At 62.7% G+C, this 56,508-nt stretch carries 48 protein-coding genes and 2 pseudogenes (2 of these 50 running past the window's edge); 24 read left to right on the top strand and 26 right to left on the bottom strand.

Annotation, left to right across the window (positions count from 1 at the left end; translation table 11 throughout):
- The 5 genes from ACF8EF_RS18385 to trxA form a co-directional block, all read right to left on the bottom strand.
- Positions 1 to 468 carry the 5' portion of a gamma-glutamylcyclotransferase gene (locus tag ACF8EF_RS18385; protein WP_176682832.1) on the bottom strand. The gene continues 183 nt to the left of window position 1, outside the view, so 468 of the gene's 651 nt are visible here — the first part of the coding sequence; the start codon lies at positions 466 to 468; its stop codon lies off the left edge, out of view.
- A 246-nt stretch (positions 469 to 714) separates the two neighbouring features.
- Positions 715 to 1,683: a CDP-6-deoxy-delta-3,4-glucoseen reductase gene (locus tag ACF8EF_RS18390; protein WP_392460444.1), complete on the bottom strand. Its 969-nt coding sequence runs from the start codon at positions 1,681 to 1,683 to the stop codon at positions 715 to 717.
- Positions 1,683 to 3,149 (bottom strand): 4-hydroxy-3-polyprenylbenzoate decarboxylase, encoded by a 1,467-nt coding sequence (gene ubiD, locus ACF8EF_RS18395; RefSeq protein WP_020192776.1) that lies wholly within the window; start codon positions 3,147 to 3,149, stop codon positions 1,683 to 1,685. The genes ACF8EF_RS18390 and ubiD overlap by 1 nt, the downstream gene beginning before the upstream one ends.
- 203 nt (positions 3,150 to 3,352) lie before the next feature.
- The gene (gene rho, locus ACF8EF_RS18400) at positions 3,353 to 4,612 is read right to left on the bottom strand and encodes a transcription termination factor Rho (RefSeq protein WP_003253661.1); all 1,260 of its coding nucleotides are present in this window, start codon (positions 4,610 to 4,612) and stop codon (positions 3,353 to 3,355) included.
- Between the two features lie 227 nt (positions 4,613 to 4,839).
- Positions 4,840 to 5,169 (bottom strand): thioredoxin TrxA, encoded by a 330-nt coding sequence (gene trxA, locus ACF8EF_RS18405; RefSeq protein ID WP_003253660.1) that lies wholly within the window; start codon positions 5,167 to 5,169, stop codon positions 4,840 to 4,842.
- A 253-nt stretch (positions 5,170 to 5,422) separates the two neighbouring features.
- Between trxA and ppx the strand changes: the two genes are divergently transcribed.
- On the top strand, positions 5,423 to 6,925 hold the full coding sequence (gene ppx / locus ACF8EF_RS18410) for an exopolyphosphatase (RefSeq protein ID WP_176682835.1): 1,503 nt from the start codon (positions 5,423 to 5,425) through the stop codon (positions 6,923 to 6,925).
- On the opposite strand, the gene ppk1 is transcribed toward ppx, so the two are convergent.
- On the bottom strand, positions 6,912 to 9,155 hold the full coding sequence (gene ppk1, locus ACF8EF_RS18415) for a polyphosphate kinase 1 (RefSeq protein WP_101196400.1): 2,244 nt from the start codon (positions 9,153 to 9,155) through the stop codon (positions 6,912 to 6,914). The genes ppx and ppk1 overlap by 14 nt on opposite strands.
- Before the next feature lie 211 nt (positions 9,156 to 9,366).
- On the opposite strand from ppk1, the gene ACF8EF_RS18420 reads away from it, so the two are divergent.
- Positions 9,367 to 10,011: a DedA family protein gene (locus ACF8EF_RS18420; RefSeq protein ID WP_176682836.1), complete on the top strand. Its 645-nt coding sequence runs from the start codon at positions 9,367 to 9,369 to the stop codon at positions 10,009 to 10,011.
- Between the two features lie 501 nt (positions 10,012 to 10,512).
- Here ACF8EF_RS18420 and ACF8EF_RS18425 read toward each other — a convergent pair.
- Positions 10,513 to 11,139, bottom strand: a pseudogene (locus ACF8EF_RS18425) (sterol desaturase family protein); the annotation flags it as partial.
- Positions 11,140 to 11,251: 112 nt separating this feature from the next.
- Here ACF8EF_RS18425 and elbB point away from each other — a divergent pair.
- A complete protein-coding gene (elbB, locus tag ACF8EF_RS18430; protein ID WP_017148021.1) occupies positions 11,252 to 11,911 on the top strand; it encodes an isoprenoid biosynthesis glyoxalase ElbB in 660 nt (219 codons plus the stop codon).
- Positions 11,912 to 12,048: 137 nt separating this feature from the next.
- Here the strand turns inward: elbB and ACF8EF_RS18435 are convergent, their stop codons facing one another.
- On the bottom strand, positions 12,049 to 12,501 hold the full coding sequence (locus ACF8EF_RS18435; protein WP_003253654.1) for a YaiI/YqxD family protein: 453 nt from the start codon (positions 12,499 to 12,501) through the stop codon (positions 12,049 to 12,051).
- A 166-nt stretch (positions 12,502 to 12,667) separates the two neighbouring features.
- Here ACF8EF_RS18435 and ACF8EF_RS18440 point away from each other — a divergent pair, with 166 nt between their 5' ends.
- Positions 12,668 to 15,523 carry a class I adenylate cyclase gene (locus tag ACF8EF_RS18440; RefSeq protein WP_392461522.1) on the top strand — a complete coding sequence of 952 codons (2,856 nt, stop codon included), beginning with the start codon at positions 12,668 to 12,670 and terminating at the stop codon, positions 15,521 to 15,523.
- Between the two features lie 63 nt (positions 15,524 to 15,586).
- On the opposite strand, the gene rnk is transcribed toward ACF8EF_RS18440, so the two are convergent.
- From rnk to cyaY, 3 genes are all read right to left on the bottom strand, one after another.
- A complete protein-coding gene (gene rnk, locus ACF8EF_RS18445) occupies positions 15,587 to 15,997 on the bottom strand; it encodes a nucleoside diphosphate kinase regulator (RefSeq protein ID WP_003253652.1) in 411 nt (136 codons plus the stop codon).
- Between the two features lie 146 nt (positions 15,998 to 16,143).
- Positions 16,144 to 16,368, bottom strand: a complete 225-nt coding sequence (locus tag ACF8EF_RS18450) for a DUF1289 domain-containing protein (protein ID WP_176682838.1) — start codon at positions 16,366 to 16,368, stop codon at positions 16,144 to 16,146.
- 1 nt (position 16,369) lies between these two features.
- The gene (cyaY, locus tag ACF8EF_RS18455) at positions 16,370 to 16,702 is read right to left on the bottom strand and encodes an iron donor protein CyaY (RefSeq protein ID WP_004575827.1); all 333 of its coding nucleotides are present in this window, start codon (positions 16,700 to 16,702) and stop codon (positions 16,370 to 16,372) included.
- Positions 16,703 to 16,941: 239 nt separating this feature from the next.
- Between cyaY and ACF8EF_RS18460 the strand changes: the two genes are divergently transcribed.
- The 6 genes from ACF8EF_RS18460 to ACF8EF_RS18485 are packed head-to-tail and all read left to right on the top strand — an operon-like array spanning position 16,942 to position 21,561.
- Positions 16,942 to 17,154 (top strand): lipoprotein, encoded by a 213-nt coding sequence (locus ACF8EF_RS18460; RefSeq protein WP_176682839.1) that lies wholly within the window; start codon positions 16,942 to 16,944, stop codon positions 17,152 to 17,154.
- A gap of 9 nt (positions 17,155 to 17,163) precedes the next feature.
- Complete coding sequence (lysA, locus tag ACF8EF_RS18465; protein WP_010955746.1) at positions 17,164 to 18,411, top strand: diaminopimelate decarboxylase; 1,248 nt, start codon at positions 17,164 to 17,166, stop codon at positions 18,409 to 18,411.
- Positions 18,412 to 18,415: 4 nt separating this feature from the next.
- Positions 18,416 to 19,246, top strand: a complete 831-nt coding sequence (gene dapF, locus ACF8EF_RS18470; protein ID WP_014592814.1) for a diaminopimelate epimerase — start codon at positions 18,416 to 18,418, stop codon at positions 19,244 to 19,246.
- Between the two features lie 13 nt (positions 19,247 to 19,259).
- Positions 19,260 to 19,970, top strand: coding sequence for a DUF484 family protein (locus ACF8EF_RS18475; protein WP_209969222.1), 711 nt, complete (start codon positions 19,260 to 19,262; stop codon positions 19,968 to 19,970).
- A complete protein-coding gene (gene xerC, locus ACF8EF_RS18480; RefSeq protein ID WP_176682842.1) occupies positions 19,970 to 20,869 on the top strand; it encodes a tyrosine recombinase XerC in 900 nt (299 codons plus the stop codon). The genes ACF8EF_RS18475 and xerC overlap by 1 nt, the downstream gene beginning before the upstream one ends.
- The gene (locus tag ACF8EF_RS18485) at positions 20,866 to 21,561 is read left to right on the top strand and encodes an HAD family hydrolase (RefSeq protein ID WP_176682843.1); all 696 of its coding nucleotides are present in this window, start codon (positions 20,866 to 20,868) and stop codon (positions 21,559 to 21,561) included. Before xerC ends, ACF8EF_RS18485 begins: the two co-directional genes overlap by 4 nt.
- 180 nt (positions 21,562 to 21,741) lie before the next feature.
- On the opposite strand, the gene sutA is transcribed toward ACF8EF_RS18485, so the two are convergent.
- The 3 genes from sutA to glnK form a co-directional block, all read right to left on the bottom strand.
- Positions 21,742 to 22,071 (bottom strand): transcriptional regulator SutA, encoded by a 330-nt coding sequence (gene sutA / locus ACF8EF_RS18490; RefSeq protein ID WP_021783509.1) that lies wholly within the window; start codon positions 22,069 to 22,071, stop codon positions 21,742 to 21,744.
- Between the two features lie 429 nt (positions 22,072 to 22,500).
- The gene (locus ACF8EF_RS18495) at positions 22,501 to 23,832 is read right to left on the bottom strand and encodes an ammonium transporter (protein WP_176682844.1); all 1,332 of its coding nucleotides are present in this window, start codon (positions 23,830 to 23,832) and stop codon (positions 22,501 to 22,503) included.
- A gap of 46 nt (positions 23,833 to 23,878) precedes the next feature.
- Positions 23,879 to 24,217, bottom strand: coding sequence for a P-II family nitrogen regulator (gene glnK / locus ACF8EF_RS18500; RefSeq protein WP_002555808.1), 339 nt, complete (start codon positions 24,215 to 24,217; stop codon positions 23,879 to 23,881).
- Between the two features lie 535 nt (positions 24,218 to 24,752).
- Here glnK and ACF8EF_RS18505 point away from each other — a divergent pair.
- Both ACF8EF_RS18505 and ACF8EF_RS18510 read left to right on the top strand, forming a co-directional pair.
- On the top strand, positions 24,753 to 25,019 hold the full coding sequence (locus ACF8EF_RS18505; RefSeq protein WP_339533578.1) for an accessory factor UbiK family protein: 267 nt from the start codon (positions 24,753 to 24,755) through the stop codon (positions 25,017 to 25,019).
- Positions 25,020 to 25,373, top strand: a complete 354-nt coding sequence (locus ACF8EF_RS18510; RefSeq protein ID WP_020190994.1) for a gamma-glutamylcyclotransferase family protein — start codon at positions 25,020 to 25,022, stop codon at positions 25,371 to 25,373.
- On the opposite strand, the gene ACF8EF_RS18515 is transcribed toward ACF8EF_RS18510, so the two are convergent.
- Positions 25,327 to 27,423 (bottom strand): DUF4034 domain-containing protein, encoded by a 2,097-nt coding sequence (locus tag ACF8EF_RS18515; protein WP_392461521.1) that lies wholly within the window; start codon positions 27,421 to 27,423, stop codon positions 25,327 to 25,329. The genes ACF8EF_RS18510 and ACF8EF_RS18515 overlap by 47 nt on opposite strands.
- Positions 27,424 to 27,658: 235 nt before the next feature.
- Here ACF8EF_RS18515 and ACF8EF_RS18520 point away from each other — a divergent pair, with 235 nt between their 5' ends.
- Positions 27,659 to 29,149, top strand: a complete 1,491-nt coding sequence (locus tag ACF8EF_RS18520) for a YifB family Mg chelatase-like AAA ATPase (protein WP_392461519.1) — start codon at positions 27,659 to 27,661, stop codon at positions 29,147 to 29,149.
- A 67-nt stretch (positions 29,150 to 29,216) separates the two neighbouring features.
- Here ACF8EF_RS18520 and ACF8EF_RS18525 read toward each other — a convergent pair whose 3' ends face one another.
- On the bottom strand, positions 29,217 to 29,585 hold the full coding sequence (locus tag ACF8EF_RS18525) for a response regulator transcription factor (RefSeq protein WP_392461517.1): 369 nt from the start codon (positions 29,583 to 29,585) through the stop codon (positions 29,217 to 29,219).
- Entirely contained in the window at positions 29,582 to 30,574 is a 993-nt protein-coding gene (locus tag ACF8EF_RS18530; protein ID WP_176683047.1) for a response regulator, read from the bottom strand. The genes ACF8EF_RS18525 and ACF8EF_RS18530 overlap by 4 nt, the downstream gene beginning before the upstream one ends.
- A 238-nt stretch (positions 30,575 to 30,812) precedes the next feature.
- On the opposite strand from ACF8EF_RS18530, the gene ACF8EF_RS18535 reads away from it, so the two are divergent.
- Positions 30,813 to 35,861, top strand: a complete 5,049-nt coding sequence (locus ACF8EF_RS18535) for an AAA family ATPase (protein ID WP_392461515.1) — start codon at positions 30,813 to 30,815, stop codon at positions 35,859 to 35,861.
- A 96-nt stretch (positions 35,862 to 35,957) separates the two neighbouring features.
- On the opposite strand, the gene ycaC (ACF8EF_RS18540) is transcribed toward ACF8EF_RS18535, so the two are convergent.
- On the bottom strand, positions 35,958 to 36,584 hold the full coding sequence (ycaC, locus tag ACF8EF_RS18540) for an isochorismate family cysteine hydrolase YcaC (RefSeq protein ID WP_003253573.1): 627 nt from the start codon (positions 36,582 to 36,584) through the stop codon (positions 35,958 to 35,960).
- A gap of 71 nt (positions 36,585 to 36,655) precedes the next feature.
- Complete coding sequence (locus ACF8EF_RS18545; protein ID WP_012054076.1) at positions 36,656 to 37,018, bottom strand: AraC family transcriptional regulator; 363 nt, start codon at positions 37,016 to 37,018, stop codon at positions 36,656 to 36,658.
- 180 nt (positions 37,019 to 37,198) lie between these two features.
- Between ACF8EF_RS18545 and ACF8EF_RS18550 the strand changes: the two genes are divergently transcribed.
- From ACF8EF_RS18550 to ACF8EF_RS18565, 4 genes are all read left to right on the top strand, one after another.
- Complete coding sequence (locus ACF8EF_RS18550) at positions 37,199 to 38,173, top strand: GlxA family transcriptional regulator (RefSeq protein ID WP_176682851.1); 975 nt, start codon at positions 37,199 to 37,201, stop codon at positions 38,171 to 38,173.
- A gap of 154 nt (positions 38,174 to 38,327) precedes the next feature.
- The gene (locus tag ACF8EF_RS18555; RefSeq protein ID WP_339442837.1) at positions 38,328 to 40,115 is read left to right on the top strand and encodes a monovalent cation:proton antiporter-2 (CPA2) family protein; all 1,788 of its coding nucleotides are present in this window, start codon (positions 38,328 to 38,330) and stop codon (positions 40,113 to 40,115) included.
- Between the two features lie 688 nt (positions 40,116 to 40,803).
- Positions 40,804 to 41,097 (top strand): hypothetical protein, encoded by a 294-nt coding sequence (locus tag ACF8EF_RS18560; RefSeq protein ID WP_176683048.1) that lies wholly within the window; start codon positions 40,804 to 40,806, stop codon positions 41,095 to 41,097.
- 170 nt (positions 41,098 to 41,267) lie between these two features.
- Complete coding sequence (locus ACF8EF_RS18565) at positions 41,268 to 41,846, top strand: PBECR2 nuclease fold domain-containing protein (RefSeq protein ID WP_392461514.1); 579 nt, start codon at positions 41,268 to 41,270, stop codon at positions 41,844 to 41,846.
- Positions 41,847 to 42,041: 195 nt separating this feature from the next.
- Here ACF8EF_RS18565 and ycaC (ACF8EF_RS18570) read toward each other — a convergent pair whose 3' ends face one another.
- On the bottom strand, positions 42,042 to 42,671 hold the full coding sequence (gene ycaC / locus ACF8EF_RS18570) for an isochorismate family cysteine hydrolase YcaC (protein ID WP_012274792.1): 630 nt from the start codon (positions 42,669 to 42,671) through the stop codon (positions 42,042 to 42,044).
- 262 nt (positions 42,672 to 42,933) lie between these two features.
- Here ycaC (ACF8EF_RS18570) and ACF8EF_RS18575 point away from each other — a divergent pair, with 262 nt between their 5' ends.
- The 3 genes from ACF8EF_RS18575 to ACF8EF_RS18585 all read left to right on the top strand — a co-directional run bounded on the left by ACF8EF_RS18575 (position 42,934) and on the right by ACF8EF_RS18585 (position 46,916).
- Entirely contained in the window at positions 42,934 to 43,845 is a 912-nt protein-coding gene (locus tag ACF8EF_RS18575; RefSeq protein WP_010955764.1) for a LysR substrate-binding domain-containing protein, read from the top strand.
- Positions 43,846 to 44,053: 208 nt separating this feature from the next.
- On the top strand, positions 44,054 to 45,316 hold the full coding sequence (locus ACF8EF_RS18580; protein WP_392461512.1) for an OprD family porin: 1,263 nt from the start codon (positions 44,054 to 44,056) through the stop codon (positions 45,314 to 45,316).
- Between the two features lies 1 nt (position 45,317).
- A complete protein-coding gene (locus ACF8EF_RS18585) occupies positions 45,318 to 46,916 on the top strand; it encodes an MFS transporter (RefSeq protein ID WP_392461510.1) in 1,599 nt (532 codons plus the stop codon).
- Positions 46,917 to 47,093: 177 nt separating this feature from the next.
- Here the strand turns inward: ACF8EF_RS18585 and ACF8EF_RS18590 are convergent, their stop codons facing one another.
- From ACF8EF_RS18590 to ycaC (ACF8EF_RS18605), 4 genes are all read right to left on the bottom strand, one after another.
- The gene (locus ACF8EF_RS18590) at positions 47,094 to 48,935 is read right to left on the bottom strand and encodes an amidohydrolase (protein WP_392461524.1); all 1,842 of its coding nucleotides are present in this window, start codon (positions 48,933 to 48,935) and stop codon (positions 47,094 to 47,096) included.
- Between the two features lie 340 nt (positions 48,936 to 49,275).
- A complete protein-coding gene (locus ACF8EF_RS18595; RefSeq protein WP_176682856.1) occupies positions 49,276 to 50,094 on the bottom strand; it encodes an alpha/beta fold hydrolase in 819 nt (272 codons plus the stop codon).
- Between the two features lie 40 nt (positions 50,095 to 50,134).
- Positions 50,135 to 50,443: a hypothetical protein gene (locus ACF8EF_RS18600; protein WP_176682857.1), complete on the bottom strand. Its 309-nt coding sequence runs from the start codon at positions 50,441 to 50,443 to the stop codon at positions 50,135 to 50,137.
- A gap of 117 nt (positions 50,444 to 50,560) precedes the next feature.
- Complete coding sequence (gene ycaC, locus ACF8EF_RS18605) at positions 50,561 to 51,190, bottom strand: isochorismate family cysteine hydrolase YcaC (protein WP_019096461.1); 630 nt, start codon at positions 51,188 to 51,190, stop codon at positions 50,561 to 50,563.
- 148 nt (positions 51,191 to 51,338) lie between these two features.
- Here ycaC (ACF8EF_RS18605) and ACF8EF_RS18610 point away from each other — a divergent pair.
- Positions 51,339 to 51,540 (top strand): annotated as a pseudogene (locus ACF8EF_RS18610) (mechanosensitive ion channel protein MscS); the annotation flags it as partial.
- A 297-nt stretch (positions 51,541 to 51,837) separates the two neighbouring features.
- On the opposite strand, the gene ACF8EF_RS18615 reads toward ACF8EF_RS18610, so the two are convergent.
- Complete coding sequence (locus tag ACF8EF_RS18615; RefSeq protein WP_392461508.1) at positions 51,838 to 53,124, bottom strand: NAD(P)/FAD-dependent oxidoreductase; 1,287 nt, start codon at positions 53,122 to 53,124, stop codon at positions 51,838 to 51,840.
- Positions 53,125 to 53,281: 157 nt separating this feature from the next.
- Positions 53,282 to 54,772 (bottom strand): aldehyde dehydrogenase family protein, encoded by a 1,491-nt coding sequence (locus tag ACF8EF_RS18620; protein WP_003253547.1) that lies wholly within the window; start codon positions 54,770 to 54,772, stop codon positions 53,282 to 53,284.
- 135 nt (positions 54,773 to 54,907) lie between these two features.
- Between ACF8EF_RS18620 and ACF8EF_RS18625 the strand changes: the two genes are divergently transcribed.
- Both ACF8EF_RS18625 and ACF8EF_RS18630 read left to right on the top strand, forming a co-directional pair.
- Complete coding sequence (locus ACF8EF_RS18625; RefSeq protein WP_176682859.1) at positions 54,908 to 55,798, top strand: LysR family transcriptional regulator; 891 nt, start codon at positions 54,908 to 54,910, stop codon at positions 55,796 to 55,798.
- Positions 55,799 to 55,973: 175 nt separating this feature from the next.
- Positions 55,974 to 56,508 carry the beginning of a VOC family protein gene (locus tag ACF8EF_RS18630; protein WP_392461506.1) on the top strand. 860 nt of this gene lie beyond the right edge of the window, so only the first 535 of its 1,395 coding nucleotides appear in the window; it begins with the start codon at positions 55,974 to 55,976; its stop codon lies beyond the right edge, outside the window.

Below are 56,508 nucleotides of genomic sequence, written 5' to 3' on the forward strand. Positions count from 1 at the left end.
CAAATGCCGCTCCAGCACAAAGCCCAAGGCCTGCACCTTGCTACCATCGCCCAGGCGGCAGTGGAGCCAGTGCGGCCGGTAGGCCGGATACGGCATCTCGCGTTGCCACAGGGCCATCAGTGAGTCGTCCAGATTGCGCTCATCCAGCCGGTAGGCAAAACCGCTGCAGGAGCCACCGCGGTCCAGGCCAAACACCAGGCCGGGGGTTTCCGGGGTGCCGCGATGTTCATGCGACCACAGGTACAAGCCACGGTGATAACCATGTACCCGCGCGCGCTGGCGCTCCACCGAATTGCACTCCGGACGCCAGATCAACGAGCCATAGGCAAACAGCCACACCGGGCCACCCTGATGCCTGGACATGGTTGTCTTCATGGAGCTGAACAACTGTTCGCGAGTATGTTGCTGACCGAAATCGAGAGCTGGAGGGTATGAAACTTCCCAAGACATACGTTCAAGAGCCGACATAAGCTGCCGCCATTAATCCTTTGAACTACGGAGGTAGCGAGATTCGATTACGCTGCGCCGCCAGGCCGCTGTACCAAGGGCGCTTGCAGTAACCATAGGCCAGAATTGCAGGAATACTCAAGCCCTTGAACACGCGTTTCGTGCACGGCTCCGACGACTGGGAAGTACTGTTTCAGCAACGGTGAAAGTTATTGGCGAAGGCGGTAATAATTACCGCCTTATACCCATACTTTCAAACTTTGGTTATTAACCGCGCGGCGCGTAGGCGAACACATCGGCACGCATGCGGTGCGCATCCATACCGGCTTCGACCAAAGCGTCGAGTGTGGCGTAGATCATGTTCGGTGAGCCGCTGGCATACACATGCACGCTATTGAGGTCGGCAATGTCTTCGCAGACCGCTTCATGCAGCATGCCGCAACGGCCTTCCCAACCGCACAGGTCGCTGACCACTTGATGCAGGAACAGGTTGGGCAGGCGCTGCCATTCGTCCCAGTGCTCGATCTGGTAGAAGTCCTCAGGCCGGCGCACACCCCAGTACAGGTGAACCGGGTGCTTGAAGCCCTGGGCCCGGCAGTGCTCGACCAGGCTGTGCATCTGGCCCATGCCGGTGCCGGCGGCAATCAGCACCAGAGGCCCGTCGGGCAGTTCGGCCAGATGGGTATCGCCAAACGGCATTTCGATGCGTGCCAGGCCATCTCGCCTGATCTGGTCGATCAGTTGCACCGCACTAGGCTCACGCGCCAGCACGTGCAATTCCAGTTCACGCCCGGCATGCGGCGCGGATGCCAGCGAGAAGGCCGCCTGCTTGCCGCCCTCACGTTCGATCATCAGGTATTGCCCTGCGTGGTAGCGCAGTGGCTTGCCGGCAGGCGCACGCAGGCGCACCCGCCAGACGTCGCCACCGACGTCGACGCACTCACTGACGCTGCACGCCAGCTTGCGCACTGGCAGCTCGCCCAAGGCAAGCACACCGTCCCAGAGCAACACGCAGTCCTCCAGCGGTTCGGCAATGCAGGTGAACAACTCGCCATGGTCGCGGACTTCGCCATCCTGGCGAACCCGGCCTTCAACCAACAATGCGGCGCAAACATGGCAATTGCCATTGCGGCAGCTGTTTGGGCAGTCATAGCCCAGCCGCCGTGCTCCATCCAGGATCCGTTCCCCGGGTTCAAGCGCCAGCACCGCCCCGGACGGCTGCAACGTTACCTGCATCAATCTATTCCCAACTGATCCCACAGCTCATCGATACGGCGGGTGACGGCCTCATCCTTGACGATGACCCGGCCCCATTCGCGTGTAGTCTCGCCCGGCCACTTGTGAGTAGCGTCCAGGCCCATCTTCGAACCCAGCCCCGATACCGGTGACGCAAAGTCCAGGTAGTCGATCGGGGTGTTGTCAATCATTACCGTATCACGCTTGGGGTCCATGCGCGTGGTAATGGCCCAGATCACATCGTTCCAGTCACGAGCGTTGATATCGTCATCGGTGACAATAACGAACTTGGTGTACATGAACTGTCGCAGGAACGACCACACACCCAGCATTACGCGCTTGGCGTGGCCTGGGTACTGTTTCTTCATGGTCACCACCGCCATGCGGTACGAACAGCCTTCCGGCGGCAGGTAGAAGTCGGTGATTTCCGGGAACTGCTTCTGCAGGATCGGCACGAAGACTTCGTTCAGCGCCACGCCGAGAATGGCCGGCTCATCGGGCGGCCGACCGGTGTAGGTGCTGTGGTAGATCGGTTTTTGCCGGTGGGTGATGCGCTCGACGGTGAACACCGGGAAGCTGTCCACTTCGTTGTAGTAGCCCGTGTGATCGCCGTACGGGCCTTCCGGGGCCATTTCGCCCGGGTGAATCACCCCCTCCAGGATGATCTCGGCGGTTGCCGGTACCTGCAGGTTGCTGCCACGGCACTTGACCAGCTCGGTGCGGTTGCCTCGCAGCAGGCCGGCGAAGGCGTACTCGGAAAGAGTGTCCGGCACCGGGGTCACGGCGCCGAGAATGGTCGCCGGGTCAGCGCCCAGCGCCACGGCGACCGGAAACGGCTGGCCGGGGTTCTTCTCGCACCACTCTCGGTAGTCGAGGGCGCCGCCACGGTGGCTGAGCCAGCGCATGATCACCTTGTTGCGGCCAATCACCTGCTGGCGATAGATGCCCAGGTTCTGACGGTCCTTGTTCGGGCCACGGGTAACGGTGAGGCCCCAGGTAATCAGCGGCGCCACGTCGCCAGGCCAGCAGTGCTGAATCGGCAGTGCGCCGAGGTCGACATCGTCACCCTCGACCACCACTTCCTGACACACCGCGTCCTTGACCACTTTTGGCGCCATCGACACGACCTTCTTGAAGATCGGCAGCTTCGACCAGGCGTCCTTCAGGCCCTTGGGCGGCTCGGGCTCCTTGAGGAAGGCCAGCAGCTTGCCGATTTCCCGCAGTTCGCTGACCGACTCGGCGCCCATGCCCATGGCCACCCGCTCCGGGGTACCAAACAGGTTGCCCAGCACGGGGATGTCGAAGCCGGTGGGCTTTTCGAACAGCAATGCCGGGCCCTTGGCGCGCAGGGTGCGGTCGCAGACCTCGGTCATTTCCAGGACGGGGGAGATCGGTACCTGGATGCGCTTGAGCTCACCGCGCTGTTCCAGGCCACGGATGAAGTCGCGCAAGTCGCGATACTGCATGCAGGAGCCTCGTGTTGGCCGTATCGGTCGGGGTGCAGAGTGTAGCGCCGTTCGAGGCCTGTTTGGGGGCAAAAATGCACTGGGGCCACCTTGCGCCCCTTCGCAGGCACGCCCGCCCCCACAAGGATTGTATTTAACCTGTGGGAGCGGGCGTGCCCGCGAAGGGCCGCAAGGCGGCCCCAATTACTGCCTGATCGGGAAGCTTACTTGCGCTTCATCGACAGGAAGAACTCATCGTTGGTCTTGGTCTGCTTGAGCTTGTCGACCAGGAACTCGATGGCAGCGATTTCGTCCATCGGGTGCAGCAGCTTGCGCAGAATCCACATACGCTGCAGTTCGTCGTCAGCGGTCAGCAACTCTTCGCGGCGGGTGCCGGAGCGGTTGATGTTGATGGCCGGGAACACACGCTTCTCGGCGATGCGGCGGTCCAGCGGCAGCTCCATGTTGCCGGTGCCCTTGAACTCTTCGTAGATCACTTCGTCCATCTTCGAGCCAGTTTCAACCAGCGCAGTGGCGATAATGGTCAGCGAACCGCCTTCCTCGATGTTACGCGCAGCACCGAAGAAGCGCTTGGGCTTCTCGAGGGCGTGGGCGTCGACACCACCGGTCAGCACCTTGCCGGAGCTCGGGATCACGGTGTTGTAGGCACGTGCCAGTCGAGTGATCGAGTCCAGCAGGATAACCACATCCTTCTTGTGCTCGACCAGGCGTTTGGCCTTCTCGATCACCATCTCGGCAACCTGCACGTGGCGGGTTGGCGGCTCGTCGAAGGTGGAGGCAACCACTTCGCCACGCACGGTGCGCTGCATTTCGGTCACTTCTTCCGGGCGCTCGTCGATCAGCAGGACGATCAGGTGGCACTCGGGGTTGTTGCGGGTGATGTTGGCCGCAATGTTCTGCAGCATGATCGTCTTACCGGCTTTCGGCGGGGCAACGATCAGGCCGCGCTGGCCTTTGCCGATCGGGGCGCACAGGTCGATGACGCGACCGGTCAAGTCCTCGGTGGAGCCGTTACCGGCTTCCATCTTCAGGCGCTTGTTCGGGAACAGCGGCGTCAGGTTTTCGAACAGGATCTTGTTCTTCGCGTTTTCCGGGCGGTCGAAGTTGATGGTATCGACCTTCAGCAGGGCGAAGTAACGCTCCCCTTCCTTCGGTGGGCGGATCTTGCCGACGATGGTGTCGCCGGTACGCAGGTTGAAACGGCGGATCTGGCTGGGCGAGACATAGATATCGTCTGGGCCGGCCAGGTAGGACGCATCAGCCGAACGCAGGAAACCGAAACCATCCTGGAGAATCTCCAGCACGCCGTCACCCGAGATCTCTTCGCCGCTTTTCGCATGCTTCTTCAGCAGGGCGAAAATCACGTCCTGTTTGCGCGAACGGGCCATGTTTTCGATGCCCATCTGTTCGGCCATTTCCAAAAGATCGGTAATCGGCTTTTGCTTGAGTTCAGTCAGGTTCATAAGGGGAATGACGTAATCATGTAAGAAGGGAGAATTAAGCTTCTGGCTTAATGAGGCCGCGCCGCTGGATGGCGACAGGATCGCGTACTGATTCGAATTAGGGATGCTTCGGCGACGGCATGTAGAGGGCACTGGAAAAGCAGTGCGAGGCCGAATGTAACACTTGCTTTTTTCTGCGTCTAGTGCTCTGAAAAAGAAAAGCCCCGCATTTGCGGGGCCTATTCACATCACAGGTGGGCGTCGAGGAATGCGGCCAACTGCGATTTGGACAGTGCACCAACCTTGGTGGCCTCGACGTTGCCGTTCTTGAACAGCATCAGCGTCGGGATACCACGCACACCGTGCTTGGCCGGGGTTTCCTGGTTCTCGTCGATATTCAGCTTGGCGACGGTCAGTTTGCCCTCGTAGGTGGAAGCGATGTCGTCCAGAACCGGAGCGATCATCTTGCATGGACCGCACCATTCAGCCCAGTAGTCGACCAGTACCGCGCCTTCGGCCTTCAGGACATCGGCTTCGAAGGAGGCGTCGGTGACATGTTTGATCAGATCGCTGCTCATGGATATCTCCAGGGTCGTAAGCAAAAAACGTGGCCCATGATAGCCGCACCCACGCCGGACAGGAAGCCACGGACGATTGAGTGTAACTATAGTTGCGCAAGACGCCGCGAATCGAAACTGTCATATGGCCGTCATAGAATCGAATGGCACATTGCCTTGCATCAAGGCCAGTACAACGGCGGAGTGCCACGCGTTGGCGATAGCCTGCTATCGTGGCACGATTGCCAGGTTAACGACCGAGAACAACCAGATCATGCCGCATACCATCGCGAAGAACCTGTCCCTGATCGCCGCCATCGACCTTGGCTCCAACAGTTTTCACATGGTCGTGGCCAAGGCCCACCATACCGAAATCCGCATCCTTGAGCGGCTCGGCGAGAAGGTTCAGCTGGCCGCCGGCATCAACGAAGAGCGCATGCTCAGTGAAGAGGCAATGGAAAGAGGCCTGGATTGCCTCAAGCGCTTTTCCCAGCTGATCAACGGCATGCCGGCAGGCTCCGTGCGTATCGTCGGTACCAATGCCTTGCGCGAAGCGCGCAACCGTAACGAATTCATCCAACGCGCCGAAGCCATCCTCGGCCACCCGGTGGAGGTCATCTCCGGCCGTGAAGAGGCGCGCCTGATCTACCTGGGCGTGTCACACACCCTGGCCGACACCCCCGGCAAGCGCCTGGTGGCCGACATCGGCGGCGGCAGTACCGAATTCATCATTGGCCAGCGCTTCGAGCCGCTGCTGCGCGAAAGCCTGCAGATGGGTTGCGTAAGCTTTACCCAGCGCTATTTCCGCGACGGCAAGATCACCCCGGCCCGCTATGCCCAGGCCTACACTGCCGCGCGCCTGGAACTGATGAGCATCGAAAATGCCCTGCACCGCCTGACCTGGGATGAGGCGATCGGCTCATCCGGCACCATTCGCGCCATCGGCGCCGCCATCAAGGCCGGCGGCCTGGGCAATGGCGAGGTCAACGCCGAAGGCCTGGCCTGGGTCAAACGCAAACTGTTCAAGCTGGGCGAGGTCGACAAGATCGACTTCGACGGCGTCAAGCCAGACCGCCGCACCATCTTCCCGGCTGGCCTGGCGATTCTCGAAGCGATCTTCGATGCCCTTGAACTGCACCGCATGGACCACTGCGACGGCGCCCTGCGCGAAGGCGTGCTGTTCGATCTGCTCGGCCGCCACCACCACGAAGACGTGCGCGAACGCACCCTGAACTCGCTGATGGAGCGCTATCACGTGGACCAGGGCCAGGCTGCGCGCGTCGAGCGCAAGGCGTTGCACGCATTCGACCAGGTGGCCGATGCTTGGGATCTGAAAGAAGGAAACTGGCGCGATCTACTGGGCTGGGCCGCGAAAGTGCACGAAATCGGGCTGGACATTGCCCATTATCACTACCACAAGCACGGCGCTTATCTGATCGAGCACTCGGACCTGTCGGGCTTTTCCCGGGAAGATCAGCAGATGATGGCCCTGCTGGTGCGCGGGCACCGCCGCAACATCCCCAAGGACCGTTATGCCGAACTGGGTGAGGAAGGGGTCAAGCTGCTGCGCCTGTGCGTGCTGCTGCGCTTTGCCATCCTGTTCCACCACATCCGCGGCACCCAGCAAATGCCAAAAGTAGAACTGCACGGCGGGGACAACAGCCTGGATGTCGCCTTCCCTGAGGGTTGGCTGGAACAGAACCAGCTGACCCAGGCCGACTTCGCCAACGAGGCGGAGTGGCTGGCCCGGGTCGGTTTCGTCCTCAGCGTACGTTGAGGACCGGGTTGCTCAGGCGCTCCAGCAGGGTCGCCTGAACGCTGCGCGGGTTCTGGTTGCCGGTCGGGGTGCTGCGCACGTAGCGCCCGTCTGGCTGCAAGGTCCAGGCGTGGGTATTGTCGGTCAGGTAGCCTTCCAGCTCCTTCTTCACACGCAGCAACAACTTCTTGCCTTCCACCGGGAAGCAAGTCTCGACACGCTTGTCGAGGTTGCGCTCCATCCAGTCGGCGCTGGACAGGTAGATCTGCTCTTCGCCGCCATTGAGGAAGTAGAACACCCGCGTGTGCTCGAGGAAGCGACCAATGATCGAGCGCACCTGGATGTTGTGCGAAACCCCCGGAATGCCAGGGCGCAGGCAGCACATGCCCCGCACCACCAAGTCGATTTTCACGCCCGACTGGCTGGCCTTGTACAGCGCCTTGATGACTTTGGCGTCGGTCAGCGAGTTGAACTTGGCGATGATGTGCGCCGGCTTGCCTTCGAGGGCAAACTGGGTTTCCCGCGCGATCATGTCGAGCATGCCCTTTTTCAGGGTGAACGGCGCATGCAGCAGCTTCTTCATGCGCAGGGTCTTGCCCATGCCGATCAACTGGCTGAACAGCTTGCCGACGTCCTCGGTGAGCGCATCGTCAGAGGTCAGCAGGCTGTAGTCGGTGTACAGGCGGGCGTTGCCGGCGTGGTAGTTACCGGTACCCAAGTGCGCATAACGCACGATCTCACCCTGCTCGCGGCGCAGAATCAGCATCATCTTGGCGTGGGTCTTGAACCCGACCACGCCGTAGATCACTACCGCACCGGCCGCTTGCAGGCGGCTGGCCATCTGCAGGTTGGACTCTTCGTCAAAGCGCGCACGCAACTCGATCACCGCAGTGACCTCTTTGCCGTTACGCGCCGCGTCCACCAGGGCGTCGACGATTTCTGAGTTAGCCCCCGAGCGGTACAGGGTCTGGCGCACGGCGAGCACGTGCGGGTCCTTGGCGGCCTGGCGCAGCAGGTCGACCACTGGCGTAAAGGACTCGAACGGGTGCATCAGCAGGATGTCCTGCTTGCTGATCACACTGAATATGTTATCGGCGTTCGCCAGCAGCTTGGGGATCGCCGGGGTGAACGGTGTGTATTGCAGCTCCGGATGGCTGTCCAGGCCGGTGATGCTGAACAGGCGGGTGAGGTTGACCGGGCCATTGACCTGGTACAGCTCGCTTTCGCTCAGGCTGAACTGCTTCAACAGGTAGTCCGACAGGTGTTTCGGGCAGGTGTCGGCCACTTCCAGGCGCACGGCGTCACCGTAGCGGCGCGAGAACAGCTCACCGCGCAGCGCGCGAGCCAGGTCGTCGACCTCTTCAGAGTCCAGCGCCAGGTCGGCGTTACGCGTCAGACGGAACTGGTAGCAGCCCTTCACCTTCATGCCCTGGAACAGGTCGTCGGCGTGCGCGTGGATCATCGACGACAGGAACACGTAGTTTGCGCCCGGGCCGCCCACCTCTTCCGGCACACGAATGACCCGCGGCAGCAGGCGTGGCGCCGGAATGATCGCCAGACCCGAGTCGCGACCGAAGGCATCCACCCCCTCGAGCTCGACTATGAAGTTGAGGCTCTTGTTCACCAGCAGCGGGAACGGGTGAGTCGGGTCAAGGCCAATCGGGGTAATGATCGGGGCAATTTCGTCGCGGAAATAGCGGCGTACCCAGGTCTTGAGCTTGGGTGTCCAGTAACGGCGGCGGATAAAGCGGATCTGGTGCTTTTCCAGCTCAGGCAACAGCACGTCGTTGAGGATCGCGTACTGGCGCTCTACCTCGATGTGCACCAGTTCGCTGATGCGCGCCAGCGCCTGGTGGGGCTGCAGGCCATCGGCTCCGGCCTGTTCACGGGCGAAGTTGATCTGCTTCTTCAGGCCGGCGACGCGAATCTCGAAGAACTCGTCGAGGTTACTGGAGAAGATCAACAGAAACTTGAGGCGTTCCAGCAGCGGGTAGCTCTCATCCAGTGCCTGCTCCAGCACCCGGATATTGAACTGCAGTTGCGAGAGTTCGCGATGAATGTACAGGCTGCTGTCGTCCAGGCCAGGGACGGTGATTGCCGGGGACGGCGCGGGCGCCGGAGCCACAGGCTCGACCACCTGCTCCGCTACAGGCTCGGCCGCCGGAGGCAGGTCTGGCGGGGTTTGCACCATCTCTTCTGGGAGCTCCTGAGCATCCTTGATCGCGACAGGGCTTAGCACTTCATTATTCATCTGGCGTTCCTGAGGACGTTAACGCCCTATCATCTATTGAGCGGCAAGATAAGCGCCCATTATGACGCCCGTGTGACACACATGGGCAAGCCGTGGCAAGGCCTCTGGCATTGTCTGCGCTGGAATTGTTCACGTCGAGACACATTTGGACACTTTCACGAACGCGCGCGAAGGGGTAGGCTGCGCGTTCATTTCGCCAGCACCTCAGAAAATGCTTCAACAATTCCTGCAGGATTTCGGCTACTTCGCCCTTTTTCTAGGCACCTTCTTTGAAGGCGAGACCATTCTGGTGCTTGCGGGTTTCCTTGCGTTCCGCGGTTACATGGATATCAATCTGGTGTGCCTGGTGGCCTTCTTCGGCAGCTACGCGGGCGACCAGTTGTGGTACTTCATGGGCCGACGCCACGGGCGCAGGATCCTGGCGCGCAAGCCGCGCTGGCAGGCAATGGGTGACCGCGCGCTGGACCACATCCGCCGCCATCCTGATATCTGGGTGCTGAGCTTCCGCTTTGTCTATGGTTTGCGCACGGTCATGCCGGTGGCCATAGGCCTGTCGGGTTACCCGCCACGCCGCTACCTGCTGCTGAACGGGATTGGCGCGGGCATCTGGGCAGTGGCCCTGGGCGTCGCGGCCTACCACTTCGGCGCCATCCTCGAAGGCTTGCTGGGTAACGTCAAGCGTTACGAGCTATGGGTGCTTGGTGGCCTGGTGGCGCTGGGCGGTCTGCTGTGGCTGCGCCGGCGCTTCCGCGCGTTGCGCGCGGAGCGCAGGGCGGCGAGCCAGGCCCAGCCCCCAGAGGCTGAGCAGGCTGTAGGCCACGAGCAGAAACCAGGCCAGCGGCACGACCACCGCTAAGCCCAAGGCGCCGGCCAGGTACAAGGCCGGCGCATTCAGAAACAGCCGCGCCAGCTCAAGGCGTGCAGACCAGGGCCGATTCTCCAGCAACGCGCCCAGCACGAACAAGCCAAACGCCATCAGTGACCAGCCGAGCACCAGCGCGGCAACCGGCACGCGCTCGGCCACGTCCATCAAGTAGCTGCCCAAGGCCACGTAGACCACGAACTGCGCGGCCACATAGGCTTGCTGCGCGCGCCCCAGGGCAATCTCGAACTTGCGAAATAACGCCAGGTCCTGCTTGGCCTGTGGGTAACGTGCAGCCACATCGGCCGGGCGCCAGCCGGTAGGCATGAACCAGATACGCAGCTTGTCCCACAGGCTGGTGGTGCGCCGGGCGTCATGCCAGAGCTGGGCATAGAACTGCAGGTTGGCCCATAGCGGGTTCCAACTGGCCAGCGGCGTGGTCACCCCGAACACCACCGGCTCAGCCGTGTCCTCCTCCTTGAACGTGCCGAACAGACGGTCCCAGAAAATGAACACACCGCCGTAATTGCGATCCAAGTAAGCAGGGTTTTGCGCATGGTGGACGCGATGATTGGATGGCGTGATCAACACCCACTCAAGCCAGCCAAGTTTGGGGATATGCCGGGTATGCACCCAAAACTGATACAGCAGGTTGAGCGAGGCCACGGTGATGAACACCAGTGGCGGCACGCCCAGCAGCGCCAACGGCAGGTAGAACAGCCACGAGAAAATGAACCCGCTACTGGTCTGGCGCAGCGCCGTGGTGAGGTTGTACTCCTCGCTCTGGTGATGCACAGAGTGCGCAGCCCACAGCACGTTGCGCTCATGCCCCAGGCGGTGCAGCCAGTAGTAACAGAAGTCGTACAGGACAAAGGCCAGCAACCAGACCCACCATGCCTCTGCCGGCAATCGCAGCAGCGCCAGGTGCTCGAAGGCCAGGGCATAGGTGACCAGCCCTACGCCTTTGGTCAGCAGCCCGGTACTGGTCGACAGTGCGCCGGTACTCAGGCTGTTGATCGAGTCGGCCAAGGTGAAATTGCGCTGGCCACGCACACGATCGGCGACCAGTTCGACGGCTATCAGCACAAAAAAGAACGGCACGGCCAGCAGTATCAGGTCCATGGGCGCGACCTCAGACGTTATCCACCAAGATTAGGCCGCACCCGCAGGAATCCCTATGGCGACATCTGCCAAACTAGAGGACATTTAGCGCCTCGACACTGGAGTAATGAGCATGACAAAAAAAGTAGCGGTGATTCTTTCCGGCTGTGGCGTGTATGACGGCGCCGAAATCCACGAAAGCGTGATCACCCTGCTGCGCCTCGACCAGCGCGGTGCGCAGGTGCAGTGCTTCGCGCCGAACATCGCACAGATGCATGTAATCAACCATCTGACCGGCGAAGAAATGCCCGAATCGCGCAATGTGCTGGTGGAGTCGGCGCGCATCGCCCGCGGCGAGGTCAAGGATATCCGTGAGGCCAAGGCCGAAGACTTCGATGCGCTGATCGTACCGGGCGGTTTCGGGGCAGCAAAAAATCTGTCCAACTTTGCCGTGGAAGGCGCCAACTGCAGCGTGAACCCAGACGTGCTGGCCTTGGCCGAAGCCTTTGCCGACGCCTGCAAACCCGTTGGCCTGATCTGCATCTCGCCGGCGCTGGCGGCGAAGATCTATGGGCCGGGCGTGGTCTGCACCATCGGGAGCGATGCCGGCACTGCGGCGGCTGTCGAGAAGATGGGCGGCACCCATGAAGAATGCGATGTACACGACATTGTCGAAGACACCCAGCGCAAGCTCGTGACTACCCCGGCGTACATGGAGGCCAAGTCGATCAGCGAGGCGGCGGGCGGAATCTACAAGCTGGTGGACCGAGTGCTGGAGCTGACGCACGAGTAAGCGACTGCGTTGGCTTCTTCGCGGGCATGCCCGCTCCCACAGGTCCTGTAGGAGCGGGTTTACCCGCGAACACCGGCAGAGCCGGTGCCATCCACCGCGCTACGCTGGGCTGTCGCCTACAGGAACCATGTCAGCGCTCAGCTTTTCGAGAGCCGGGCAATGATCCGGTCCAATGCATTGGCAAACGCCTGCTTCTCGCGCTCCCCATAAGCCGCCTGTCCGCCCCCCACCTGGCCCTGCTCACGCAGCTCGGTGAACAGGTTGCGCGCCGCCAGGCGGTCGCCCATGTTGCGCTCGTCGAACTCACGTCCACGCGGGTCCAGTGCGGCTACACCCTTTTTCACCAGGCGGTCAGCCAGCGGTACGTCACTGCAGATCACCAGCTCGCCAGGCACGGCGTGCTCCACAATGTAATCATCGGCCGCATCCATGCCGCTGGGCACCACGATCAGGCGCACGATCGCGAACGCCGGCTTGGCCACAGCCTGCCCCGCCACCATCACCACCTCGAACTTGCGCTTGAGGGCGAACTTGACGATCAGATCCTTGGCCGCCTTGGGGCAGGCATCGGCATCGATCCATACACGCATTGGACACTCTCTACATGAACTCAATGCGCCCATCATGCCTGAAGTGCAGCGAAAGCTGGAGCAGGCCGGCGCTGGAAAAATGGCGCCAAAATTTCATTTACCGCTTATCCGACCCCGCCACTCAGGCTAAACTCGCCACAGCTTCAATGGCCTGCCCGAGCGCGCAATGAACCACCCTCACGAAATCCGCCCTGACCTGGACGAAGGCATCGACCGCAAGGTCCTGGCGACATTGCGTGCGCGCTTCCTGCATCTCAACCAGGGCCGACTGCAGCGAGCAAAGGAGGGCCTGTCAACGCGCCAGCAACAGGTACTGTCGTTGCTGCCGCTGCTGTTTCACGTGAACCACCCGTTATTGCCGGGTTACGTCTCCGGCAGCACACCCGCGGGCGTATCGGCTTACGAGCCAAGCGCCGAGCTGGTGGCAGATGCCCAACGCCTGGCCCGCTCGTTCACCTACAAGGCCCAGCATGGCAACCCGCCACGCCCAATCCACGGCCTGTTCCTGATGGGCAGCCTGGGCTCGCTGGCGCAGGCCGAGCACAGCGACATGGACCTGTGGGTGTGCCATGCACCCGGCTTGCCCGAACAGCTGCTGGGTGAGCTGCGCCGCAAGTGCCAGCTGCTGGAGGTCTGGGCGGCAAGCCTGGGGGCCGAAGCACACTTTTTCCTGATCGATACACAGGGCTTCGCCCAAGGTCAGCGCGATGGCCAGCTCGGCTCCGACGACTGCGGCACCACCCAGCACTACCTGCTGCTGGATGAGTTCTACCGCACCACCCTGTGGCTGGCCGGGCGCACGCCGCTGTGGTGGCTGGTACCTGTGTACGAGGAGCACAACTACTACAGCTACACCCAGACCTTGCTGTCCAAACGCTTCATCCGCAGCCAGGACGCCCTAGACCTTGGCAACCTGGCGCACATTCCGCCCGGTGAGTTCGTCGGCGCGGGCCTGTGGCAATTGTTCAAAGGCATCGACTCGCCCTACAAATCGCTGCTCAAACTGCTGCTGACCGAAGCCTACGCCAGCGAACACCCTGCGGTGCGCTGCCTGAGCCTGGACTACAAGCAGGCAGTGTTTGCCAACCAGCTCGACCTCGACGAGCTGGACCCCTACGTGATGGTCTACCGGCGCATCGAACGTTACCTGCTGCAACGCGGCGAACCCGCGCGCCTGGAGCTGGTAAGGCGCAGCCTGTACCTGAAGGTGAACAAGAAGCTCAGCGCCCAAGGCCGCAGCCAAGGCTGGCAACGCCGGCTGCTGCAGCGCCTGGCCGACGAGTGGGGCTGGGACCAGCGCCAGCTGGCCCTGCTGGACAGCCGCAGCCAATGGAAAGTGCAGCAGGTTGCCGTCGAGCGCCGCGAACTGGTGGCCGAGCTTAACCTCAGTTATCGCTTCCTCAGCCAGTTCGCCCGCACCCAGAACGCGAGCAGCCGCGCTGACCAGCGCGACCTCAATGTGTTGGGCCGGCGCCTGTACGCAGCCTTCGAGCGCCGCGCCGGCAAGGTCGAAGTGATCAACCCCGGCATCGCCCCTGACCTCGCCGAAAGCACCCTGACGCTGGTTCAGGCACCCAACCGCAAGGAGCCGGGCAGCTACCACTGGGAGCTGTACAGCGGCAACCTGAACACCCACGAGGTGCAGCACTTCAGCCCGATCAAGCGCTGCCGTGAGCTACTCGAACTGCTGACCTGGGCCCATCGCAACGGGGTCATCGACAACAGCACCCGCCTGGCGCTGCATCCAGGGGTCAGCGACCTCGGGGAATTCGAGCTGTTCAACCTGCTGGGCTGTCTGCGGCAAAGTATCACCCTGCCCTTGCCCACCGTCAGCGAAGTGCGCCTGTTGCAGCCCAGCGTTGCCGATGAGGTGTTGTTGCTGGTCAACGTCGGCGTCGACCCGCTGCGCCACCACCGCGACCTGAACGTTTTGATGACCACAGAGCGCACTGATTCGTTGAGCTACGCTGGCGTACGCGAAAACCTGGTGCTGACCCTGGACCAGGTCACCGTCAACAGCTGGAACGAGGTGCTGGTCCAGCGCTATGACGGCGAACACGCGCTGGTGCGCTGCCTGCGCGACTTCCTCAACAGCCCGGCGCAGCGCGGCCACCGGCCACGGGTGCGAGTACGCTGCTTCTGCCAAAGCCGTGCCCAGCCTATCGGCCAGCGCGTAGAGGAAATTTTCGACACCGCGCAGCTGCTGCGGGATCAAGGGCTACACCACCGCTACCTGTTGCAGGTGGCCCAACACACCCATGTGCTGGAGCTGCTGCCCGAGCATGTCAGCCTGACGACCCTGGCCGAGCATGAGGCGCTACTGGCCTACCTGGGCGAAGAGCGCAGCGCCTACAGCCCGCTGTACCTGGATGCCAATGCGCTGCAGGACCACGACCTGCGCCTGGTGCTGGAGCAAGGCCGACCAGCCTGCATTCAGGTGTTCTACCGCCTGCAGGGCGGCTGGGCCGACGTGTATGTGCTGGATGAATACAACGCATTGTGGCAACAACGCCTGCCGCTGCATGACGAAGCGCATCTGTTGTTGCCACTGCAGCGCTTTCTGCGCTCGGTGGTGATGCGCCGCGATGCACGCCTGCCCCTCGATAGCCTGCGGCCGTCCTCGCTGGATATCCACTTCGCGCAGCTGTTGCCCACCGGCCCAGGCAAGGCACGCAGCATCGAGCCGCGCCTGGCCCCGGCCGAGGGCAGCGACCAGCCTTACTATGAGGTACAGGCGATTATCCAGGCCGGTGTAGCGGGTGTGGCGCATGTGACGCTGTACTGCGACCAGCAGGAGTTTTCCGAGCTGGAACATGGTGAGCAGCTGTATGCGGTGGTGGCCCGGCAGATCATCGGTCAGCGCCGTGGTGCAGCGCAGTACCGGTGCTATATCACCGACCTGGATTTGTCCGAGCTGCTGGATGACCGCCTGGGGGCAACGCAGGTATACCTGAGCTACAAACGGGTGCTGGAGCAGGCTTTGAATGAGGGGCTGGAGCAGGTTTTGGCGGAAGGCGCCTGAACTCGCAGCACAAGATGGAACAGCCTTGTGCTGCAAATGGCCCGCGAAGCGGCCTACTGGCCCTTACAGGTCGTAATCGCCCGCCGCCTCCGGCTGGTATTCCACTTCCAGCAGCTTCAGCTTGAGGGTCTTGCCCCCCGGGGCCGGCCAATCGATCTGTTCGCCCACCGACAGCCCCAGCAAGGCGCAGCCAATCGGCGCCAGAATCGAAACCTTGCCTTCCGGCCCGGCATCCTTGGGGTACACCAGCGTCAGGTGGTAGTCCTTGCCGCTGGCTTCCTCACGGCAGTGCACCCGCGAGTTCATGGTCACCACGCCCGCCGGCACTTCCTCGTGACCGACCACCTGCTCGGCGCGGTCCAGCTCGTCCTGCAGGGCGAGCACACCCGGCGTACTCTCGTCGAGGCTGTCGATCAGACGCTCCAGACGTTGTACGTCCAATCGGGTGAGGATGAGGGAAGGCTTGGTGCTCATGATCCAGTCAGACTCCTTTGAACAGGCAGTTTTCAACGTGCAAATAAAGCAAAACCCCGCCCAAGGGCGGGGTTTGAGAAGGCTTTGGCGTCACCGACGCAGAACCCGACACTACCACAGCCGGGCAAATACTCAAGCCCCTGCGCTCAGTGTGCCTTAGCCTGCTCGCGCAAGACCTGGGCCTCGCGGCAGATCTGCCGGCGCCGTTCGTCATCGGCCGAGCGCCATTCGCGAATGTGCTCGACATGCCGATGGCAACCGGTGCACACCCGTTGTTCGTCCAGCCGGCATACGCTGATGCACGGTGACGGCACTGCAGGGCTGACATTGCTGTAAAGCGGCTTGGGCGGCCGGACCTGGGCGCTACTCATGTCAGATTTCGTCGAAGTCCAGCTTCTCGCCGGCCCGCTCCCAGACGATACGCTCGAGCATTTCCCCCAGCAACTCTTCGCTCTTTTCGCACACCCACTTGCCGCTGTCTTCGTCGTAATCGAAGTGGAAACCACCGGAGCGGTCGGCAAGCCACAGCTGGCGCAGTGGCTCCTGACGGCTGAAGATCAGCTGGGCGCCGCCCTCGAACTTGACGGTCAGGACACCGGCGGAGTTCTCCATGTCCAGGTCCAGGCCGCTCTCGTCGAACAGATCTTCCAGGGCCTGTTGGGTCGCGTCGACCAGATCATGGAAACGCGCTTCACTCAAACTCATTGCAGGAACCTCGAAATTGGCTGCGTTACAGGCAAGCCGGGCAAGATACGGGCGCTTGCCGCCGAATGCAAAGGTTTAGCCGTTGCCTTCACCGGCCTCTTCGCGGGCAAGCCCGCTCCTACAGGGGGCTGCGCAGAGGCTAAGCATAGCCCGCCCGGCGGACCGGTCCTTGCATAGGCAAGCCGCCGGTCGCTCGGTATACTCGGGCGCAATACTGCATTTTTCTAAGGATTTCACCCATGAAGCGCCTGATTTCCTCCTTCGCGGCGCTGGTCGCTGTTGCCTGCCTCGTTTCGGCCTGTGGCCAGAAAGGCCCGCTGTATCTGCCTGAAGATGGCGATAACGGCAAAGCGCACAAGTCGCACCAGCACCAGCCAAAAGCCGAGCCGGCCCCGGAACAAGAGCAGCAGCCCGAGCTGCAATCCGAGCCCGAGCAATCGCCAGCGCAGTAAGGAAACCAGATGAACGCTTTCAACTACCGCGACGGTGAACTGTTCGCGGAAGGCGTGGCCCTGTCGGCCATTGCTGAACGTTATGGCACCCCAACCTACGTGTATTCGCGCGCCCACATCGAGGCCCAGTACCGGAGCTACGCAGATGCCCTGCAAGGCACCGAGCACCTGGTGTGCTTCGCGGTCAAGGCCAACTCCAACCTTGGCGTGCTGAACGTGCTGGCGCGCCTGGGCGCAGGCTTCGACATTGTTTCCGGTGGTGAACTGGAGCGTGTGCTGGCCGCTGGCGGGCGTGCCGACCGCGTGGTGTTCTCCGGCGTCGGCAAAACACGTGAAGACATGCGCCGCGCCCTGGAAGTTGGCGTGCACTGCTTCAACGTCGAATCCACCGACGAGCTGGAGCGCCTGCAAGTGGTAGCCGCCGAAATGGGCAAGGTTGCCCCGGTTTCGCTGCGGGTCAACCCGGATGTCGATGCCGGTACTCACCCGTACATCTCCACCGGCCTTAAAGAAAACAAGTTCGGCATCGCCATTGCCGATGCCGAGGCCATCTACGTACGCGCCGCACAGCTACCGAACCTGGAAGTGGTTGGTGTCGACTGCCACATCGGCTCGCAGCTGACCACCGTCGAGCCATTCCTCGACGCCCTCGACCGCCTGCTGGTGCTGGTCGACCGCCTGGCCGAGTGCGGCATACACCTGCGCCACCTGGACCTGGGTGGCGGTGTCGGCGTGCGCTACCGCGACGAACAGCCACCACGGGTGGCCGACTACATCAAGGCCATCCGCGAGCGCGTGGGCGAGCGCGACCTGGCCCTGGTGTTCGAACCAGGCCGCTACATCGTCGCCAACGCCGGCGTGCTGCTGACCCGCGTGGAATACCTCAAGCACACCGAACACAAGGACTTCGCCATCATCGATGCAGCGATGAACGACCTGATCCGCCCGGCCCTTTACCAGGCCTGGATGGGCGTCAGCGCAGTCAAGCCACGTGCAGGCGAAGGCCGTGCCTACGACCTGGTCGGCCCTATCTGCGAGACTGGCGACTTCCTCGGCAAGGACCGCGTACTCAACCTGGCCGAAGGTGATCTGCTGGCCGTAGAGTCCGCGGGCGCCTATGGTTTTGTCATGAGTTCCAACTACAACACCCGCGGCCGTTGCGCTGAAATCCTGGTCGACGGCGACCAGGCGTTCGAAGTACGCCGCCGCGAGACCGTCGCCGAACTGTATGCTGGCGAAAGCCTGCTGCCGGAGTAAGCCCATGCTGCTGCGTTTTACCAAGATGCATGGGCTGGGCAACGACTTCATGGTCCTGGACCTGGTCAGCCAGCACGCGCACATCCAGCCCAAGCACGCCAAGCAATGGGGTGACCGCCATACCGGTGTCGGCTTCGACCAGTTGCTGATCGTCGAGGCGCCGAACAACCCGGAAGTGGACTTCCGCTACCGCATCTTCAACGCCGACGGCTCCGAGGTCGAGCAATGCGGCAACGGTGCTCGCTGCTTTGCCCGCTTCGTGCTGGACAAGCGCCTGACCGCGAAAAAGCGCATCCGCGTGGAAACCAAGAGCGGCATCATCGTGCTGGACGTGCAGAACGACGGCCAGGTGAGTGTCGACATGGGCCCACCCCGCTTCATCCCTGCCGAAATCCCCTTCGTTGCTGACGCGCAGGCGCTGAGCTACCCACTGGAGGTCGACGGCCAGCTGCATTCCATAGCGGCCGTGTCCATGGGTAACCCGCACGCCGTGCTGCGTGTCGACGACGTGCATACTGCACCCGTGCACGAGCTGGGCCCGAAGATCGAAAACCACCCACGCTTCCCACAGCGGGTGAATGCCGGCTTCATTCAAGTCATCGACCGCCACCGCGCCAACCTGCGCGTGTGGGAACGCGGCGCCGGCGAAACCCAGGCTTGCGGCACCGGCGCCTGCGCCGCGGCCGTGGCGGCGATCAGCCAGGGCTGGATGGACTCCCCGGTGTCCCTCGACCTGCCCGGTGGCCGCCTGCACATCGAATGGGCCGGCCCCGGCAAGCCCGTGATGATGACCGGCCCGGCCGTACGCGTCTACGAAGGACAGGTTCGTCTCTAAACGAGTAACCGCCATGACCGATCAGCCCAAGGTTGTACCCAAGCAGTCCGCCGAGCTCGATGCCGAAGCGGTGGTCGCCTACCTGCGCGCCCACCCTACCTTCTTCGCCGAGCACGACGAGCTGCTGATCGAACAGCACATCCCGCACCAGCGAGGTGACAGCGTGTCGCTGGTGGAACGCCAGCTCAAGCTGCTGCGTGACCGCAACATCGAAATGCGCCATCGCCTGTCGCAACTGATGGACGTGGCCCGCGACAATGACCGGCTGTTCGACAAGACCCGCCGGCTGATCCTTGACCTGCTCGATGCCGGCAGCCTGGAAGAAGTGGTAATGGCGGTCGAAGACAGCCTGCGCCAGGAATTCCAGGTGCCCTTCGTCAGCCTGATCCTGTTCGGCGACAACGTCGCGCCGGTGGGGCGCTGGGTCAGCAATGCCGAGGCGCAGCAAGCCATCGGTGCCCTGCTGGGCGGTGGCAAGACAGTCAGTGGCAACCTGCGCGAGCACGAGCTGGCTTTCCTGTTCGGTGAAGAACAGCGCCAGGAAGTGGGCTCCAGCGCCGTGGCAGCTCTTGAGTACCAAGGGCTGCACGGGGTGCTGGCCATCGGTAGCCGCGACCCGCAACACTACAAGAGCAGCGTCGGCACCCTTTTCCTCGGCTATATCGCCGAGGTGCTCGGCCGCGTTGTGCCACGCGTTACCCAGACCCTGCGCTCGGTACGCTGATGAAACGCCAGCTGGAGGCTTATTGCGCACACCTGCGCAACGAGCGCCAAGTGTCGGAGCACACCTCGCTGGGCTACCGTCGCGACCTGGAAAAAGTCATCGCCTACTGCGAAGAGCACGGCATTGCCGACTGGCAGGCGCTGCAAATTCAGCAACTGCGCCAGTTGGTCGCTCGCTTGCACCACCATGGCCAGTCCCCGCGCAGCCTGGCACGCCTGTTGTCGGCAGTGCGCGGCCTGTACCGCTACCTCAACCGCGAAGGCCTGTGCCAGCACGACCCGGCCACCGGCCTGAGCGCGCCCAAAGGCGAGCGTCGGCTGCCCAAGGTACTGGATACCGACCGCGCACTGCAGCTGCTCGATGGCGGCGTGGACGACGACTTCATCGCCCGGCGTGACCAGGCGATCCTCGAACTGTTCTATTCCTCGGGCCTGCGCCTGTCCGAGCTGACCAACCTCGATCTTGATCACCTCGACCTCGCCGCCGGCCTGGTGCAGGTACTGGGCAAGGGTGGAAAAGCCCGCGTACTGCCGGTGGGTCGCAAGGCTCGCGAGGCGTTGCAGGCCTGGTACCGTTTGCGCGGCATCGGCAACCCACGCGACCGTGCAGTGTTCATTACCCGCCAGGGCAATCGCATCAGCCCCCGGGCCGTTCGGCTGCGGGTAAAGGCCGCCGGTGAGCGTGAGCTGGGCCAACACCTGCACCCGCACATGCTTCGCCATTCCTTCGCCAGCCATGTGCTGGAATCATCCCAGGACCTGCGCGCGGTGCAGGAGATGCTCGGCCATGCCGACATCAGCACGACGCAAATCTACACCCACCTGGACTTCCAGCACCTGGCCGCGGTGTACGACAGCGCCCACCCTCGGGCCAAACGCAGCAAAGGCACAGACTCATGAGCATCAAGCTGATCACCTTCGACCTCGACGACACCCTGTGGGACACCGCGCCGGTGATTGCCACCGCGGAAGTCGTGCTGCGCGACTGGCTCGAGGCCAACGCACCAACCCTCGGCAGCATACCGGTGGAGCACCTGTTCGCCATCCGCGAGCGCCTGGTGCAAGCAGAGCCCGGCCTCAAGCACCGCATCAGCGCCCTGCGCAGGCGCGTGCTGTTCCATGCCCTGGAAGAGGTCGGCTACAGCGAGCAGCACGCGCAAGCGCTGGCCAACGAGGGCTTCGAAGTGTTCCTGCATGCCCGCCACCAGGTGGAGATCTTCCCAGAGGTGCAGCCGGTGCTTGAGATCTTGCGCCATCAATACATCCTGGGCGTGGTCACCAACGGCAATGCCGACGTCAGCCGGCTGGGGCTGGCCGATTATTTCCGCTTTGCCCTGTGCGCCGAGGACCTGGGCATTGGCAAGCCAGACCCGGCGCCGTTCCTCGAAGCGCTACGCCGTGGCGAGGTGGATGCGGGTGCGGCGGTGCACATCGGCGATCACCCTGGCGATGACATTGCCGGTGCCCAGCGCGCCGGTTTGCGCGCGGTGTGGTTCAACCCGCAGGGCAAGACCTGGGCTGGCGAACAGGCGCCGGATGCCGAGATCCAGCGCCTGTCGCAACTACCTGACGTGCTTGCGCGCTGGCGCTGACGGGGCCGCTTTGCGGCCCATTCGCGGGCACGCCCGCTCCCACAGGGACCGCGCAGGTCCTGAACCCTGTGGTGTACCTGTGGGAGCGGGCATGCCCGCGAAGAGGCCGGAACAGGCAACACAAAACCCACAGGCATAAAAAAGCCCGCAGCGACGGCGGGCTTTTTTGCGATCAGCCACTCAGATAGGGCGGCTGCCGTACTTGTTGTCTGGCTTCTTGGGCGGGTCGGCGACCACGTTGGCCTCGACTTCCTGCACCTTGCCGCCGCGAGAAAGGAATTCTTCCATCGCCTTGGCCAGTGCATCACGCTCTTTCTGCTTGGCTTCCATGCTCGGCATCTCGTCTACCGAGACTGCTGCCTTGGATTTGCCCTTGGCAACGGGTGCCGGGCTGCTGTCATCATCGCCAGCGTCTTCCACGCCGTCATCAGCCGCCGCCTCGAGGCCCTCATCACCCTCGTCTTCGTCGCCTACTTCGAGGTCATCATTTTCCAGATCGTCGTCGCTCATGTTCTACCTCATGACTTGCGAAAAGCAGGTTGGTTATAGACCAGTGCAGCCGTAGACCGGCAGCCACCAGTGAAAATTCAACTGGCCGTGGGTTAGGCCACTGCCCTTGGGTCGGCACTCCTGATGGGAGGCGGTACCCAGCAGGCCCTGCTCCTGGCAGGACCTGACAAATCCATTAGCCCCTGCTGGCCACACGCTATTGGCAAGCCTAGCAAAGGCTGGCGAAGTGTGTGGACTACTCGTCAAACACCCTTCGGCGCGCATTCTAGCGCGCCCGTGGAAAAAGCAAAGCACCATAAACGCCCTGCGACTTGTAAGTTTTTTACCTACGTCACGAACGTGTCGAATAAACCGTTTGCCGTGCGGGAAATGCTGAAAAACTGGCAAAAAAATGCCCGGCAAGCCGGGCAAGTTTTTACCGCGTCGCAGTTACAGGTTGTAGCCGCGTTCGTTGTGCTGAGCCAGGTCGAGGCCGACCGACTCTTCTTCTTCGTTGACCCGCAGGCCCATCACCACATCCAGCACCTTGAGGATCACGTAGGTGACGATGGCGGTGTAGACCACGGTGAAAATCACACCTTTGGCCTGGATCCAGACTTGCATGCCGATGTCGGTGACAGTACCGAAGCCGCCCAGCGCCGGGGCCGCGAACACACCCGTGAGGATGGCTCCGATGATGCCGCCAACACCGTGCACGCCGAAGGCGTCCAGCGAATCGTCATAGCCGAGTTTGCGCTTGAGCGTGGTGGCGCAGAAGTAGCAGACCACACCCGAAACCAGGCCGATAATCAGCGCGCCAATCGGCCCGACGGTGCCCGCAGCCGGGGTGATGGCGACCAGGCCAGCCACCACGCCCGAGGCGATGCCCAGCGCACTTGGCTTACCGTGACCGATCCACTCGGCGAACATCCAGCCCAGTGCGGCGGCGGCGGTAGCGATCTGAGTGACCAGCATGGCCATCCCGGCAGTGCCGTTGGCAGCAGCAGCAGAGCCTGCGTTGAAGCCGAACCAGCCGATCCACAGCATCGCCGCGCCCATCAGGGTATAGCCGAGGTTGTGCGGGGCCATCGGGGTGGTCGGGTAGCCTTTGCGCTTGCCCAGTACCAGGCAGCAGACCAGGCCTGCGATACCGGCGTTGATGTGCACCACGGTGCCGCCAGCGAAGTCCAGTACGCCCCAGTCCCACATCAGGGCACCGTCACCGCTCCACACCATGTGTGCGATCGGCGCATACACCAGGGTGAACCAGATGCCCATGAATACCAGCATCGCCGAGAACTTCATGCGTTCGGCAAAGGCGCCGACGATCAGCGCCGGGGTGATGATGGCGAAAGTCATCTGGAAGGTGATGAACACCGCTTCAGGGAACAGCGCGGTGGCCGAGGTCAGGCTGTCAGGCGTGACACCGCTGAGGAAGGCCTTGGAGAAGCCGCCAACGAAAGAGTTGAAGTTGAGCACGCCCTTTTCCATACCGGCGGTATCGAAGGCCATGCTGTAGCCGTAGACGACCCAGAGAATGCTCATCAGGCCGGTAATTGCAAAGCACTGCATCATCACCGACAGCACGTTCTTGGAACGCACCATGCCGCCATAGAACAGGGCCAGGCCCGGAATGGTCATGAACAGCACCAGCGCCGTTGCGGTCAGCATCCAGGCGGTGTCGCCGGAGTTCAGCGCTGGGGCAGCTTCCTCTGCCAGGGCAAGCCCGGGCATTACGAGGGACAATAGGGCTCCTAGCCCTGCGATCTTACGCAGAGTCATGTTGTTTTCTCCTGGGGCGTTGGGTTTGGTGAGGCTTTGTTGCTGCTTAGATCGCGTCGGTATCGGTTTCGCCGGTACGGATGCGGATCGCCTGCTCCAGATTCACCACGAAAATCTTGCCGTCACCGATCTTGCCGGTGTTGGCTGCCTTGGTGATGGCTTCGATTACCCGATCAAGGTCCTTGTCATCGATGGCGACATCGATCTTCACCTTGGGCAGGAAATCAACCACATATTCAGCACCGCGATACAGCTCGGTGTGGCCCTTCTGCCGACCGAAACCTTTGACTTCGGTGACGGTGATGCCCTGCACGCCGATTTCCGACAGCGACTCGCGTACGTCGTCCAGCTTGAACGGCTTGATGATGGCTGTGACTAGCTTCATGAAACTCTCTCCCGATTTGGTGGACTTGCCCCAGGAAAACAAACCCGTCTCAAGTCTAAGCGCAGCGGTTGGCTTTGTAACGCGTCGTCGGCACCCGGCTCCGCGTGCGCACTGCCTGGTCACAAGGAACTGCTTCAGTGCATGGCTCGTACAGGTCTTTGCAGAATCCTTGCCAGTTCCGACAAAGTGCCGAAAAACAGAGCGTTATGTGATTTGGTCGGGATTGGCCAGTCGCCAGCATGGGAAACATGCACAATTTCGGTGCGCAGCGGCGGGACACGTTGCGCGAAAAATGTGCAACGGATTAGAAACCGCAGATCATTCTTTTGTGGGAGCAACTGTCTTGCTCAATTTCTAAAAGTTGGCGCCATCCTGTGGGAGCGGGCTTGCCCGCGAACACGGGCGAAGCCCGTGCCATCCACCGCGGTGTCTTCTTCGCGGGTAAACCCGCTCCTGCGAAGGCCAATGTGCACTCAGGCGCCAGGTTTGTGCGTGCTACACTGGCGGCCATTTCTCCGTTTCAGTGGACAGCCCCATGCTCGCGCCCAAAGCCCTTCTCGATGCCCTGAGCGACCAGGCCTCGCGCCTGTTCAGCAGCGATGCCGCCCAGCCCCGTGCGGAACTGGAAAGCCAGTTCAAAGTGTTGATGCAAGGTGCCTTCAGCAAGCTGGATCTGGTCAGCCGTGACGAATTCGACAGCCAGATGGTCGTACTGGCGCGTACCCGCGCACGCCTTGAGGCCTTGGAAAAACAGGTAGCCGAGCTGGAAGCCCGGCTGAACCCACCCTCACAGGATGAGTGAATGCAACCCTCCAGCGCATACCCGGTACTGTTGTTTTCCTACGGCACCTTGCAGGATAAAGCCGTGCAACTGGCCAACTTTGGCCGTGAGCTGAACGGTCAGGCCGACCGCATGCCGGGCTACCGCCTGGATTGGGTCGAGATCACCGACCCAGGCGTACTGGCGACCAGCGGCAAGTCCCATCACCCCATCGTTTCCCCCAGCAGCCAGGCGAACGACAGCGTGGCCGGCATGGTCTTTCAGATCAGCGAAGACGAACTGGCTGCAGCGGACCGCTATGAAGTTGCCGACTACAAGCGCGTCGCCGTCACCCTTGCATCGGGCCTGACAGCCTGGGTTTATGTACGTGCCTGAGACGGTCCGATGCAGGCTGAACCCGCAACGACTCGGTGTGGGTAAAGGCCTGTTTCGGTGGTAGCTCACTTGCATGCAGTGTGCCGCGGAACAACGCCGCCCCGCACTGAGTAAACAGCGTCTTCACCCGATTGCGCGAATTGAGGATCTCGGCCTGGATATCACCAATGGCCGTATCCCGTGGCTGCAAGCTGGCCGCTCGCTTGACCCATTCGATGGCGGCAAAGCGGCTTTGCTTGCGGGTGCCGCGCCCCTGCATCCAGGCCAGCCCCAGTTCGGCGCAGGCACGCCCGGCAAGCCGCAGGTCCGGGTGCTCGACCAGGCTCAACAGGTAAGCAACCGCCTCGGTCCGCTCCTGCGTCTCACCAAACCGGCGTAACAAAATTCCCAGATGCAAACGCGCACGCGCGTTGATCTGCGCGTTGCCCAGCGCGTCGACAAGCAGGCGCCTGACCGCCAGCATGGCACTGCGCTCGTTCAAATCCTCATCGCCATCCATGCGCAGGCAGGCCAGATTGTACTTGGCCTGCCTGCTACCTGCCTCCACCGCACGCTGCAGCCAATACCCGGCTGCTTCATCATCCAGGTAATGCGCCGGGGTGTTGGCCAGGCCGCCGTGGTGCAGCTCGTACAAGGCCAAGGCAGCACCCGGCAGGTTCAGTTCGGCGCAGCGTTCATACAGGTAGCAGGCCACTTCATGCCGGTTGGCTGCCCACAGCAACCGTGCCACTTCAAGCACTTCGAACCCCGGTGCCTGGCCCGCACACTGGCGATTCACCGCCCGTTGCAACCATAGCCTTGCCTGCTCGGCCGAGCGTGGCAGCGCCCACAGCCCGAAACGGTGCCCGGCCGCGCGCAATGCACAGGCAGCAGCATGTGAACGGCCGTCACACAGGCGCTCAATGGCGCCGTGTAACAGTTGCTTCTCATCTGCCATGCCATCGCGCAGTATCAGCTCGGCCAAACAGCGAAAAGGCACGCCCATGGCGCGGATGGCGCCGAGATCGGCATTGCACGCCAAGCTCGCGGCAAAATCGCGCATAGCGCCAGCATGGTCGCCCAATGCCCTGCTGCGCAGCGACCCCCGCCATGCCAGAACGACGGCACGCTCTCTGGGCCTTAACGGGCGCTCTAACCAGTCTTCGACCACCTGCTGCCAGTCGGCGACGGCCTGCAACGGGTCAGCCTGTGGCAGCATCAGGCGGCCTTCGACGGCCATCCAGCGCAGCGCATTACGCAAGCGCTCGTCCCAGGCTACGCACAACGGGCCATTGACCAACAGCTCGAACGCATCAAGGCTGCCGCCCCAATGGGGCAGCAGGTAAACAGCAAGGGCCTGGATCGCCTCGAAGCAACCGGGGCGAGCGATCAGCGCATGGCGCAGCCAAAAATAGCGAGGGTCTTCGTTTTCATGTTCGACCCGCCTGCCCAGGCAGAGCGGCAGCGCCTGAGGAAGCTCGGCCAAGGGCAACAACCCATGCTTCACCAGCAACGGCGCTGCAGCTTCCTGCACCTCTACATCGGCATGGGCACTGGGCCTGAAACGTGCGGGCTCCCCCTGAAACAGTTGCAGCAACCAACCAGGCTCATGGAACTGCGCACTGATGCGCAGCATGCCAATGGCCGCTGCCACGGGGTGAGCAGAGCGGTCCATTGCACGCAACAGGTGCGCGCTGGCGGATTCACAAATTTGCGCGACAGCCAGCAAGCGTGCAGCGTTGCGTTGGCCACCAACCTGCACCTGGCAGGCCCGGTGGAAGCAGTGCATACCCATTACCACTTGTGGGTGATATGCCCTGGGGCAGGCGTCAATCCAGGCTCTGAGCACTTGGCTCAGGGCCCTGTCACTCTGGTTTTCCTGGTCGAGCAGCATGTGCCCTTCAATGGCCGCCAGGTAGGCCGGGAACTCGCCGGTCGGGGCCTGACGCCACTGAGCCTCGAGCCTGTCGAAAAAGCGGTTGAGTTCAACGAATGCACTGGCCTGCACCAGTTCGCGAATTGCCTGGTGCGTGCAGGTGAGCGTTTGCACGGAGCAATACCTCAAGTCCATTTGAAAGAAGACGCAGTGCCATCCCATGGCAACTGCGGTTGCCCAACAACACTAAGTCATACCTGACGACTGCGCAAAGCCTATTGGATCCATTTTTGCCGAAGCCCATGAAAACGCAGGGAAAACCCCTGCCCTGAAAAACCACGACGCACACTTGTTGCGCCAGCCATGGCAGCACTGGCTATGCTTTGCCCAGCCGCAGGAAGCGGCATTTTCCAGCAACAACGGAGTGTTCATGTCCCTAGCCCTCGTCCACAGCCGCGCCCAGGTTGGCGTGCAGGCACCGGCGGTCAGCGTCGAAACCCACCTGGCCAACGGCCTGCCTCATCTCACCCTGGTCGGCCTGCCGGAAACCACGGTCAAGGAAAGCAAGGACCGGGTGCGCAGCGCCATCGTCAACTCCGGGCTGAAGTACCCACAGCGGCGCATTACCCAGAACCTCGCCCCCGCCGACCTGCCCAAGGATGGCGGCCGATATGACCTGGCCATCGCCCTGGGCATCCTCGCCGCCGACGGCCAGGTGCCGATTGCCACCCTGGCCGATATGGAATGCCTGGGCGAACTGGCGCTGTCGGGGAAATTGCGCCCGGTGCAGGGCGTGCTGCCTGCGGCACTGGCGGCACGCGAAGCAGGCCGGGCGCTGGTGGTACCACGGGAAAATGCCGAGGAAGCCAGCCTGGCCGGCGGGTTGGTGGTGTATGCGGTGGGCCACCTGCTGGAGTTGGTCGCCCACCTGAACGGCCAGGTGCCGCTGCCGCCCTACGCTGCCAACGGCCTGATCCTGCAGCAACGCCCCTACCCGGACCTGAGCGAAGTGCAGGGCCAACTGGCAGCCAAGCGTGCCTTGCTGCTGGCTGCGGCCGGTGCGCACAACCTGCTGTTCACCGGGCCGCCCGGCACCGGCAAGACCTTGCTCGCCAGCCGCCTGCCCGGGCTGCTGCCACCACTGGACGAGCACGAAGCGCTGGAGGTGGCGGCAATCCAGTCGGTCAGCGGGAAAGCGCCGCTGAACAGCTGGCCACAGCGACCCTTTCGCCACCCCCATCACTCTGCGTCCGGCCCGGCGCTGGTCGGTGGCGGTAGCCGACCGCAACCAGGTGAAATCACGCTCGCCCATCACGGCGTGTTGTTTCTCGACGAACTTCCGGAGTTTGAGCGGCGCGTACTGGAAGTGCTTCGCGAGCCACTGGAGTCAGGTGAAATCGTGATTGCCCGTGCCCGCGACAAAGTGCGTTTCCCCGCGCGCTTCCAGCTGGTGGCGGCGATGAACCCCTGCCCTTGCGGCTACCTGGGCGACCCCACTGGCCGCTGCCGCTGCAGCACCGAGCAGATCGCGCGCTATCGCAACAAACTTTCCGGGCCACTGCTGGACCGCATCGACCTGCACCTGACCGTGGCTCGCGAAAGCACTACGTTGAACAACCAGCCTTGTGGTGAAACCAGTGCCGATGTCGCCGTCAGGGTAGCTGAAGCGCGGGAGCTGCAGCACAGGCGACAAGGGTGTGCGAATGCATTTCTAGACCTTGAAGGTTTAAGGCATCACTGTGGGTTGGTAGCGGCGGACCAAGTCTGGCTGGAAGGGGCCTGCGAGCGGCTGACCTTATCGCTTCGGGCGGCGCACCGGTTGTTGAAGGTGGCGCGGACACTGGCGGACCTGGAGGGATGCGAGACGATAGGCCGGGCGCACTTGGCCGAGGCCCTGCAGTACCGGCCGGGGAGCAGTTAGATTGCCAGGGTTGTGAGGCCCCCCGTAGGAGCGGGTTCACCCGCGAAGAGGCCGGCACAGCCATACCTCACTGACCGCCGGCCAAAGCCTCTTCAACCACCTTCAGCAGCACCTCTTCAGAAAACGGCTTGCCCAGGCAGGCCAGTGCCCCAAGGCCCATCGCTGCCCGTACCGAGCCATCATCCCAATGTGCCGACATGCAGATCACCGGCAAGCACCACCCCCGCTGTGCCAGCTCACGCTGTACCTCCAGCCCACTCATCCCCGGCATCTTCAGGTCAAGCAACACACAGCCCGCCTCACCCGCCAGTGGCGAGGCCAGGAATGCGTCCGCGGCGGAAAACGACAAGGTCTCGAACCCCACCGAGCGCAGCAGGTTGGCCAGGCTTTTGCGCACCGAGGCATCGTCGTCGACGATGCACACCCCTCTGCTCATGCGCCGCCCAGGCTCGCAGACCGCGCTCCGAGGAGGTTGTGCATGGCCGCAAGCTCCAGCAGCGAGCGGGACTGCATTTTGTTCATGATGTTCTTCTTGTGCACCTTGGTCGTCACCTCGCTGGTGCCGATCTGCCTGGCGATCTGCTTGTGCGACAAGCCGCCGACCACCAGCGAGAAGACCTGGCGCTCACGGTGAGTCAGGCGCTGGTACTTTTCCTCGACCTGCCGCGCATGGAGCCACTTGCGGCCTTCGGCCACGGCACGGGCGCGCACTGTCTGCAACAGGGTCAGCAACTGGTCTTCATCGAATGGCTTGGTCAGAAACTCCACCGCCCCGGCGCGCATGGCCTGAACGGTCATCGGGATGGTGCCGAAGCCGGTCATGAACACGATCGGCCAGGGCAGCGCCAGCCGGCACAGCGCATCCTGTACCTCCAGGCCGCTTGTGCCAGGCAAGTGCATGTCCAGCAGCAGGCAGGCACAGGGGGTTTCCAGGCGGGCCTCGAACAGCGCCTCGGCGCTGGCAAACAAGTGATGCGGGATGTTCTGCGAACGCAACAGCCGGCCCAGAGCGGTGCGCACCGACGGGTCGTCATCCACCACCAGCACCGGCACGTTCACACGCTCATCGAGCGGCTCGACAGTCTCGGCCACGCTGCGCAGCAGCGACCTGCCCAGTGCCTGACCAGGCACCTCGAGGCTGATCTGCGCGGCCAGACGGTAGCCCCGGCGCGGCACGGTCTGGATCAGGCCGCGGTCGCCAAAGGCCTTGCGCAGCAAGGACACCTGGACCTGCAAGTTATTGTCCTCGACCACCGTGCCAGCCCACACCTGACTGAACAGCTCGTCCTTGCCGACCACGCGGCCCTTGGCCCTGATCAGCGTGGCCAGCACTTCGAAAGCACGCCCACCCAACAGGATCGGCTTGCCGTCGACAAAGACTTCGCGCCGCTCCAGCGACACCAGGGCATTGCCTATTCGGATCATGGCTTCCTCGCGCGGGCACGGGCGTTTTCGCTGCATGGGCAGCCTAAGCCAGCATACGCATTCAGACAATTATCCCGAGGGATAGGTTGGCCTGAGGACTATACAAAAGTCAGCCAGCCCTCAGGGGACGATAACGGACAACAGCGTGCCCGTTCCTGCCAAGCAGGCTGTAACCCGCATCCATGCTGGGCCCGCTGCGTATACTCGCGCCTCAGGATGTCGCTAGCGGGGGTGCTTTATGCTCGATGAACGCCTTGCCCACAGGCCCATCGATTACGACCAGTCAATCGACGAGGGCTGGCTGAACCGATGCGAGATCAGCGCACTGGGCAAGGAAGGTGAGCTCAGCTACTTCCGACTGCGTGACCCGGCCACACTCCAGGCCTGGATCGCCGTGCGCGCCCCGCTTGAGGCCCCTTCCGCCTGTCAGCGCCTAGAACGTGACTACCGCCTGCAACTGGACCCGCAGTGGGCGGTGATCCCCTCGGCGTTCGTGCGCTCGGCCGAAGGCCCATTGCTGGTGTACCCGGCCGGGCGCTCAGTCGCCGACCTGATCACTGAAGGCCCTGCGCCGCTGGAGCCGTTTCTCGACATCGCGGTTAACGCCGCCCTTGCGTTGGCGCAAGCGCATGAACGCAATGTGCTGCACGGTACACTGCAGCCGGAGCATGTGTGCCTGCACGCCCATCAGCAGGTGCGCCTGGGCTTCTTTCACGCCGACCCGGCAGAGCAGTTCAGCGAACAGGGATCCCCGCTCGGCAACTGGGCCTACCTGGCGCCGGAGCAGATTTGCCCGCACGGTAGCAGCTGCGACCGACGCAGTGACATCTATGCCCTGGGGGCGATCCTCTACCAGCTATTGGTAGGCGAGCTGCCGCTCGCCGGGCGCGACATCCAGCACTGGCGACAGCTGCATGCCGGCGTGCAGCCGCGGCCGGCCTGCGAAGTGCGCAGCAACGTACCGCCGCCCCTCAGCCTGATCCTGGCAAAGGCCTTGGCCAAAGAGCCGGACGCCCGCTACCAGAGCGCGCGCGCCCTTGCAGTGGATTTGGCTCACTGCCAGCGGCAGTGGGTCGCCCACAAAACCATGGCACCCTTCACCCCAGGCTGCGCCGACCCGGTAGCACCCGGCCACGCACGCCTGTATGGCCGCGGCGCCGAGCAAAAGGCTATCACCCTGCTGCTCAAGGCCTTGCATCGCGACAGCAAACCACAAGCCCTGGTCATCAACGGCGCTACTGGCATGGGCAAGTCGAGCCTGGTCGAAGCAGCGCTCAAGGCCAACGCTGAAGGTTACTGGGCCGTCGGCAAGTGCAACAGCCAGGCACAAGCCGTGCCCTACACGCCCTGGATCGAAGTGCTCGGAGCTCTGACTACCCAGTTGCTGACCAAGAACAGTCAGGACCTCGACACCCTGCGCCGCGAGATCCTGCGCCGCATCAAAGGTCATGGCCGTCTGCTCGGCAAGCTGGCCCCGGACCTGCAACTGATTCTCGGCCCCCTGCCACAGTTACCCGCCAAGCCCACGCGCCTTGCGTTGCACAAGGAACTGCACGCGATCATTGAGTTCCTGCAGGTTTTCAGCCGGCCGGGCCAACCGCTGGTGCTGTTCTTCGACGACCTGCAATGGGCCGACGACGCCACCCGGCAACTGCTGGCCCAACTGCTGGCTGACGCACCGGCCAACCTGCTGCTGATTTTCACCCGGTGCAACGATACGCCCACCACCAGCGCACAGCTGGCCATACCCGCAGCGGTGCGCAGCACCACGCTGAACCTGCGGCCGCTGGCCGTTGGGGCGGTGGCCGAGCTGATTGGCGAGCGCTTCCATGTTGCCCCCGAAGACGCATTTCAGCTGGCCGAACTGGTGCACGGCAAAACGGCGGGCAACCCGTTTTTCGTCAATCAGATCCTCAGGGCCATGGTCGAAGACCAGCTGTTCATCTTCGACACCCAGGCCATGCGCTGGTCATGGTGCCTGCAGGCCGTGGCCCGGCACTGCTATTCCGACAATGTCGCCGACCTGATGGTCCACCGCCTGGGGCGCCTGGCGGCACCGCAACGCGAGCTTTTGCGAGTCGTCAGCGCGGCGGGCAGCCACTGCGATGAGCGCCTGCTTCGGCAAGTGCTTGCCCAACCGCCAGGCGAACCGTTGAAAGCCTTGATTGGCGCCGGTTTCGTGCAACCGGGCCAGAACGGCTTGGGCTTCACTCATGACCGGGTGATGGAGGCTGCTTATGCACTCACGCCCGTACACGAGCGCGCCTCGCTGCATGCACGCATCGCCCTGGCCATGCGCCAGGCTTGGCCAGACCACATGCAGGAGGGGCTGTTCGAGCTCGCCAGCCAGCTGCAATGTGCCACCCCCCGCGGGTTTGCAGCGGATGATTGCGAAGCGTTCCTGCAGCTTTTACGAGATGCCGCATCACGCGCACGCGATGCCGGCGCCTTCGAACAGACCGCAGGCTACCTGCATACCGCCGAGCAGTTGTTGCACCACAGCGCCACACTGGAAAGCCGCGCCACGCATGGCTTTGCCATCGCCTGCATGGCGACGGAGTGCGACATGCAACTGTCACGAACGGTCGCGGCCGAGGCACGCCTCACTGAATGCCGACAGCGTGCCCGCTCGGTGTTGGACCAGGCACGAGCGTGCCGGCTGCAGGCATTGCTGTATACCTTGCGCGGTGACTATCAGGCAGCCATCGACAGCGCCCTGAGCGGCCTGGACTTGCTGGGTATAAGCCCGGTACGGGGCATCGACTGGCAAGAGGTCGAGGCCAGTCATGCCCATGTCCAGGCGCTGGTCGAACAGAAAGGACGGCATTGCCTGGAGTCGCTGCCGCGCACCGATTCGGAGGAGGTGATGGTTGCCATCAGCTTGTTGGCCACCCTGTCATCATCGTTCTTCGTGAAGGACGACATCTGCTTCCTGCACCTGGCCAAGCTCATGGAGATGTCGCTACTGCACGGTGTTGCGCCTGGCAGCACCTACGGCATGGCCTGGTACGGGGTGATGATTGCCGAGCGTTTTGGCGCTTACCATGATGGCCATGCCTGTTGCCTGGCCGCGCTCAAGCTGATCGAACGGCACGGTTTCGACGCTGATCTGACCAGTGCGCTGCTGGCTCTGGACCAGGTCAGCGCCTGGACCTCGCCCATGGAATTCGCCCGACGCACCGCGCTGGACGCGGTCGACTCGGCGCGCCTGAGCGGTGACCTGGCGATGAGCTGCTATGCCTGCAACCACCTGGTTTCAGACTCGCTGTTCATGGGCCGCTACCTGCCGGACGTGGTCGAGGAAGTGGCGCAAGGCCTGGCCACTGTGCGTCACCACGGCTACCGCGATATCGAGCTGATCCTGCAGGCCCAGCAAGCGTTCGTCGCCAACCTGAGCGGCCTGCCCAGCCCAGCCCCGGCCGCACCCTCGAGGTCGCCCACAACGCGGTTCTTCCAACACCTGTTCGCCGCCATGTGCGCCTTTTACATGGGCAATATCCCGAAGGCCATGCGCGACCTGGCATTGGCTGGTGACAACAGCTGGGCGGCACCGGCGCACATCAACCTGGCCGACTATCACCTGTTCCGCGGCCTGGCCCTGGGCAGCCCCGAAGCCCACGGCAGCCTTGCCGACAAGCTGCGCGAGCTACAGGCCCTGCGCGAGCGCTTCAGCCGCTGGGCCGGCTTCAACCCGGCCACCTTCCGCAGCAAGCAGTTGCTGATCGAGGGCGTGATCGCCAAGCTCGATGGCGACGGCCTGGCCGCGATCCGCTGCTTCGACCAGGCGCAGATCGCCGCCACTGCTGCCGGTTTCATCCACGAGCAGGCACTGGCCCATGAACAGCTGGCCGAGGTGTGCATCCCCAACGGCCTGATCTCCGGCGCCAACCTGCACCTGCGTATCGCCCGCGACTGCTTCCATATCTGGGGCGCGACCGGCAAGGTGCACCAGCTAGAGACGTTGCATCCATTTCTGCGCACCCAGCCGGTTCAGGAAACTTATCGTGCCACCCACCAGGCCAGGCTGGACCTCGAAGCCGGTATCGAAGCTGCGCGGGCGCTGTCCGAGGAAGTACTGCTCGAAGGCCTGATCGAAACCCTGATGGGCCATCTGACCCAGCACTCCGGTGCCGATCATGGCGTGTTGCTGATTGTAAGCGGGGCCGAATTCCAGATGGCTGCCCTGGCCCACATCGACGATGCCGGGTTGCACGTGAGCATGGACAACTGCCAGAAGTTCATGACCCAGGCGCCGCTGTCAGTCATCAACGCCACCATGCGCACCCGCAAACCGCTGGTGCTCAACGATGCCCTTGATGAGTGCCCAGAGGCCTTCCGCCAACAATTGCAGGCACGCAACGCCCGCTCGGTGTTGTGCCTGCCGCTGGTGATCCAGGGCGTGCTGATCGGCCTGGTGTACCTGGAAAACCGCCTTGTGCCGAACCTGTTCGGCAGTCAGCGCCTGGCCATGCTGGAGATCCTCGCCTCGCAGGCGGCGGTATCGCTACAAACGGCCAAGTTCTACACGCGTCTGGCCGAGGAAAACCAGATCCGCGCACAGATGGAGGCTGAGTTGCGCCGCTCGCGTGCGGAACTGGCACGCAGTGCGCACTTGCAGGCGATGAATGAGCTGTCAGCGTCCATCGCTCACGAAATCAGCCAGCCGCTACTGGGCATCGCTTCCAATGCCGCGGCCAGCCTGCGCTGGCTGAAGCGCGCCAACCCCGACCTGGAAGAAGCGATTGCCGGCCTGGAAGATATCCGCAACGACAGCGAACGGGCCGGCAACATCGTGCGGGCGCTGCGGTCCCTGGCCAAGCAGTCACCGATGCAACTCAAGGCGGTGAAGCTGGACGAATTGATCCGCGAGGTGGTGCGCCTGACCTCGGCCGACGCCGCCAGGGGCAAGGTGGATGTGCAGACGCTGTTACAAGCCGGGGTATGCGTGACAGCCGACCCGGTGCAGTTGCAGCAACTGGTGTTCAACCTGATTACCAATGCCTTGGAAGCATTGGCGGGGTATCGCAGTGACGGGGTGCTGAAGATTGGATCGGCGGTGGTCGAGGATGGGGTGGAAATCTGCGTGGACGACAACGGGCCGGGGATCGTGGCGGACGAGCGGGAGCGTATATTCGATGCGTTTCATACCACCAAGACCGGTGGCATGGGGATGGGCTTGGCGATCTGCAGTTCGGTGGCTCAGGCCCACGGCGGGCAGTTGCAGGCGCTGGTGTCGCAGTTGGGTGGATGCCGGATTCGCTTCTTTCTGCCTGTGAGTCACTCATAGCCTGTGCCGGCCTCTTCGCGGGTAAACCCGCTCCTACAGTCGGCACGGGCATTGTAGGGGCGGGTTTACCCGCGAAGAGGCCGGTACAGGTTTACATCATCGCGAGGCGAGCGCCGCGTAGCTGTTCATCAGGTTGCGGTAGTTGGGAATACGCTGCGACAGCAGGTTGCCCAGCCCTTCGATGTCGTTGCGCCAGTCGCGGTGCAGTTCGCAGGCCACCGAGAACCAGTTCATCATCTGCGCACCCGCCTGGGTCATGCGCACCCAAGCCGCTTGTTGCACGGTTTCGTTGAAGGTACCCGAGGCATCGGTCACCACGAACACTTCAAAACCTTCCGCCAGCGCCGACAGGGTCGGGAAAGCCACGCACACATCGGTCACCACACCGGCGATGATCAGTTGCTTGCGGCCCGTGGCCTTGATTGCCTTGACGAAGTCTTCGTTGTCCCAGGCGTTGATCTGGCCCGGACGGGCAATGTACGGCGCATCCGGGAACATTTCTTTCAGCTCGGGCACTAGCGGGCCATTCGGGCCTTGCTCGAAGCTGGTGGTGAGGATGGTCGGCAGGCCAAAGAACTTGGCCAGGTCGCCCAAGGCCAGCACGTTGTTCTTGAATTCGTTGGGCGAAAAATCCTGCACCAGCGAGATCAGGCCAGTCTGGTGGTCGACCAGCAGCACCACGGCGTCGTCTTTGTTCAGGCGCTTGTAATCGGGTTGGCTCATGGGGTGACTCCTTGGGTTGGGATAACGGGCCGGCACTGTCCGCAGGGGTTATACCGGTGGATAAGTTCTGCTTAAGAAAGTACCTGCGCCTGCCGCCAGGCCTTGGGTGGCTGGCCGACCAGGCGGCTGAAAGCGCGGGTGAAATGGGCCTGGTCACAAAAGCCGCACTCCAGGCTCACATGGGTGATAGGCGCCTCGGTGGCGAGCAAGCGCTTGGCCTTTTCCATGCGCGCCAGCAGGCGCCAGGCCTGCGGCGAAAGGCCAGTGTTGACTTTGAACGCGCGGGAAAAATGGCTGCGGGTAAGGTTGCACACCGCGGCGATCTCAATGATCGACAACGGGCTGTGCAACATCAGCTCCTTGGCCCGGCGCAGCCGCGCGGGCGTGAGTGCGCCGGGGGTTTGCAGCGGCGCTTCGGGCGTCCCAGGGTACATGGCGACTCTCCTGTTCAATGCAGAAAGTCTCGCCCCCGGCACATGACGAAGTCCTGAGCCAAACCTGAATTATTGTTAATTGTGCGCTGCTGGCCCTGAGCGTTTTGCCGATACCTTAAGATGCGTTTCGTATTCAGCTTCTGGCCGCTACCCGCGGCCGGCATTCAAGGCGAAAGAGGTATGCAGGAAAAACCCGCACACCGCACCGTGGCCATGGTGCTGTTCAACGATGTGCTACTGCTGGATGTCACCGGCCCCATGGATGCATTCGCCATCGCCAACCGGTTCTTGCCAGCAGAACGGCAATATCGGCTGCTGACCTTGGCCGAGGGACAAGCGGTGGTACGCGGCTCATGCGGCCTGAAGGTAGTGGCAGACCGGCGCCTGGAAGACTTGCCGGAGGCCGTCGACCTGTTGCTGGTCCCGGGCGGCCCAGGGGCTTATGCCGTCGCCTTGCCAGGGATCGAGCGCTGGCTACCCAAGGCCGTGCGCCAGGCCAAACGCTTCGGTGCCATCTGCACCGGGGTGTTCCTGCTGGGTCGGGCCGGGTTACTCAATGGCTATCGCTGCACCACCCACTGGAATTACGTGGAGCGCCTGGCACAAGCGTTTCCCGAGGCCAAGGTGGAGACCGAGCAGATTTATGTGATGGATCGCTGCCTGATCACCTCGGGCGGTATCACTGCAGGGATCGACCTGGCACTGGCGGTGGTTGCCGAGGACCATGGCAAGGCGCTGGCCCTGGAAGTGGCCAAGGTGCTGCTGGTTGCCCGTCATCGTCAGGGCGGGCAGACACCTTACGGGCCGTTGCTGGCTGCGGTACCACGCGACGACTCGCCGATTGCCCGGGTACAGGCCTATATAGTCGACCACATCGAGCAGGCATTCACCGTGCAGAAAATGGCCGAACTGGTGGCCATGAGCGGGCGCAACTTTGCCCGAACGTTTCTGCGCGAGGTGGGAATGACGCCGCTGCAGTACCTGCAGAATGCGCGCATCGACAGCGCGCGCAAGCTGCTCGAAGGCAGCGACCTGCCGTTAAAGGTTGTGGCAGCGCAGTGCGGGTTTGGCAGCGACCGGCATTTGCGCAAGGTATTCTGTGAGCGGATTGGCATGACGCCGGCGCAGTATCGGGCACAGTTTGGTGGGGGATGAGCGCGGGCCACTCCCACAACTGACCGCAGCCACCGTCTCTTTTTTCAGGACAATGTTTCTTCCCGACATCAGATTGTCTAATGCCAGCCCAGCCTCCAGAATCGTCGGCCAACCTGTAATAACGCTGCCCCGGCAGCTCATGGAGTAAGAGCCAATGCCACACGAAGGCAGCCTTCTGCAAACTGCAGTGATCTTCCTGCTTGCCGCCGTCCTCGCCGTCCCCCTGGCCAAGCGCTTGCAACTGGGTGCCATGCTCGGCTACCTGCTCGCCGGTGTGGTCATCGGCCCGCAAGCACTTGGCCTGGTCCACGACACAGAAAGGGTGGCGCACATTTCCGAACTGGGCGTGGTCTTGCTGCTGTTCATCATCGGCCTGGAGCTGTCGCCCAAACGCTTGTGGCTGATGCGCAAGTCGGTGTTCGGTGTTGGCACTGCCCAAGTGCTGCTGACCGGCGCGGTTATCGGCGCCATCGCCCTGTTCGGCTTCAGCCAGACGCTGCCCGCGGCCATCGTGCTCGGTCTGGGCCTGGCGCTTTCGTCAACCGCCCTTGGCCTGCAGAGCCTGGCAGAGAACAAACAGCTCAATGCCCCGCACGGCCGTCTGGCATTCGCCATCCTGTTGTTCCAGGACATCGCCGCGATCCCGCTGATCGCCTTGGTACCACTGCTGGCCGCCACTGGCCCGGACACCAGCAGTGGCGACAGCCTGGAGAATGGGCTGAAGGTATTCGCCAGCATCGCCGTGGTCATCATCGGCGGCCGCTACCTGTTGCGCCCGCTGTTCCGCACCGTGGCTCGCACCGGCCTGCCGGAAGTGTCCACTGCCACCGCACTGCTGGTGGTGATCGGCACCGCCTGGCTCATGGAACAAGCCGGTATTTCCATGGCCCTGGGCGCCTTCCTCGCCGGCCTGCTGCTGGCAGACTCGGAATACCGCCACGAGCTGGAATCACAGATCGAACCCTTCAAGGGCCTGCTGCTGGGGCTGTTCTTCATCAGTGTCGGGATGGGTGCAAACCTGCACCTGCTGCTGGAGATGCCGCTGGTGGTGTTGGGCCTGACCCTGTTGCTGGTGGCCGTGAAGCTGGTGCTGCTGGTCGGCACCGGTCGCCTGGCCGGCGGTCTGAGCGGCGCCAGCGCGCTGCAACTGGGCATGGTGCTGGCCGCCGGCGGCGAGTTCGCCTTCGTGGTGTTCAAGCTGGGCAAGGACCAGGGCCTGTTCGATACCCAGACCTACGACCTGCTGCTGATGACCATTACCCTGTCGATGGCCATCACCCCACTGCTCATGATTGGCTGCGCCCACGCCCTCAAACGTGCGCAGCCAGTGCGTGAAGTGCCCGAACATTACAAGGCCATCGACGCCGGCACACCGCGGGTGGTAATCGCCGGCATGGGCCGCATGGGCCAGATCGTCGCGCGTATCCTGCGGGCACAGAAGATCCCGTTCGTTGCCCTGGAAACCTCGGTGGATGCCATCGAGATGACCCGTATGTTCGAGCAGGTGCCGGTGTTCTACGGTAACCCGCTGCGCCCCGAGGTACTGCATGCGGCCAAGGTGGGTGAGGCGGAGTACTTCATCATCACCATCGATGACCCGGAAGCCGCCATTCGTAGCGCTGAACGGGTAAAACGCCTGTACCCGCACCTGAAAGTGCTGGCCCGGGCGCGTAACCGCCAGCACGTGCACAAACTGGCGGATGTGGGCGCCGAACCGATTCGCGAGACATACCACTCCAGCCTGGAAATGGCCCGCCGGGCACTGGTGGGGTTGGGCCTGAGCGATGAACAGGCGGCGGACCGCATTGCACGGTTCACCCAGCATGACGAAGAGGTGCTGGAGGCCCAGGGGCAGGTACGTGATGACCGGGCCAAGGTGATGCAGACGGGCAAGGAGGCGCGGGTGGAGCTGGAACGGTTGTTTGAATCGGATGCGGATTGAGGCCTTTTGGCGCATGCCTTGAGGGTTGTAGTGCCTGTGAGATCGAGCGCCGCCCGCGCGGCGCTTCGCGGGTAAACCCGCTCCTACGTCTGTTTCGGGCCAGTTATTCCTGTGGGACGCGCACGCGAGCCCCCTGGCGCACGCCTCGATATCGCGTCGTACAAACAAGGCGGTCGCGCGCGCCTGGCACAGGAGGGACTGGCCAGAAACAGACGTAGGAGCGGGTTTACCCGCGAAGCGCCGCGCGGGCGGCGCTCGATCTCATGGGCGCCCAAAAACTATCGCCAGGCACCTGGAAGCCATCCTGCAATTTCCTGACGATCACCTCGCCGCCATGACGCGAACTCACAAAAACCATCACAAATCGTCTAATTCTCAGCTGGGTCCTACTTCCCCGCGAACCATTTCCTACGTTCACGCCAATCCCAAGGAATTATCCTACACACCGTGTCGACGCCCGTCTGATTGTCCAAGGAAGGCCTGCTCTCTAGGCTGACCGGGTCGCTGTCGGTTCAGCGATCGGGTGTGGAAACCCGGATGTGATGAAGGGCTGCCGTTATGGCAGTTGTGCGCGTGAGGCCGTTTGGCCTACCGGCTTGCCTTCTCACCGGTTTTCCACCCCGCGCACAACTGCCGCCTTCTGCGTGGAAACGGGTGGTTGCAGTTCAATCCTGGAGAAGGAATTGCCATCAAAAGAATCGTCCCCGATCCACCCCTCCCCAACACCACCCAACGCTCTTTCAGCCGCTGCGATGCCGGCCATCCCCCATTGTTCACCGTAAACCCCGGCGTTTCCGCCCACGATGCCCTGGTGCATGTCGCCCAATACCTGCGCGGTGCCTACGACCGTGGCTACAAAGCCTTGGAGCATCTGGATGACACAGGCAAGAGCCTGTTCTGGAGCAACCTGAACGCACTCGAAATGGCAGAAGGTTTGGTTGAGGCATTGCTGGATGGGATTGAGTCACAGCCAATAAGTTGAAGCGATTTACATCAGTCCTGAGCAGGCTGCAATGACTAGCCTGCTCTACCCAAACGCCGGAAATACCCTACACAACGCGTCACCCTCCGTCTGATTGTTAGGGGGGCCCCTTCGCCATAGGCTTACCTGGCCGCCGCCACATCAGCGACTGTTCCCAGTCAGGTATTTCATTGAGCCCCAACAGCCCAGCCGCAAAAAATGCCGAAAAGAAAGGCCAGAACTCCTGGCTGGACGAACAATTACCCGACCTCAGAACACTTGCGCGTGAACTACGCGCCCAGGCTATCGAAGAACTAGCGCCTGCTGATTCGCATGACGCTGCAGTCGAGGTTGCTGCACTGCATCTGGGCTTGGACAGCAAAAACGTTGAGGTAGTCAGCATCAGCAGCCCACTGGGCGACATCCGGATTCAGCGCAGCTGTATCTACCACATCGTCGAGAAGAGACAGGACGCCCGGGAACGCTATGTAAAGGTAGCGCTGGATACGTTAATCGGACCATTTGAGGTATGGCAGGTCGCTTACACCAATGACACTTTCAGGCTGGCCTTCATCGGCGTCTACGAAACCAGGCGCCAGATGCTGGTAATCGTGACCCTCGACAACGGCAAAACGCTGTGGAATTTCATGCAGTGCGATGCAAAAGCACTGAACAAACATCGCCACGGGCTGCTGCTCTACAAGCGGTACAATTTTCTGCCAAGAAAAGAAAAGGGCCACTGTCACCAGTGGCCCTGTATTTGCGCTTGATATTCATATACACACCCTCAAGCAGGGGTGTGGAGGTCTCACCCGACGCTGATGATTCAGCCATCGACGGGGTTCCTACGCCAGCTTTTACCGCTGAATGGCAGCTGGTTTCGCGCTCAGTTCAAACGCTAACAACACTCTACGATCAAGTCAACGGTAGCCCCAAGGGGAGGCTACCCATCAGGTTACTTAGTGTTACTTACCCGCAGTCAGCGCGTTATAGCTGGTCATCAGGTTGCGATAATCCGGAATGTGGTTGGAGCAAAGTGCAGCCAGCCCTTCGACATCGTTGCGCCAGTCGCGGTGCAGCTCGCAGGCCACGCCGAACCAGGTCATCAGTTGGGCACCCGCCTGGCTCATGCGGTCATGCGCGGCATCACGGGTCATTTCATTGAAGGTGCCGGAAGCATCAGTCACCACGAACACGTCAAACTCTTCTTCCAGGGCAGACAGGGCCGGGAAAGCTACGCACACTTCAGTCACAACGCCGGCGATGATCAGTTGCTTCTTGCCGGTAGCTTTCACGGCCTTGACGAAGTCTTCGTTGTCCCAGGCGTTGATCTGGCCAGGGCGGGCAATGTACGGCGCATCCGGGAACAGGGCTTTCAGTTCCGGCACCAGCGGGCCGTTGGGGCCTTGCTCGAAGCTGGTGGTGAGGATGGTCGGCAGGTTGAAGAACTTGGCCAGGTCAGCCAGCGCCAGCACGTTGTTCTTGAACTTGTCCGGCTCGATATCGCGCACCAGGGACAGCAGGCCAGCCTGGTGGTCGACCAGCAGTACGGCAGCGTCGTCTTTGTTCAGGCGGTTGTAGGTGAATTTGCTCATGGTCTGTGCTCCTAAGGGTTATGAATTTTTCAGCAATCCGGGGTGTTTCGCGTTGATGGGCACAGATTAAAATCATCACCTTTGCGGCGGTAGTTAGCAGAATCTGGCTTTAGCGTTCTGATTTATGAACGATGGATTTGTCGGGGGCTGTGCCGGCCTCTTCGCGGCTAAAGCCGCTCCTACACGGACCGCATAACCCTGTAGGAGCGGCTTCAGCCGCGAAGAGGCCGGCAAAGGCAACCAAATACCCGGAGACCGATCATTGGAAGACCTCAACTCCCTCTACTACTTCACCCAGGTCGTCGAACATGGCGGCTTCGCCCCGGCCGGGCGGGCGCTGGACATGCCCAAGTCAAAACTCAGCCGGCGAATCGCCGACCTTGAAGACCGTCTGGGCGTGCGGCTGCTGAACCGCACCAGCCGCCACTGCTCGCTGACCGAGATCGGCCAGGCCTACTACAACCGTTGTCTGGCCATGCGTGTGGAGGCAGAGGGCGCGGCGGAAATCATCGAGCGCAACCGCAGCGAACCGCGCGGGCTGGTGCGCATCAGTTGCCCGACTACCCTGCTCAACTCCTGGGTCGGGCCGATGCTGACCCGCTACATGCTCAAGTACCCGCAGGTGGAGCTGTTCATCGAAAGCACCAACCGCCGCGTCGACCTGCTGCATGAGGGCTTCGACATCGCCCTGCGGGTGCGCTTTCCGCCGCTGGAGAACACCGACATGGTGATGAAGGTGCTGAGCAACAGCACCCAGTGCCTGGTCGGCCAGCCTCAATACCTGGCGCAACTGCCCAAAGGGTTTGACCCACAGCTGCTGGGCACACTACCCAGCGTGCATTGGGGCAGCGCACAGCGCGAGTACCAGTGGGAACTGTTCCAGGGTGAGGACAACAGCCGCAGCATCGTCATCCCGCATACGCCACGTATGGTGACTGATGACCTGTTTGCCTTGCGCCACTTCGTGGTAGCTGGAGTGGGGATTGCGCACTTGCCGCGGGTGGCGGTGCGTGAGGACCTGGCGGCGGGACGTCTGGTTGAGCTGATTCCGGACTGGCACCCGCGCTGCGGTATCGTGCATGCAATCTTCCCATCGCGGCGTGGGTTGCTGCCGTCGGTGCGGGCGCTGATCGACCATCTGGCTGAGGAATTTGCCATCAGCGACATGGCTTGAGGTCCCGACTGGCTGACCCGGCCTCTTCGCGGGCATGCCCGCTCCCACTGGTATTTGCACAAGGCTCGGGACCGGTGGTGGCCCTGTAGGAGCGGCTTTAGCCGCGAAAGGGCCGGTACAGGCAATGCAAATCCCCACCCAGCACACCCTTACAAGACCTTGGGTCTACTCTTCTTCCACACTCCCGGATCATCCCCCGGAGCCCCTCATGATCCGCGCCACTCACGGACCAGGCCGCGCCCTGCTCGCCACCCTCGCCCTGTGCCCGGCGCTCAGCCAGGCCGATGAACCCGGCTGGTCGCTGCTCAGCCGCAACTATTTCCTGCACAGTGACTTCCGCTCGCCCTCCGGCAGTGGCCAGAACTACCGCCAGGAATGGGCCCAAGGCTTCATCGGCGAGGTGCGTTCCGGTTTCACCGAAGGCACTGTCGGCGTCGGCATCGATGCCCATGGCTTTCTTGGTCTCAAGCTCGACGGCGGCCGCGGCCATGCCGGCACCGGCCTGCTGCCACGCAACAGCGATGGCCGCGCCGAATCCGAGTACTCCAGCGCCGGGGCCGCGCTCAAACTGCAGCTAGGCAACACCCGGTTGCGCTATGGCGAGATGATGGTGGAAACCCCGGTGTTCGACACCGGTGACAAACGCCTGCACCCGGAATACGCCACCGGCTGGCTGGTGGAAAACACCGACCTGCCCGACTGGCGCCTGCAGGCCGGGCGTTTCACTGCCTTCAACAACCAGGACAACAGTTCCACCCACGACGACTTCAGCGGCTACGGCGCCAGCACCCACAACCGGGCCATCAGCCTGGCCGGTGCCACCTTCGCGCCCAACGGGCCGTTCGGCGCCGCACTGTATGCCGGGCAGTTGGAAAACACCTGGCGCCAGACCTATCTCAACCTGATCCTGGCCGAGGGCAACTGGCGCCTGGACGGCAACCTGTACAAAACCCGCGACACCGGCAACGCTAGCGCAGGGGCGATCGACACCCTCGCCTACAGCCTGCTGGCCAGGTACAGCTTCGGCGCCCAGGCGCTGAGCCTGGCCTACCAGAAGGTCGAGGGCAACACGCCTTTCGACTTTGTCGGCGGCGACTCGATCTACCTGGCCAACGCGATCAAGTACGCCGACTTCAACGGCCCTGGCGAGCACTCGTGGCAACTGCGCTACGACCTGAACTTCGCCACCCTCGGTGTACCTGGCCTGAGCCTGATGGGCCGCTATGTCATCGGCCGGGGCATCAACGGCAGCCATGCGCCTGCGGGCGGCATCTATGTGAACCAGTACGGCGACGGCGGCAAGCACTGGGAACGCGATATCGACCTGAAATACGTGGTGCAGTCAGGGGCTGCCAAGGACCTGAGCCTGTCGTTCTCCCACGTCAGCCACCGCGCCAACCAGGCCCAGGCGGGCGGTGATATCGACCGCATCTACCTGATCATCGAATACCCACTCAAAGGCAGCTTCTGACATGAGTACATCCCCTTCAGGTGCCTGGAGCCCGTTGCGTAACACCACCTTCCGCATGCTGTGGATCGCCACCATCGCCTCCAACATCGGCACCTGGATGCACGAGGTGGGCGCCGGCTGGCTGATGACCACGCTGTCGGCCAGCCCGCTGCACGTGGCGTTGATCCAGGTAGCCGGCTCGCTGCCGATGTTCTTCCTGGCCCTGCCGGCCGGCGCAGCGGCGGACATCGTCGACAAACGCCGCTACCTGTTGCTGGTGCAGCTGTGGATGTCTTGCGTAGCGGTGGTGCTGGCGGCCCTGACCTTGCTCGGGATGATGAACGTCACCTTGCTGCTGGTGCTGACCCTGGCACTGGGCATTGGTACAGCGCTGATGATGCCGGCGTGGAGCGCACTGACACCGGAACTGGTGGGCAAGGAGGACCTGGCCAACGCGGTGGCGCTCTCCAGTGTCGGCATCAACGTGTCACGGGCCATCGGCCCGGCACTGGCGGGGGTGGTGGTGAGCATGGTCGGCCCGTGGCTGACCTTTGCCCTGAATGCCATCTCGTTCGCTGGCGTGATCCTGGTGCTGTTCCTGTGGAAGCGCGAAGTGAAGGAACCACTGCTGCCGGCTGAGCGCTTCGTTGGCGCCATGCGCACCGGGTTGCGCTTTGCCCGCAGTGCCAAGCCTTTGCAGGCCGTGTTGCTACGCGCGTTGGCGTTCTTTTTCTGCGCCAGCGCCGGCACTTCGCTGCTGCCACTGATCGTGCGTGGCGAGATGCACGGCACTGCAGCGGACTTCGGCCTGCTGCTGGCGGCCATCGGTATTGGCGCAGTGGCGGGCGCCACCTTGCTGCCGCGCCTGCGTGAGCGCATCAGCCGTGACCGCCTGGTGTTACTGGCCAGCCTGCTGTATGCCCTGTTCCTGCTGGCCCTGGCGTTGGTGCGCAATTTCTATGCGCTGCTGCCCGCGATGCTGCTCAGCGGCGCGGCGTGGATCGCGGTGCTGTCCAACCTGCAAGTGGCTGCGCAGACTTCGGTGCCAGCCTGGGTAAGGGCGCGGGCTTTGTCGGTATACATTCTGATCTTCTTCGGCGCCATGGCCTGTGGCGGCCTGCTGTGGGGCACGCTGGCCAGCCATGCAACGATCACCTTCAGCCTGCTGCTGGCCGCAGGCGGCCTGGCGCTGGGTACCTTGCTGACCTGCAAGGTGACGCTGCCGGAAACCGAGGCAGAGGAGCTGACGCCGTCGCTGCATTGGCCGGTGCCGGTGCTGAGCGATGACATGGACAAGGAAGTCGGACCGGTGATGGTCACCGTCGAGTACCACATCGCCCCCACCAAAGCCGAGGCCTTCCAGCAGGCGGCGCGAGAGCTGGAAGCGATGCGCAAGCGCAATGGCGCATTGTCGTGGGGGTTGATGCGGGACAGTGCTGATCCGGCGCTGTGGCTGGAGTTCTTCTTCGAGGAATCATGGCTGGAGCATCTGCGGCATCACCATCGGGTGACCCGTGGCGAACTGAAGATCGAGGCGCGGGTCAGGATGCTGCAGACCGATGGGGTTGAGGTGCGGATTCGGCATCTATTGGCTGGTGGGGAGCATAAGGCACACCATTGATGCCGGCCCTTACGGCCCATTCGCGGGTGAACCCGCTCCTACACATGATCTGCGGTAAACACACACCGGACGTTGGAAACAGGCCGTTGTAGGAGCGGGTTTACCCGCGAAAGGGCCGGCACTGAAGACACAAGAAAGGGGCCAGTTATTGGCCCCCGTTCGTCACATCAGCTCAGCTTAGAAAGCGAAGCACGAACAGCCCAGCGCCCCCCAGAAGCCCTGGAAGTCATTTACCGGCACGCTCGAATGCCGCGCCTTTTCGTGGCTGTGCGCATGCACACCACAAGGCCCGCTGCACTGGTGCACGGTGGCTGCCAACGATGGCGTACCGACGCGCCAGTGCCCCGGCACCTTGGTCACCGGCGACCACTCGGGCAGCACCGGCACCTGCGGCGGGCCAAGCTTGTCGAACTCACCAGCACCGTACACCACCTTGCCATCAACGATGGTCAACACTGATTCGATACCCTTGATCGCTTCCTCATCGACACTGAAGAAGTCCAGCGACAACGCGGCCAGGTCAGCCAGCTGGCCCACCTTGATCTGGCCTTTCTTGCCTTGCTCGCTGGAAAACCAGGCGCTGCCCTGGGTGAACAGTTGCAGCGCGGTGTCACGGCTCAGACCTTCCGGGTACAGCTCCATGCCACCGACCGTCTTGCCACTGACCAGCCAGTACAGTGAAGTCCATGGGTTGTAGCTGGACACCCGAGTGGCGTCGGTACCCGCGCCCACCGGCACGCCCATCTCGAGCATGCGCTTGATCGGCGGGGTCTGCTCGGCGGCCTTGGCGCCGTAGCGGTCGACGAAGTATTCACCTTGGAAGGCCATGCGGTCCTGGATGGCAATACCACCGCCCAGCGCACGCACGCGTTCGATGTTATGCGGGGTGATGGTTTCGGCGTGGTCGAAGAACCAGGGCAGGCCGTTGAATGGAATGTCACGGTTGACCTTCTCGAACACGTCGAGCATGCGCGTGATCGATTCGTTGTAGGTGGCGTGCAGGCGAAATGGCCAGCGCTGCTCGACCAAGTGGCGCACCACCGGCTCCAGCTCTTCTTCCATGGTTTGCGGCAGGTCTGGGCGCGGCTCGAGGAAGTCTTCGAAGTCGGCGGCAGAGAACACCAGCATTTCGCCAGCGCCATTGTGGCGCAAGAAGTCGGTACCGCTGTGCAGCTTGACGCTGGAGGTCCACTTCTTGAAATCGTCGAGTTCTTCCTTGGGCTTCTGGGTGAACAGGTTGTAGGCGATGCGTACGGTCAATTGATCGTTGTCGGCCAGCTCCTGGATCACGGAGTAGTCGTCGGGGAAGTTCTGGTAGCCGCCGCCGGCGTCGATGGCGCTGGTCAGGCCCAGCCGGTTGAGCTCACGCATGAACTGGCGAGTGGAGTTGACCTGATACTCCAGCGGCAGCTTAGGCCCCTTGGCCAGCGTAGCGTAGAGAATCATCGCGTTCGGGCGGGCGATCAGCATGCCGGTCGGGTTGCCGAACTTGTCGCGCTGGATCTCGCCACCCGGCGGGTTCGGTGTGTCCTTGGTGTAGCCAACGGCCTTGAGTGCGGCGCGGTTGAGCAACGCGCGGTCGTACAGGTGCAGCAGGAACACCGGGGTGTCGGGTGCGGCCTGGTTGATTTCTTCAAGGGTGGGCATGCGCTTTTCGGCGAACTGGAATTCGTTCCAGCCACCGACCACGCGCACCCACTGCGGGGTGGGCGTGCGCGCCGCCTGGTCCTTGAGCATGCGCAGGGCATCGGCCACCGACGGTACCCCTTCCCAACGCAGCTCGAGGTTGTAGTTCAGACCGCCACGGATCAGGTGCAGGTGCGAGTCATTGAGACCCGGGATCACCGTGCGTTGCTTGAGGTCGATGATCTGCGTGGCGGCACCCTTGTGGGCCATGGCCTCGGCGTCGCTGCCCACGGCGATGAAACGGCCGTCCTTGATGGCGACAGCAGTCGCGGTGGGCTTTTCGCGGTCAACGGTGTGCAGTTTGCCGTTGAACAGAATCAGGTCGGCGGTCATGGAACCTCCTTGCGTGGATGCGTGAGCGGAACCGGCTTGGCCGGTAAAAGGCAATGCGGACCAGAGTGCGCCGGCGGCACCGAGCACAGTGCTGGTGGCGAGGAACTGGCGACGGGTCTTGTCGTTGCGATCCTGGGACATGGGCTTCTCCGACTAGGGGCCGGCAGGGGGACTGCGAAGCATGCCGGTTGATGCAAGGCCTGGGCTTGAATGGATGTGCGGTGGGTTGAAGAAGGTTAGCCCTGGTCAAGCTTTTTGCTGCCTGGGCCGGCCTCTTCGCGGGTAAACCCGCTCCTACAACGTCTGTAGGAGCGGGTTTACCCGCGAATGTTTCCCACAATTACCGCTGAAGGAACGCCAGCAAGTCCTCATTCAGCTGCTGCGCATGAGTGACTGCAAAACCGTGCGGCGCCCCGGCATACACCTTCAGCTCGGCGCCGCGAATCAGCTCCGCCGCCTGCTTGCCGGTGGTCTCGAACGGCACGATCTGGTCGTCATCGCCATGGATCACCAACGTCGGCACATCGACCTTGGCCATGTCCGGACGGAAATCGGTCTCCGAGAAGGCCGTCACACAGTCCAGGGTGCCTTTGATTGACGCCATCAGCGCAATGTTCAGGGTCTGCGTCTGCACACCCTGGGACACCTGCTGCCCATGGTTCAGGCCGTAGAACGGCGTGGCGAAATCGGCGATGAATTGTGCGCGGTCGGCACGCAGGCCGGCCCGGATGCCCTCGAACACCGATAGGTCGACGCCGTCAGGGTTGTCGTCACGCTTGCCGAACACTGGCGTCACCGCGCCCAGCAACACCAGCCCGGCCACCCGCTCGCTGCCGTGGCGGGCGATGTAGCGGCTGACATCACCGCCCCCCATCGAGAAGCCCACCAGGGTGACGTCGCGCAGGTCGAGGTGTTCGATCAGCTGGGCAATGTCATCGGCGAAGGTGTCGTAGTCGTAACCGCTCCACGGCTGGCTCGAGCGCCCGAAACCCCGGCGGTCGAAGGCGATGGCGCGGTAACCGCGGCTGGCCAGGAACTCCATCTGCGAATCCCACATGTCGGCGTCCAGCGGCCAGCCGTGGCTGAACAGCACAGGTTTGCCGCTGCCCCAGTCCTTGAAGTAGATCGAAGTGCCATCGCGGGTAACGAACGTGCTCATAGCGGTATCTCCTTGAAAGTTTCCAGGTGAAGGCGTCGGCTCAGCCGCGCAGCCAGTTGGCGCAGCGGCGGGTTACCCAAGGCATGATGTAGAACACCACGGGCAGGATGACGAACAGGTTGACGATCAGGTTGCCGGTGATCACGCCGCCCAACTGCGGGAAGCGTGCAAACAGCGGCGCCAGCAGTTGCGGGATGACCATGGTCATCGGGCAGATCACCAGGTAGGTCAGCAGTGCCTGCTTCCAACGCGGCGGTTGCAACGCCGGGGTGCCCGGCGAGCTATCAAGCACCTTGTGTTGCAGGCATACGGTCACCACTTCGCGGTTGTCATGGAGTGCGGTGTTCATCGGCGTTCCTTGGGATGAGCTTGCCCGCATTCACTCTGCAACGGCGAACGGGCGGTGGATTGGATGGGTGTGCTGCCCTGCGCGGGCACCGACTCACGGCGCCCGGGGCGGGTCGGCTTACTTGCCGGCGTTGAACGCGTTGTAGCTGGTCATCAGGTTGCGGTAGTCCGGGATGTGGTTGGAGCACAGCGCGGCCAGGCCTTCGATGTCGTTGCGCCAGTCGCGGTGCAGCTCACAGGCCACGCCGAACCATGTCATCAGCTGGGCACCCGCCTGGCTCATGCGGTCGTGGGCAGCGTCGCGGGTCATGGCGTTGAAAGTGCCGGAGGCATCAGTGACCACGAACACGTCGAACTCTTCTTCCAGGGCCGACAGGGCCGGGAAAGCTACACAGACCTCAGTCACCACACCGGCAATGATCAGCTGCTTCTTGCCAGTGGCTTTCACGGCCTTGACGAAGTCTTCGTTGTCCCAGGCGTTGATCTGGCCGGGGCGGGCAATGTACGGAGCGTCTGGGAACAGGGCTTTCAGCTCCGGTACCAGTGGGCCGTTGGGGCCTTGCTCGAAGCTGGTGGTGAGAATGGTCGGCAGGTTGAAGAACTTGGCCAGGTCGGCCAGGGCCAGCACGTTGTTCTTGAACGCGTCCGGCTCGATGTCGCGCACCAGCGACAACAGACCAGCCTGGTGATCGACCAGCAGCACAGCGGCGTCGTCTTTGTTCAGGCGGTTGTATTTGAAGTTGGTCATGGTCGTTGCTCCTAAGGTTTTGATGTTCAGTCAGCTGGGTGTTTCGCGTTGATGGGAGAAGATTAAAACCATCACCTTTGGAGCGGTAGATAGCGGTTTTTGGCTTTAGCGTTCTGTTTTAGGAACGATGAAAAACGTAATGGGTTGACTGGCCGAATTCCACACGCTGACCCACTGCGTGCTGTAACGGATCGACAATGAGCAGATGAAGAGTTGTTTGCAGCAGCGTGAAGAGCTGCCGACGGCGTGAGCAAGTTGCAGCGGTTCGGCGACAGAGCCGGGAGTCGTTGTCGCTGCAGAAGCCGGCTTCAATCAAGATGGGCGGCTTCCATGGTTGGTCGCACACGTGAGCCTGTGCTGGCTTCTTCGCGGGTAAACCCGCTCACATGTTCACCACAGACCTCTCAGGCGGTAAACAGGCGCAACTGTCTTGCTCAAAATTTGAACAACCTGCGCGGTCGCCTGTAGGAGCGGGTTTACCCGCGAAGACGGTAGCGGCGGCAACGGTGATCGCCTTTGGAAATTAGCCAGCAGGTCCGGCCCTTTCGCGGGTGAACCCGCTCCTACACAATGGCCTGCGCCGGGCCACCGATGTGTGCCCCCCGCTCCGCGCGTAGGAGCGGGTTTACCCGCGAAGAGGCCAGCAGCTACAACACAACCCTCAGGCACTGACCCGCGTGGTACAGCGAGAACCCGGACTCGTAGAACGCCGTGCGCAGCGAAGGCGCGCTCACACCGCTCATCGGCGAGAACGGAATGGGCAGGCTGTCCGCCTCGCCCTTGAGCAGGAACTCGGCAAACGCACGCCCGATCACGGTGCCGGTTGTGTTACCCCGCCCGTTGTACCCGGTTACCGCCACCAGCCCCGGCGCCGGCTCGAACAGGCGCATCAGGTGGTCGGGGGTGAAGTCGATGCAACCGGTCCAGTGCATTTCCCACTCGACTTTGCCCAGCTCGGGGTAATAGTGGCTCTGGATGCGGTCGGCCCAGCTACGCACGAACCAGACTGGCTTGTTGTCTACCCGGCCCAGGCTGCCGAGCAGCAGGCGGCCCTGGTCGTCGCGGCGAATGCTGCTGAGCACGGTGCGGGTGTCCCACGAACCTTGGCCATGTGGCAGCACCTTGTCGGCTGCAATACCCTTCAGCGGTTTGGAGGCTACCTGATAGTAGTAACCACGGAAGAACTGCTTCTGCAGGTTGCTCCAGTCGCCCTCGGTGTAGGCGCCGGTGGAAATGACCACCTTTTCGGCGCGCACAGCGCCACGCGCAGTCTTCACCTGCCAGCCATCCCCCTCACGCTCCAGGCCTTCGACCGAAGACTGCTGGAAAATCTTGCCGCCCAGGCGCGCCACGGCAGCCGCCAGGCCTTGGGTGTAGCCCATGGGGTTGATGGTGCCAGCACGGCGATCAAGCAGCGCAGCGGAAATCTTGTCGGTACCGCAGTATTCCTGGCACTGGGCGCCGGTCAGCAGCTCGACGTCGGCACCTCGGCGGCGCCATTGTTCGTGACGCGCTTCGAGGTCGGCGATGCCGGTGGCGTTGTGCGCCATGTGCAGCGTGCCTTTGTGCTGGGCCTGGCAATCGATGCCGAGGCGCTCGATCATGGCGAATACTTCAGCCGGGGCTTCGCCAAGCACCTTGTTCAGGCGGCTGCCCTGCTTATGGCCAAGGGTGGCCTCGACGTCGTCGGGGCGGATCCAGGTGCCGGCGTTGACCAGGCCGACGTTGCGCCCGGAGCCACCATGGCCGATCTTCCAGGCCTCCAGCACGATCACCGACTTGCCCTGTTCGAGCAGGTGGATGGCCGCCGACAGGCCGGTAATACCGCCGCCGATCACGCAGACATCGGCCTTGTGCTCACCGGCCAGGGCCTGGGCGGCGACGGTCGGTTTGCTGACGTGTTCCCACAAGCATTGTTGACGCAGTTCGGACATGGCCGGCTCCAGCAATTTGTTCTTGTTGGGGCCGCAAGGCGGCCCATTCGCGGGTAAACCCGCTCCTACAGGGGTCGGTGTCGCTTGGACGAACCCTGTAGGAGCGGGTCTACCCGCGAACCGGGGGCCAGGCCCCCGGCCATGCAGCATCAATACATCAGTCGAACACGATACCCTGCGCCAGCGGCAACTCACGCGAGTAGTTCACGGTGTTGGTCTGGCGACGCATGTAGCCTTTCCAGGCATCCGAGCCCGACTCACGGCCACCGCCCGTTTCCTTCTCACCACCAAACGCACCGCCGATCTCGGCGCCGCTGGTGCCGATGTTGACGTTGGCGATACCACAGTCGCTGCCCGAGGCGCTCTGGAAGCGCTCGGCCTCACGGATGTCGGTGGTGAAGATGCAGGACGACAGGCCTTGTGGCACTTCGTTGTTCAGGCGCAGGGCCTCTTCGAAGTCGTCATAGGCCAGCACATACAGGATCGGGGCGAAGGTTTCGTGGCGCACCACGTCACTCTGCGCCGGCATTTCAGCAATGGCTGGCGAAACGTAGTAGGCGTTCGGGTACTGGTCGGCCAACTGACGCTCGCCACCAAATACCTGGCCACCTTCGTCGCGGGCCTTGGCCAGTGCACCTTGCATGGCGTCGAACGACTGCTTGTCGATCAGCGGGCCTACCAGGTTGTCTTTACGTGGGTCGCCGATGCGCACTTTGCCGTAGGCGGCTTTGACGCGGGCAACCACTTCGTCCTTGATCGAGCGGTGCACGATCAGGCGGCGCAGGGTGGTGCAACGCTGGCCGGCAGTGCCGACAGCCGAGAACAGGATGCCACGCACGGCCAGGTCCAGGTCGGCGCTCGGGGCCAGGATCATGGCGTTGTTGCCACCCAGCTCCAGGATGCTGCGGCCGAAGCGGGCAGCCACGCGTGGGCCGACTTCGCGACCCATGCGGGTGCTGCCGGTGGCGCTGACCAGCGGTACGCGCGGGTCGTCGACCATGGCTTCGCCAGCTTCACGGCCGCCGATAACCAGTTGTGCCAAGCCAGCCGGAGCATCGCCGAAGGCTTTCAGGGCTTTTTCGAACAGCGCCTGGCAGGCCAGGGCGGTCAGCGGAGTTTTCTCGGACGGCTTCCATACCACCGAGTTGCCGGCCACCAGCGCCAGCGCGGTGTTCCAGGCCCACACGGCAACCGGGAAGTTGAAGGCGCTGATGACGCCGACCACGCCCAGCGGGTGCCAGGTTTCACGCATGTGGTGGCCAGGGCGCTCGGAAGCGATGGTCAGGCCGTACAGCTGGCGCGACAGGCCTACGGCGAAGTCGCAGATGTCGATCATTTCCTGCACTTCGCCCAGGCCTTCCTGGGTGATCTTGCCGGCTTCGATCGAGACCAGCTCGCCGAGGTCGGCCTTGTGCTCACGCAGCACTTCGCCGAACAGGCGCACCAGTTCGCCACGGCGCGGAGCCGGCACACTGCGCCAGGCTTCGAAGGCGCTTTGGGCCTGATCGATGCGGGCGATGGTCTCGGCCTTGCCGAGCAGTTTCACCGAGGCGATCTGGCTGCCGTCGATCGGCGTGTGAACAGGGTAGTCGCCCTGGGTGTAAGCCTCGGCGGCAACGCCAAGGCGCTCGAGCAATCCAGCAACCATTTGTGCATCTCCTACATCGGTGATGGGGTGGAAAAATGATGTGGATCAGTATTAATCCGATCACATAGGTACAACAAACGACCTTTATTCCGCATATCATTCCGTCAGGTAATGATTTGAGCCGCAGAGACCGCTATGTCAAAACGCCTGGTACCCTCCATGACCGCCCTGCAGTGCTTTGAAGCTGCAGCTCGCCATTTGAGTTTTACCCGTGCAGCCGAAGAACTGCACCTGACCCAGAGCGCGGTCAGCAAACAGGTGGCGCAGCTGGAAGACATGCTGCGCCACCACCTGTTCCTGCGCATCCGTCGGCGCTTGCAGCTTACGCCGGCCGGCAGCCTGTACCTGGCCGAGGTCAACAAGATCCTCACCCAGGTGGACATGTCCAGCCGCTACGTACTCACCTACGGCGAGCAGACCGAGATATTGAAGGTAGCCACTCAACCGAGTTTTGGCGTGCGCTGGTTGATCCCGCACCTGAAGGGTTTTGGCAAACGGCACAGCAATATCCATCTGGACATTCGCAACGAGATGGAGCCGTTCGCCCTGCTGCAAGGCTCGGCTGACGTGGTGTTCTTCTATGGCCAGGGCACCTGGCCGGGGGCCACTTGCGTAGAGCTGTTCCGTGAGGAGGTGGTGCCGGTGTGTGCGCCAGAGCTGCTGGCCGGACGCAGGCTGGCCGGTGCCGAGGAACTGGCCGAGCTGGTGCTGCTGCAAAGCACCTCGCGGCCGGAGGCCTGGCATGAATGGTTCCTGGAGCAGGGCCTGCAAAGCGTCAGCGCCTACCACGGGCCGCGCTTCGATACGTTCTATATGGCGTTGAGCGCGGCGCAGGCAGGGTGCGGGGTGGCGCTGGTGCCGCGCTACCTGGCGGCGAAGGAACTGGCGGAAGGTAGCCTGGTGGTGCCGTGGAACCATGCGATGCGCAGTGCCGGGGCGCATTACCTGGCGTATGCCGAGCATGCGGCGGAAGTGCCCAAGGTGCGGGCGCTGGTGGAGTGGATCCACGAACAGCTACAGGCTTGAGGGCCTCTTCGCGGCTAAAGCCGCTCCTACGGGGACCGCGTAAGCGCGGCTTTAGCCGCGAAAGGGCCGTCGAGGTCGATCAAAAAAGGAATGACACACTCACTTTTTTTCGCTTGTGAGCAAAGTGCATTCCCAGCTTTCATGTAAGCGTCCGAACCCAACCAGGAAGCTAGCGATGCCAGCCCACGATTTCGTCAGCCCAGACAGCATCCGCGCGCAGTTCTCTGCCGCCATGTCGCTCATGTACAAACAGGAAGTGCCGCTGTACGGCACGCTGCTGGAGCTGGTGAGCGAAATCAACCAGCAGGTGATGGCCCGGCAACCCGAAGTGGCCGAGGCCCTGCGCTGGACCGGCGAAATCGAGCGCCTTGACCAGGAACGCCACGGCGCCATCCGCGTCGGCACCGCCGAAGAACTGGCCACCATCGCCCGCCTGTTCGCGGTCATGGGCATGCAGCCGGTCGGCTACTATGACCTCAGCTCCGCTGGCGTACCGGTGCATTCCACCGCCTTCCGCGCGGTGCACGAGCAATCGCTGCATGTCAGCCCGTTCCGCGTGTTCACCTCGCTGCTGCGCCTGGAGCTGATCGACAACCCGCAGTTGCGCGAGCTGGCACAGGGCATCCTGGCCAAGCGCCAGATCTTCACCGCCCGCGCCCTCGAACTGATCGCCCAGTGTGAGCGCGAGGGTGGCCTTGACGCCGCGGATG

This window comes from Pseudomonas sp. zjy_15 (assembly GCF_043101865.1).
In the GTDB taxonomy this organism is placed as follows: domain Bacteria; phylum Pseudomonadota; class Gammaproteobacteria; order Pseudomonadales; family Pseudomonadaceae; genus Aquipseudomonas; species Aquipseudomonas putida_Y.

What these genes read in the sequence shown, in the direction of transcription:
- ACF8EF_RS18390 (WP_392460444.1), bottom strand. Translation starts at nt 1,683, where the DNA reads ATGCAGGTAACGTTGCAGCCGTCCGGGGCGGTGCTGGCGCTTGAACCC.
- ubiD (WP_020192776.1), bottom strand. Translation starts at nt 3,149, where the DNA reads ATGCAGTATCGCGACTTGCGCGACTTCATCCGTGGCCTGGAACAGCGC.
- rho (WP_003253661.1), bottom strand. Translation starts at nt 4,612, where the DNA reads ATGAACCTGACTGAACTCAAGCAAAAGCCGATTACCGATCTTTTGGAA.
- trxA (WP_003253660.1), bottom strand. Translation starts at nt 5,169, where the DNA reads ATGAGCAGCGATCTGATCAAACATGTCACCGACGCCTCCTTCGAAGCC.
- ppx (WP_176682835.1), top strand. Translation starts at nt 5,423, where the DNA reads ATGCCGCATACCATCGCGAAGAACCTGTCCCTGATCGCCGCCATCGAC.
- ppk1 (WP_101196400.1), bottom strand. Translation starts at nt 9,155, where the DNA reads ATGAATAATGAAGTGCTAAGCCCTGTCGCGATCAAGGATGCTCAGGAG.
- ACF8EF_RS18420 (WP_176682836.1), top strand. Translation starts at nt 9,367, where the DNA reads ATGCTTCAACAATTCCTGCAGGATTTCGGCTACTTCGCCCTTTTTCTA.
- elbB (WP_017148021.1), top strand. Translation starts at nt 11,252, where the DNA reads ATGACAAAAAAAGTAGCGGTGATTCTTTCCGGCTGTGGCGTGTATGAC.
- ACF8EF_RS18435 (WP_003253654.1), bottom strand. Translation starts at nt 12,501, where the DNA reads ATGCGTGTATGGATCGATGCCGATGCCTGCCCCAAGGCGGCCAAGGAT.
- ACF8EF_RS18440 (WP_392461522.1), top strand. Translation starts at nt 12,668, where the DNA reads ATGAACCACCCTCACGAAATCCGCCCTGACCTGGACGAAGGCATCGAC.
- rnk (WP_003253652.1), bottom strand. Translation starts at nt 15,997, where the DNA reads ATGAGCACCAAGCCTTCCCTCATCCTCACCCGATTGGACGTACAACGT.
- ACF8EF_RS18450 (WP_176682838.1), bottom strand. Translation starts at nt 16,368, where the DNA reads ATGAGTAGCGCCCAGGTCCGGCCGCCCAAGCCGCTTTACAGCAATGTC.
- cyaY (WP_004575827.1), bottom strand. Translation starts at nt 16,702, where the DNA reads ATGAGTTTGAGTGAAGCGCGTTTCCATGATCTGGTCGACGCGACCCAA.
- ACF8EF_RS18460 (WP_176682839.1), top strand. Translation starts at nt 16,942, where the DNA reads ATGAAGCGCCTGATTTCCTCCTTCGCGGCGCTGGTCGCTGTTGCCTGC.
- lysA (WP_010955746.1), top strand. Translation starts at nt 17,164, where the DNA reads ATGAACGCTTTCAACTACCGCGACGGTGAACTGTTCGCGGAAGGCGTG.
- dapF (WP_014592814.1), top strand. Translation starts at nt 18,416, where the DNA reads ATGCTGCTGCGTTTTACCAAGATGCATGGGCTGGGCAACGACTTCATG.
- ACF8EF_RS18475 (WP_209969222.1), top strand. Translation starts at nt 19,260, where the DNA reads ATGACCGATCAGCCCAAGGTTGTACCCAAGCAGTCCGCCGAGCTCGAT.
- xerC (WP_176682842.1), top strand. Translation starts at nt 19,970, where the DNA reads ATGAAACGCCAGCTGGAGGCTTATTGCGCACACCTGCGCAACGAGCGC.
- ACF8EF_RS18485 (WP_176682843.1), top strand. Translation starts at nt 20,866, where the DNA reads ATGAGCATCAAGCTGATCACCTTCGACCTCGACGACACCCTGTGGGAC.
- sutA (WP_021783509.1), bottom strand. Translation starts at nt 22,071, where the DNA reads ATGAGCGACGACGATCTGGAAAATGATGACCTCGAAGTAGGCGACGAA.
- ACF8EF_RS18495 (WP_176682844.1), bottom strand. Translation starts at nt 23,832, where the DNA reads ATGACTCTGCGTAAGATCGCAGGGCTAGGAGCCCTATTGTCCCTCGTA.
- glnK (WP_002555808.1), bottom strand. Translation starts at nt 24,217, where the DNA reads ATGAAGCTAGTCACAGCCATCATCAAGCCGTTCAAGCTGGACGACGTA.
- ACF8EF_RS18505 (WP_339533578.1), top strand. Translation starts at nt 24,753, where the DNA reads ATGCTCGCGCCCAAAGCCCTTCTCGATGCCCTGAGCGACCAGGCCTCG.
- ACF8EF_RS18510 (WP_020190994.1), top strand. Translation starts at nt 25,020, where the DNA reads ATGCAACCCTCCAGCGCATACCCGGTACTGTTGTTTTCCTACGGCACC.
- ACF8EF_RS18515 (WP_392461521.1), bottom strand. Translation starts at nt 27,423, where the DNA reads ATGGACTTGAGGTATTGCTCCGTGCAAACGCTCACCTGCACGCACCAG.
- ACF8EF_RS18520 (WP_392461519.1), top strand. Translation starts at nt 27,659, where the DNA reads ATGTCCCTAGCCCTCGTCCACAGCCGCGCCCAGGTTGGCGTGCAGGCA.
- ACF8EF_RS18525 (WP_392461517.1), bottom strand. Translation starts at nt 29,585, where the DNA reads ATGAGCAGAGGGGTGTGCATCGTCGACGACGATGCCTCGGTGCGCAAA.
- ACF8EF_RS18530 (WP_176683047.1), bottom strand. Translation starts at nt 30,574, where the DNA reads ATGATCCGAATAGGCAATGCCCTGGTGTCGCTGGAGCGGCGCGAAGTC.
- ACF8EF_RS18535 (WP_392461515.1), top strand. Translation starts at nt 30,813, where the DNA reads ATGCTCGATGAACGCCTTGCCCACAGGCCCATCGATTACGACCAGTCA.
- ycaC (WP_003253573.1), bottom strand. Translation starts at nt 36,584, where the DNA reads ATGAGCCAACCCGATTACAAGCGCCTGAACAAAGACGACGCCGTGGTG.
- ACF8EF_RS18545 (WP_012054076.1), bottom strand. Translation starts at nt 37,018, where the DNA reads ATGTACCCTGGGACGCCCGAAGCGCCGCTGCAAACCCCCGGCGCACTC.
- ACF8EF_RS18550 (WP_176682851.1), top strand. Translation starts at nt 37,199, where the DNA reads ATGCAGGAAAAACCCGCACACCGCACCGTGGCCATGGTGCTGTTCAAC.
- ACF8EF_RS18555 (WP_339442837.1), top strand. Translation starts at nt 38,328, where the DNA reads ATGCCACACGAAGGCAGCCTTCTGCAAACTGCAGTGATCTTCCTGCTT.
- ycaC (WP_012274792.1), bottom strand. Translation starts at nt 42,671, where the DNA reads ATGAGCAAATTCACCTACAACCGCCTGAACAAAGACGACGCTGCCGTA.
- ACF8EF_RS18580 (WP_392461512.1), top strand. Translation starts at nt 44,054, where the DNA reads ATGATCCGCGCCACTCACGGACCAGGCCGCGCCCTGCTCGCCACCCTC.
- ACF8EF_RS18585 (WP_392461510.1), top strand. Translation starts at nt 45,318, where the DNA reads ATGAGTACATCCCCTTCAGGTGCCTGGAGCCCGTTGCGTAACACCACC.
- ACF8EF_RS18590 (WP_392461524.1), bottom strand. Translation starts at nt 48,935, where the DNA reads ATGACCGCCGACCTGATTCTGTTCAACGGCAAACTGCACACCGTTGAC.
- ACF8EF_RS18595 (WP_176682856.1), bottom strand. Translation starts at nt 50,094, where the DNA reads ATGAGCACGTTCGTTACCCGCGATGGCACTTCGATCTACTTCAAGGAC.
- ACF8EF_RS18600 (WP_176682857.1), bottom strand. Translation starts at nt 50,443, where the DNA reads ATGAACACCGCACTCCATGACAACCGCGAAGTGGTGACCGTATGCCTG.
- ycaC (WP_019096461.1), bottom strand. Translation starts at nt 51,190, where the DNA reads ATGACCAACTTCAAATACAACCGCCTGAACAAAGACGACGCCGCTGTG.
- ACF8EF_RS18615 (WP_392461508.1), bottom strand. Translation starts at nt 53,124, where the DNA reads ATGTCCGAACTGCGTCAACAATGCTTGTGGGAACACGTCAGCAAACCG.
- ACF8EF_RS18620 (WP_003253547.1), bottom strand. Translation starts at nt 54,772, where the DNA reads ATGGTTGCTGGATTGCTCGAGCGCCTTGGCGTTGCCGCCGAGGCTTAC.
- ACF8EF_RS18625 (WP_176682859.1), top strand. Translation starts at nt 54,908, where the DNA reads ATGTCAAAACGCCTGGTACCCTCCATGACCGCCCTGCAGTGCTTTGAA.